Below are 42,246 nucleotides of genomic sequence, written 5' to 3' on the forward strand. Positions count from 1 at the left end.
CTGGCAGGTCTCATGACCTCCCCCTCCACGCCGTCGTCGCCCGTCACCCCGCCCCACCCGCCCACGCGCGTCGAGCACCGCGTCGTCGTCCCCGCGCACGTGCCGATGGTCTCGCTGCTCGGCAGCAACGACTCCGTGCTGCGCGCCGTCGAGGACGGTTTCACGGCGGTGGACGTGCACGCCCGCGGGAACGAGATCGCCGTCGCCGGCCCGCCCGGGGACGTGGCGCTCGTGTCGCGGCTGCTCGACGAGCTCGTCGACGTGGTCGAGGCCGGGACCCGGCTGACGCCCGACGTCGTGAGCCGCTCGATCGCGATGCTCACGGCCGCGACGGCGACGAGCCCGGCCGAGGTGCTGACGTTCAACATCCTCTCGAACCGCGGCCGCACGATCCGGCCCAAGACGGTCGGCCAGAAGCACTACGTGGACGCGATCGACGCGAACACGGTGACCTTCGGCATCGGCCCCGCCGGCACCGGCAAGACCTACCTCGCCATGGCCAAGGCCGTGCAGGCGCTGCAGGCCCACCAGGTCAACCGGATCGTGCTCACCCGCCCGGCGGTCGAGGCCGGCGAGCGGCTCGGATACCTGCCCGGTTCGCTCTCGGACAAGATCGACCCGTACCTGCGCCCGCTGTACGACGCGCTGCACGAGATGGTCGACCCGGACACGATCCCGCGCCTGCTCGACGCGGGCACCATCGAGGTCGCCCCGCTCGCGTACATGCGCGGCCGCACCCTCAACGACGCGTTCATCATCCTCGACGAGGCCCAGAACACGTCCTCGGAGCAGATGCGCATGTTCCTCACGCGGCTCGGCTTCGGGTCGCGCATGGTGATCACCGGCGACGTGACGCAGGTCGACCTGCCGGGCGGGACGACGTCGGGCCTGCGGGTCATCGAGGACGTGCTCACGGGGGTCGACGACGTGGAGTTCTGCCGGCTGACGTCGTCCGACGTCGTGCGCCACCGGCTGGTGAGCGACATCATCGACGCCTACGCGCGCTGGGACGTGGTCCGCGCGCAGCCGGGCCCGTCGCGGGGCGCCGCGCGGGGCGGGTCGTCCGGTCGTCGGTCGGGAGAGGCAGAGGCATGAGCGTCGAGGTCAACAACGAGTCGGGCCACGAGGTCGACGAGGCGGAGTTCGCGGCCCTCGCGCGCTACGTGCTCGACGCGCTGTACGTGCACCCGCAGACGGAGCTGGCGCTGATGTTCGTCGAGCCCGACGTGATGAGCGAGCTGCACGTGCGGTGGATGGACGAGGAGGGACCGACCGACGTCCTGTCGTTCCCGATGGACGAGCTGCGCCCCGGTCGGGAGGGCGACGTGACGCCGGCGGGCATGCTGGGCGACGTCGTCGTGTGCCCGCAGGTGGCCGAGGGCCAGGCGGCGGTCGCCGGGCACTCCACGGTCGAGGAGATGCTGCTCCTGACCACGCACGGGATCCTGCACCTGCTCGGCTACGACCACGCCGAGCCGGAGGAGGAGAAGGAGATGTTCGCGCTCCAGCGCACGCTGCTCCTGACCTTCCTCGCCGGCCGATGAGCGGGGGGCTCGCCCTCCTGCTGCTCGCCGTCGCGCTCGTCGCCGCGGTCCTGGCGGGGCTGCTGTCCGCCGGGGAGGCGGCGCTCGTGCGCGCCACGCGCTCGGGCCTGCAGGACGCCGCGACGGACGCCGAGGAGCGGGGGCCGGCGGGCGCCGCCATGCTCGGCCGGGTCCGCCGGGCGCAGGCGCTGACCGCCGACCCCGAGGCGGCGCGCCAGGCGGTCGCCGCCGCCCGGGTGGTCCTCACCGTGCTCGCGGTGGCCGCGGTCGTGCTGCTCCTGAGCGCCTGGCTGGACCCGTGGCTCGTGCTGCTGGTCGTGCTCGTGGGCGGGGCGGCGCTCGCCGTGCTGCTCGTGCGGGTCAGCCCGCAGGTCCTCGGCCGGCGCTCGCCGGTGCCCGTGCTCGTCGCGCTGTCCGGCGTGCTCGCCGGGGTCGCCCGGCTGACCGCCTGGGCGGTCCCGGCGCAGGAGCCGGAGCTGCCGGCGACGGAGCGCACCGACCGGGAGGCCCGCGAGGTCGCGGACCGGGTGAGCGGGTCGGAGGAGTTCGAGGACACCGAGCGCGAGCTGATCCGCTCCGTCATCGAGCTCGGCCAGACGTTGACGCGCGAGATCATGGTGCCGCGCACCGACATGGTGACCATCCGCGCCACGTCGTCGCTCTCCAGCGCGCTGCGGCTCTTCGAGCGCTCGGGCTTCTCCCGGATCCCCGTCACGGGCGCCGACACGGACGACCTGGTGGGTGTCGCGTTCTTCAAGGACGTCGTCCGCGCGGTGAACGCGGCGGTCGAGGACCGCGAGGGCGCGGGCGTGACGGCTGTGGCCTGGCGGGACGTGCCCGTCGGGCGGCTCGCGCGGCCCGCGATGTTCGTGCCGGAGTCGAAGCCGGCCGACGAGCTGCTGCGCGAGCTGCAGGCGGCGTCCACGCACATCGCGCTCGTCGTCGACGAGTACGGGGGCGTGGCGGGCCTCGTGACGATCGAGGACGCGCTCGAGGAGCTCGTGGGCGAGCTCACGGACGAGCACGACCGCTCCGGCCCGGAGGTCGAGCACCTCGGCGGCGGGCGCTACCGGGTCCCCGCCCGCCTGCCGATCTCGGAGCTCGGGGAGATCTTCGACCTGCGGATCGAGCACGACGACGTCGACTCGGCGGGCGGGCTGCTGGCCAAGGCGCTCGGCAAGGTCCCGCTGCCCGGCTCGGTCGCCGAGTCGGACGGACTGCGCCTCGAGGCCGAGCGCGTCGAGGGCCGGCGCAAGCAGCTCGCGACCCTGGTCGTGGACCGGCTCGCCGCCGACGACGCACCCCCCGAGACCGCGGACCGCGAGCCGCGCGGTCACCACGAGACCCGCGGCCACCACGAGCACGACGAGCACCCGGCCGCGCGCCGGGCGAAGGAGGACCACCGGTGAACAGCCAGGAGGGACCGGCGCACCGGTCGGGATTCGCGTGCCTGGTCGGACGGCCGAACGCCGGCAAGTCGACCCTGACCAACGCGCTCGTCGGCCAGAAGGTCGCGATCACGTCGGGGCGCCCGCAGACCACGCGGCACACGATCCGCGGGATCGTGCACCGCGACGACGCCCAGCTGATCCTCGTCGACACGCCGGGGCTGCACCGCCCACGGACCCTGCTCGGGGAGCGCCTCAACACGCTCGTGCGGGACACCCTGACGGAGGTGGACGCCGTCGGCTTCTGCCTCCCCGCCGACCAGAAGGTCGGCCCGGGCGACCGGTTCATCGCGGGCCAGCTCGCCGAGATCATGCGGGGCCGGCGCGGGACGCCGGTCGTGGCCGTGGTGACGAAGGCGGACCTCGTGGACCGCGAGACGCTCACCCAGCACCTGCTGGCCGTGGACCGGCTGGGGGACTGGGCCGACATCGTCCCCGTCTCCGCGGTCGACGGGTTCCAGGTCGAGACGCTGCGCGACGTGCTGGTCTCCTACCTCCCGGAGGGGCCGGAGCTGTACCCCGGGGGCGAGCTGACCGACGAGCCGGAGGCCGTGATGGTCGCCGAGCTGGTGCGCGAGGCCGCGCTCGAGGGCGTGCGCGACGAGCTGCCGCACTCGCTGGCCGTCGTGGTCGACGAGATCGAGCCGCGCGAGGGTCGCGAGGGCAAGGAGCCCCTCATGGACGTGCGCGTCAACCTCTACGTGGAGCGCGACAGCCAGAAGGCGATCGTCATCGGCAAGGGCGGCTCGCGGCTGCGCCACGTCGGGACCGAGGCGCGCCGGGGCATCGAGGCGCTCCTGGGCACGCGGGTCTACCTCGACCTGCGGGTCAAGGTCGCCAAGGACTGGCAGCGCGACCCGAAGCTCCTCAACCGGCTCGGGTTCTGAGCGGCCACGGGCGCGGGGCCGGGTGCTGAGGCCGACGCGTAGAATCCCCGGGTGATCTTCAGGACGGCGGCCACCGCGGCCGCGCTCGCGATCCTGCTCGCGCTCGTCGGCGCCTTCACCGGGCCGCAGTGGGACCCGGACCCGGTCGTCGACCACGTGCGGGTCGCCACCAGCGACACCGCGATCGGCGGGAAGAGCGCCGCCGCCGAGCCGATCGGCACGTACGACGTGCGCACCACGGACGTGACGGTCCAGCTCGACGGGACGAGCGTCGACGCGGTGGTGCGCGAGCCCGTCGGCGTCGACCACCCGGTCCCCGGCGTCGTCTTCGTGCACGGTGCCGGGACGGGGGACGCGCACCAGGCCTTCAGCGAGCCGGGCGAGGCGCTCGCGAGCGCGGGCGTCGCCACGCTCGTGCCGTCCAAGCGTCTCGACACCTACACGACGAGCCACCGCGACTACGTCGCCATGGCCCACGACTACCTGCGCTCCGTGGACCGCCTGCGGTCCTGGCCCGGCGTCGACCCGGACCGGGTCGGCGTGTACGGGGAGTCGGAGGGCTGCTGGATCGTCCCGGTGATGGCCGACCTCGACCCGGCGATCTCGTTCGTCGCGCTCGGTTCGGCCCCCGTGGTGCCCCCGCGCGAGCAGGCCGCGTTCGCCGTCGACTCCTACCTGCGCAACACCCACGTGCCGTCGGAGATCTTCCGGGCCATCCCGCGCGCCGTCGGCATGGTGCTGCCGGGCGGCGGCTTCGACTACGTGGACTTCGACGTCCAGCCCTACCAGCGGCAGCTCACCGTGCCCGTCTTCGTCGCCTACGGCACGGGCGACAGCTCGATGCCGATCGAGCAGGGCGCGGAGCAGATCGTCTCGGACGCGGCGAGCAACGGCGACGACGACGTGACGGTGCGCTACTACGCGGGGGCGAACCACGGCCTGCGCGTGGGCGGCCCCGTGTCCCCGGACTTCATGGGCGACCTGTCCGACTGGGTGGCGTCACTGCCCGCCAGCGCCGGCGCCGCGCCGCAGTACGCGGGCGACCAGCCCGAGCAGACGTACCTCGCCGAGCCGGTCCCCACGCCGCGCTTCCTCGCCAGCGGTGACCTCCTCCTGGCGCTCGTGATCGTCGGTGTCTCCATGCTGGTCCTGGCACTGCTGATGTGGGCCGGTGGCGTCCTCGTCGCGGTGCTGCGCCGGCGTCCGGTCCCGCATCCCGTCGCGCCGCGGCTGCGGGTCCCCATCGGGGGCCTGACGATCGGGACCGTCGTGACCTTCGCGGCGCTCGTCGTGTATCTCGTCGAGGTCGCGCACCTCGCGCTGGACTACGAGAAGGACGACTGGATCGTGCAGGGGGGCTGGGTCGTGGTCCGCGTGCTCGGTCTCGTGACGGTCGTCTTCGGGGCGATGCTGCTCAACCGGTACCTGGAGCTGCGGGCCGTGGCGCGGCTCGTCGACGCGCACCGGGTGCGGGACGTCGCGCCGGCGGTGTCCGGGGTGCTCGGGCGGGTCGCCGTGACCCTCGTCCTGACGGGCGCCTCGATCATGCTCGTCATGCTCGCGTACTGGGGCGTGTACCAGCTCGGGATCTGACCGGGAGAGCGTCGGCGGCTGCGGCGGTCGCAGCGGCGCTCGCGCGGGTGGTCGTGGCAGTATCCCCTGGGTGAGTCCGGAAGCCCTACGAGGAGGTCGCGTGAGCGAGCAGGACGAGACGCACGAGAACCGCGACGGGCGCGAGGCCCGCGACGGGCGCGAGGACGGCGGTGCGGTCGGTCGGACGACGGCGGTCGGCACGCCCGCGGGCGAGCCGCTCGCGGAGGAGGCCGCCGGGGCGCCGCGGCCCTTCGCGGACGTCCCCGCCGCCGACTACGTGCGCGACGGGGCGGCGGCGCTGCTCCTGCTGTGCTCGCTGTCGCTGCCATGGACGGCGGTGGCCCGCGCGTCGGACCGCGCCGAGGTCGTCCTCGTCACCCTGCTGTCCCTGCTCTCCCTCGCCCTGCCCTACCTGGCGCGCACCGGCCTGCTGCCCGGCGGGTGGACGGTCCGCGCGACGCGCGCGACGCGTCTGCTCGCGAACGCGCCCTACGGCGTCGCCGTCGTCTGGGCGGTCGTCGCCGACCTGGTGGCGGGCGACGACGGGCGCGGGCTGGGCAGCGCGGCGGCGCTCGGCCTCGCCGGGGCGCTCCTGGCTGCGCAGCCGCGGGCCTGCGAGCTCGCCCCGGCGGACGACGACGCCCGCGCGCTGCGGGGCTGGCGGCTCGGGCTCGGCGTGATCGGCGTGGTCGCGGCCGTCGCCACGGTCGTCGCGCTCGGGGTGCTCGTCACGGACGGGCCGGACGCCCTCGTGCTCGTGCGGGCCGCGCTCGCGGCGCTCTTCGTGCTCGTGATCGTGTGCCGGCCGATCCTCGGGGCGCTGCGTGGCGACGACACCTGGCGGATCGTCGTCGTCGGGCTCGGCGCGGTGCTCGCCGCGACGTTCGTGCTCGGCTCGGGCAACGCGACCCTCCTGCAGGTCGGGTCCGTGCGGTTCGCCGGCTTCGCGCTGCTCCTCCTGCCCGCCGCGGGAGCGGTGGCGGGGTCGGCGCTCCTGGAGCGGGCGGCGCGCGCGGCCGGCGTGCCGGCGGCGAGCGAGACCGAGGCCGCGCCGGCGGAGGGCTCGGGACCGGAGGTCGCCGTCGTGCTGCGGTGGGTCGCGGTCGCGCGGCACGCCCTGATGCTGCTCGCGGTGACCGCGGCGTTCGTCGCCGCCGACGGCCTGGTCGACCTGGTCGACGGCGGCCCGCGCACGGCCACGGCCGTGCTGTCCCTCGTCCTCGGCCTGCTCGTCCTCGTGGCCACCCTGCCGGGCGTGCGCGCGCTCGGGTCCGACGCCGTCGAGGGCCGCGCGCCCGCGCTCGCCGCGGCCGGGGCGAGCGTCGTGGTCGGGATCGTCCTGCTCGTCGCGGGCGGGCAGGACGCCGGTCCCGTGGTCGGGACCGAGCGCTGGCTGCTCGCTCTCGGTCTCCCGGCCCTCGTGGTCCTCGCGCTGACCGGCACCGGCACGGTGCGGGCGTACTTCGCCGCGCACCCCGCGGCCCGCGCCGGCCGCACGGGTGCGTACGTCTGGGCGCCCCGGCGCACCGCGGACGACGGCGCGGCGACGGACGGCGGGGAGAAGGGCGCCGCGAAGAAGGCGGCGAAGACGGAGCGGGCCGCGGCGAAGGCGGCGGAGAAGGAGCGTGCCGCGGCAGAGAAGGAGCGTGCCGCGGCACGGGACGCCGCGACGAGCGCGCCCTCGCTCGCGCCGGCGGCCGCAGCCGGGCCGGAGCCGGACGGCTCGGAGACCGACAGCAACGACGCGGCCGGCCCGGAGGCCGACGGCTCGGAGCCTGACGGCACGGAGGTCGACAGCACGGACGCGGCCGGCCCTGCGCCCGTCGCCGCACGCGCCGCCGAGGCCACCGGGGCCGAGACGACCCAGGAGCGGCCGCGCCGGCGCATCTCCAGCTCCGGGAGCCGCGTGCCGGGGCGGCGCGGCCCGGCGACCGTCCTCGGCGAGTCGACACAGGTGATCCCTGTCGAGCCGGAGAGGACCGGCTACGCCGCCCGCCCGGGCCTGCAGTCCGCCGGGCCCGAGGCGGAGCGCGAGCGCACGCAGCGGGTGCCGGTCCAGGGCGGCGGCCGCGACGGGGAGAGCGCCGCGGAGACCACGAGCGCCCTGCCGCCGGTGCGGCCGGAGACCGGGCCGGGCACCGTCGTCGGGCGCTGGACGACGGCGCAGGCCGCGGACCCGGGGACCTCGCTCGAGGACCTGGCGGCCATGGCCGCCGAGGAGCCCGCCCTGCACCCGTACATCGCTGCGAACCCGGCGACGTACCCGGCGCTCCTGGACTGGCTCGGCGGGCTCGGCGAGCCCGAGGTCGACGCCGCGCTCGCCGCCCGTCGGTAGCGCTCCGACCGCACCGCCGGCAGCGCCCCGGCCGACGTCCTCGGGCGTCGGCCGGGGCGCGCGCTACACTGGCCGGGTGCGTAGTGCTCCGCAGCTCCTCCTTCTGTGCCGCGACGAGGCTCTCTAGCCGGTCCCTCGTCGCGGTGGTTGGTGTGCCGGCTGTCAGCACCCGAAGCACCGAGTCGTGAAGGACCCCTCATGGAAAACAGCACCGCCGTCGTGACCGCGCCCGACGAGACCCGCACCGAGCAGGACGCGCAGCAGCCCAACCCGCAGCAGCCGTCGGGCATGCCGATCCACAAGTACCTGCCGTTCCACCGGCAGATCGACGTCTCCCTGCCGGACCGCACATGGCCGGACCGTCGCATCGAGGCCGCGCCGCGCTGGTGCGCCGTCGACCTGCGCGACGGGAACCAGGCGCTGATCGAGCCGATGAACGCCGAGCGCAAGCTGAAGATGTTCGAGCTGCTCGTGCAGATGGGCTACAAGGAGATCGAGGTCGGCTTCCCGTCGGCGTCGCAGACGGACTTCGACTTTGTCCGCGCGCTGATCGAGGAGGACCGGATCCCGGACGACGTCGTCATCCAGGTCCTGACGCAGGCCCGCGAGCACCTCATCGCGCGGACGTTCGAGTCGATCGCCGGGGCGAAGCAGGCCATCGTCCACCTGTACAACTCGACGTCCGTGCTGCAGCGCGAGGTCGTGTTCGGCAAGGACGAGGACGGCATCGTCGACATCGCGCTCGAGGGCGCGAAGCTGTGCAAGAAGTTCGAGGAGACGGTCCCGGGGACCACGGTCTTCTACGAGTACTCGCCCGAGTCGTACACCGGCACCGAGCTGGAGTTCGCGGCGCGGATCTGCAACGAGGTCCTGGAGGTCTTCGAGCCGCGGCCGGAGCGCAAGGTGATCATCAACCTGCCCGCCACGGTCGAGATGGCGACGCCGAACGTCTACGCCGACTCGATCGAGTGGATGAGCCGGCACCTGAACCACCGCGAGAACGTCGTGCTCTCCCTGCACCCGCACAACGACCGCGGCACCGCGGTCGCGGCGGCCGAGCTCGGCTACCAGGCCGGCGCGGACCGCATCGAGGGCTGCCTGTTCGGCAACGGGGAGCGGACCGGCAACGTGTGCCTGGTGACGCTGGGCATGAACCTGTTCAGCCAGGGGATCGACCCGCAGATCGACTTCTCGGACATCGACCACGTGCGCCGCACCGCGGAGTACTGCAACCAGCTGAGCGTCCCGGAGCGGCACCCGTACGCGGGCGACCTGGTCTTCACGGCGTTCTCCGGCTCGCACCAGGACGCCATCAAGAAGGGCTTCGACGCGATGCAGGTGCGCGCGGCCGAGGCGGGCACCGGCGTGGACGACATCACCTGGGGCGTGCCGTACCTGCCGATCGACCCGAAGGACCTGGGCCGCTCGTACGAGGCCGTCATCCGCGTGAACTCCCAGTCCGGCAAGGGCGGGATCTCCTACCTGCTGCGCAACGAGCGGCACCTGGACCTGCCCCGCCGCCTGCAGATCGAGTTCTCGCGTGCCGTGCAGGAGCACACCGACGAGCAGGGCACGGAGGTCGACGGGGGCGCGATCTGGGAGATCTTCTCGGACGAGTACCTGCCGGTGGACGCCGGGTCGGGGCTGGAGCCCTGGGGCCGGCTCAAGCTGCGCGGCACCCGCGCCGTCTCGACCGAGGAGGGCCCGGACACCCTGGCCATCGACGTCGTCGACCGCGGCGAGGCGCTGACCCTCGAGGGCACCGGCAACGGCCCGGTCGCGGCGTTCGTGGACGCCGTCGCGCAGGTGGGCGTGGACGTCAAGGTGCTCGACTACGCCGAGCACGCGCTGAGCGAGGGCGGCGACGCCTCCGCCGCGGCGTACGTCGAGTGCCAGGTGGGCGACGACGTCCTGTGGGGCGTGGGCATCGACCCGTCCATCACGACGGCGTCGCTCAAGGCGATCGTCTCCGCGGTGAACCGCGCGGAGCGCATCGACGCCTGACGCGCGGCGCCCGCGAGCGCCCGCCTCCTCCCGACCTGTCAGACCCTCGCTCAGCCATACCGGGGCGAGGGTCTGACAGGTCTGGCTGCGTCGGACGTGTCAGACCGTGGCCCCGCCATACCGGGGTGGGAGTCTGACAGGTGCGGGGGCCGGGCACGCGTGTCGCAGGCATGCCCGACAATGGACCCGTGCCCCTGTACCGAGACGACGCGATCGTGATGCGCACCCAGAAGCTGGGCGAGGCGGACCGCATCGTGACGCTGCTGACGCGCGAGCACGGCACGGTGCGGGCCGTGGCCAAGGGTGTGCGCCGCACCTCCTCGCGCTTCGGCGCGCGGCTCGAGCCGTTCATGATGGTCGACGTCCAGCTGCACGAGGGCCGCTCGCTGGACATCGTCACGCAGGTCGAGACCGTCGGCCCGTACGCGCGCGCGATCTGCGAGGACTACGGCCTGTACACCGCGGGCACCGTGATGCTCGAGACGGCCGACCGCCTCGTCGGCGGGGAGCGCGAGCCGTCGGTCCAGCAGTTCTGGCTGCTCGTGGGCGCCGTGCGCTCCCTCGCGGAGAAGACGCACGCGCCGGGCCTCGTGCTCGACTCCTACCTGCTGCGGGCGTTCGCCATCGCCGGGTGGGCGGCGTCGTTCACCGACTGCGCCCGCTGCGGCGAGCCCGGCCCGCACCACTCCTTCGCGGTCGCCCAGGGCGGCGCGGTCTGCCAGCGCTGCCGCCCGCCCGGCGCGACCTCGCCGGCGCCGCAGACCTTCGCGCTCCTCGCCGCGCTCATCGCGGGGGACTGGGACGTCGCCGACGCCTCCGACGCCCGCCACCGCCGGGAGGCCGCCGGCCTCGTCGCCGCCTACAGCCAGTACCACCTCGAGAGGACGTTGAGATCGTTGCGCATGGTCGAGCGGGACGAGCCCGCCCCCGCACCGGCGATCCGGCACGCCCAGGCGCAGCTCGAGCCCCCGGCGCCCGACGGCGTCCCCCGCCCCGCGGACGCGCCTCGCCCCGCCGAGGGCGAGGTCCGGGCATGAGCCCCCGACCGTCGTCGGGCAGGAGGCGCGCCGCCGCGGCGGCGCCGGCGCGGACCACGCCGGTGGTCGCCCCGCCGCCCCACCCCTCGGGCGCGCGTCCGCCGGCGGTCCCGGCGGAGCTCGTGCCGCAGCACGTCGCGGTCGTGATGGACGGCAACGGCCGGTGGGCCAACGCCCGCGGCCTGCCGCGCACGGCCGGGCACGAGGCCGGCGAGGCCTCCCTGCTCGACGTCGTCGCGGGCGCCGTGGAGATCGGCGTCAAGCACGTCAGCGCATACGCGTTCTCCACGGAGAACTGGAAGCGCTCGCCCGACGAGGTGCGCTTCCTCATGGGCTTCAACCGCGACGTGATCCGCCGCCGGCGCGACGAGATGCATGCCTGGGGCGTGCGCGTGCGCTGGGCGGGGCGCCGCCCGCGCCTGTGGCCGTCGGTGGTCCGGGAGCTCGAGGCCGCCGAGGAGCTGACGCGCGGCAACGACGTCTGCACCCTGACGATGTGCGTCAACTACGGCGGGCGCGCCGAGATCGCGGACGCTGCGCGCGCGATCGCCGAGGAGGTCGCGGCCGGGCGGCTCGACCCGCGCAAGGTGACCGAGAAGACCGTGCAGCGTCACCTCGACGAGCCCGACCTGCCGGACGTGGACCTGTTCTGGCGCAGCTCCGGCGAGCAGCGCACGTCGAACTTCATGCTGTGGCAGGCCGCGTACGCGGAGATGGTCTTCATGGACACGCCGTGGCCCGACGTCGACCGCCGCACGCTCTGGGCGGCGATCGAGGAGTACGCGCGCCGCGACCGGCGCTACGGGGGAGCGGTCGACGCGCCGTCGGCCGAGGACGGTTAGGCGCGCCCCGCCGGGGCGGCGCCGCTCGCGGCCCGCCGCGGCGCGCGGCGGCGCTGGACGAGGCGCACCGCGACGGCGGTGAGCGCCGCGAGCAGCAGCAGGACCAGGACGACCGTGCCCCACTGCGCGCCGGCGGCGGCGGCCAGCGCGGCCTGCCACGCGGCCCACCCGGCGGTCGCGTACAGGAGGGCGTGCAGCACGCAGCCCACGATCATCGTCGGCAGGTAGCGGCGCAGCGGCATGCGGGCGACCCCGGCCGCGGCGTTGACGACCGTGCAGGCGCCGGGCACGACGAACGAGCCGAGGACGCCGAGCACGCCCCAGCGCTCGATGGTGCGCGTGCCGCGGTTGCCGTCGGGGCTGGTCAGCCACGCGTGCACCCAGCCGATGACCTTCCCGTCCGGGGCCGAGCGGTCGCGCGCCCACGTGGCGGCGCGCCGGCCGGCCCAGTAGGTCGCCAGGGTCCGGACGAGCCCGAACGCGAGGAAGAAGACGAAGAACGGCCAGTAGCGGGGCTCGTCGAGGGTCTGCGGCACGGGTCAGGCAGCTCCGTCGCGGTGGTTGGCGGGACCGGGGGCGGGGCGGGAGGGCACGGCGGCGCACGCGGCGCAGGTGCCGAAGAGCTCGACGGTGTGCTCGATGCCGGTGAAGCCGTGCGACGCGCCGACGCTGCGCGCCCAGGCCTCGACGGTCGGGCCGTCGATCTCCACGGCGCGCCCGCACGAGCGGCACACGAGGTGGTGGTGGTGCTCGCTGCGCTCGCAGCGGCGGTAGAGGCTCTCCCCGTCCTCGGTGCGCAGCACGTCGACGTCGCCGTTGTCCGCGAGCGACTGCAGCGTGCGGTACACGGTGGCGAGACCGATGGTGTCGCCCTCGTGGCGCATCAGGTCGTGGAGCTGCTGCGCGCTGCGGAACTCGTCGAGCCGGTCGAGCGTCTCGGAGACCGCGGCGCGCTGGCGCGTCATGCGCTGCACGGACCACCTCCGGTGCCCCGCCCGTCCTGCGCCGGGACGGTCCCGGGCGCGGCGAGCTCGACGTCGTCGGGGATGTCGGGGTGCGGGTCGGACTGGCGGCCCCGCCGTCGGGCGACGACGAGCGGTCGCAGGACCGCCACCACCGCGTAGACGCAGATCGCGAGGACCACGATCGTGGCCCCGGGCGACCACGGCCGCCAGTAGGTGATCGACAGCCCGGCGACGCACACGACGACGCCCACCATCGTGGCGACGAGCATCGTGCGCGCGAACGAGCGGGTCACGAGCTGGGCGACGGCCACGGGGACGATCATCAGCGCGCTGACCAGCAGCAGCCCGACGACGCGCATCGCGACCGTCACGGTCAGGGCCGCGACGACCGCGACCGCGATGTTCAGCGCGCGCACCGGCAGGCCGGACGCGATCGCGAACTCCTCGTCCTGGCTCACGGAGAACAGCGCCGAGCGCAGCCCGAGGCCGACGAGCAGGATGATCGCCCCGAGGATCACGGTCAGCACGAGGTCGGCGCCGGTGACGGTGGAGATCGACCCGAAGAGGTAGCTCATGAGGTTCGACTGCGTCCCGCCGGCGATCCCGATGAGCAGCACGCCGCCTGCGATCCCGCCGTAGAACAGCAGCGCCAGGGCCACGTCCCCGCTGGTCTTGCCGCGCTCGCGGACGATCTCGATGGCGACCGAGCCGACGACGGCCGCGACGACCGCCCCGGGGATCGCGAGCTCGTCCTGGGGGACCAGGCCCATGCCGGCGCCGACGAGCCAGCCGAGCGCGACCCCGGTCAGGGCGACGTGCCCGATCCCGTCGCCGAGCAGGGCGAGGCGCCGCTGCACCAGGTACGTGCCGACGATCGGCGCGGTGACGCCGACGAGGAGCGCGGCGACCAGCCCCCGCTGCATGAGGGGGTCGGTGAGCATGTAGGCGAGCTCGTCGATCATGAGGTCAGTCCCGTGTCGGCCTGGGGCACGGCGCCCGTCGGGGCGTCGTCGTGCGGGTGGACGTGCTCGTGACCCGCCAGGGCGTGGCCGGGCGAGGGGGCGGGCGGGGCGCCGTCGTGCACCACCCGCCCGTGGCGCAGGACGACGGCGCGGGTCACCAGGGGCGCGAGCTCTCCGAGCTCGTGGAGCACGACGAGCACGGTCAGTCCCTCGTCGACGAGGCGGCGCATGGTGGCGGCGAACGCCTCCTGGCTCGGCTGGTCGACGCCCGCGACGGGCTCGTCGAGGATCATCAGCTCGGGCCGGCGCACCAGCGCGCGGGCGATCAGGACGCGCTGCTGCTGGCCGCCCGAGAGCTCGCCGGTGCTGTCCTGGGCGCGGTCGCGCAGCCCGACCATGTCGAGGGCCTCGTCCGTGCGCTCGCGCCAGCCGCCGGGCAGGCGCAGTCGGCGGCCGTACAGCAGGCCGGAGGAGACGACCTCGCGCGCCGTGGAGGGGACGCCGGACTGGGCGCTGACGCGCTGCGGGACGTAGCCGACGCGGCGCCAGTCGACACCCTTGCCGAGCGGGGCACCGAGCAGCTCGACGCTCCCGGCGGTGCGGGGGAGCACCCCGACGAGCGAGCGCACGAGCGTCGACTTTCCCGAGCCGTTGGCGCCGAGCAGCGCGACGACCTCGCCGCGGTGCACGCGCAGGTCGACGCCGTGCAGGATGTCGCTCGCACCGAGCCGCACCCGCACGCCGCGGGCCTCGATGACGGGCTGCCCGACGACGGTCGGCTCGGTGGCGGGGGCCCTGGTCGGTTCCGGCGCGGCGCTCACGAGCACGTCAGCCCGTCGGTGAGCTCGGTCAGGTTGCTGCGCATGATGCCAAGGTAGTCGGAGTCCGGGTCCGCCAGGCCCTCGATGGGGTCGAGGGGCGCGGTGGCGACCCCGACGTCGTCGGCGAACGTCTCGGTGACCTTGGGGCTGGAGAGCGTCTCGGTGTAGATGGTGGTGACGTGCTCCCGCTCGACGACGTCGCGGATGTCGCGCAGGCGGGCGGGCGACGGCTCGTTCTCGGGGTCGATCCCCGCGATGCCGATCTGGTCGAGGTCGTAGTGCTCGGCGAGGTAGCCGAACGCCTCGTGCGAGGTGACGAGCGCGGCGCCGCGGCAGGGCTCGAGGCCCTTCGTGTAGTCGGCGTCCAGGCCCTCGAGGTCCTTCTCGAGCGCCGTGGCGTTGGCGGCGTAGTCGGTGGCGTGCTCGGGGTCGATCTCGGCGAGCCGTTCCTCGACGGCGGGGACGACGGCCGCCAGGCGCGTCGGGTCGAGCCAGAAGTGCGGGTCGTCCAGGCCGTGGGCGTGCTCGTCCTCGCCCTCCGCACCGGCGGGCTCGTGCCCCTCCTCGTGCTCGGCGGAGGTCGAGCGGTCGTCCGTCTCGAGCTCGTCCGCGTCGGCGCCGTTCGGGTGGCGCTCGAGGTCCGCGACCTCGCCGGCGTCGACGGCCGTGGCGTCGCGGGCGTCGACGGCGTCGTCCACCGCGGCCTGGAAGCCGCGCAGGTAGACCACGAGGTCGGCGTCCCCGACCGCGCGGACCTGGGCGGGGGAGAGCTCGAGGTCGTGCGGCTCGGCGGCCGGGGGCGTGAGGTTGGCGACCTCGGCGTGGTCCCCGCCGACGCGCTGGGCGACGAACTGCAGCGGGTAGAAGGACGCGAGCACCTGGAGGCGGACGGTGCCGTCGGACGCCGTCGAGGTGGCTGTGGGCACGCCGTCGGCCGCGGGCGAGCAGGCGGCGAGCGTCGCCGCGGTCGCGACGACGGTGACGGCGGCGCCGGCGGAGGTCAGGGCGCGGCGCGCAGGGGAGCGGAGGGGCATGACCCGATCCTGCTATTACTGATAATCAATGTCAACAAGGCTGCGCCGGGGGCGGCCCGCCCCGGCGTGCGCGCCCCGTAGGCTTGACCCGCGGTCCGGCCCGCCGCGGACGACGAGCGCACCCCCGGTGCGCCGCGCGCCCGGGCGTCGGCCGGGACCCGACGCCCCCACGAGCCACGTGCGGGGTACGCCCGAGCACCCAGGAGTGATCACCGTGGCCGCTGCGCCCTCCCGTCTCGAATCCGTCGTCTCCCTCGCCAAGCGGCGCGGGTTCGTCTTCCCGTCGGGCGAGATCTACGGCGGTACCCGCTCCGCCTGGGACTACGGCCCCCTCGGCACGGAGCTCAAGGAGAACATCAAGCGCCAGTGGTGGAAGGCGATGACCCGGCGCGACGACATCGTCGGCATCGACTCCGCCGTCATCCTGCCCCGCCAGGTCTGGGTCGCCTCCGGGCACGTCGGAGTCTTCACCGACCCGCTGACCGAGTGCCTCTCCTGCCACAAGCGGTTCCGCGAGGACCAGATGCTCGAGGAGTTCGAGGAGAAGAAGGGCCGCGTCCCCGAGGGCGGCCTCGCCGAGATCGCCTGCCCCAACTGCGGCACGCGCGGGCAGTGGACCGAGCCCCGCGACTTCAACATGATGCTCAAGACGCACCTGGGCCCCGTCGAGGACGAGTCCGGCCTGCACTACCTGCGCCCCGAGACCGCGCAGGGGATCTTCGTGAACTTCGCCAACGTCGCCGGCGCCGCGCGCAAGAAGCCGCCGTTCGGCATCGCGCAGATCGGCAAGTCGTTCCGCAACGAGATCACGCCGGGCAACTTCATCTTCCGCACCCGCGAGTTCGAGCAGATGGAGATGGAGTTCTTCGTCGAGCCGGGGACCGACGCCGAGTGGCACCAGTACTGGATCGACACCCGCATGGCCTGGTACACGGGCCTCGGGATCGCCCCGGAGAACCTTCGCCTGTACGAGCACCCGAAGGAGAAGCTGTCGCACTACTCGACCCGCACGGTCGACGTCGAGTACCGCTTCGGCTTCACCGGCAGCGAGTGGGGCGAGCTCGAGGGCATCGCCAACCGCACCGACTTCGACCTCAAGACGCACACCGAGCACTCGGGCAAGGACCTGTCGTACTTCGACCAGGCCACGAACGAGCGCTGGGTGCCGTACGTCATCGAGCCGGCCGCCGGGCTGACCCGCTCGCTCATGGCGTTCCTCGTCGAGGCCTACACCGAGGACGAGGCGCCCAACACCAAGGGCGGCGTCGACAAGCGGACCGTGCTGCGGCTCGACCCGCGCCTGTCCCCGGTGAAGGTGGCGGTCCTGCCGCTGAGCCGCAACGAGAACCTCTCGCCCAAGGCGAAGGCGCTCGCGGCCGAGCTGCGCGAGCACTGGAACGTCGACTTCGACGACGCCGGCGCCATCGGCCGCCGGTACCGCCGCCAGGACGAGATCGGCACGCCGTTCTGCATCACGGTCGACTTCGACACGCTCGACGACCAGGCCGTGACGATCCGTCACCGCGACTCGATGGAGCAGGAGCGCGTGGCGCTCGACCAGGTCGTCGGCTACCTGGCGAAGTACCTCGTGGGCTGCTGACCGCCCCGTCTCCACGGGGCACCCCTCCGCCGAGACGTCGAATTCCGCCCCGAGATCTGCGATCTCTGGGGCGGAATTCGACGTCTCGGCGGTCGTCCGGCTAGCGGCCGACCTTCTGGTTGCCCTTGCCGACGAACACGAGGACCACGCCGACGACGGCGAGGATCAGCCCGACGTAGATGAAGAACTGGCCGAGGCCGGCGAGGCCGAGGACGAGCACGACGAGTCCGGCCACGATGAGCGCGAGCCACAGAGCCATGGGATTTCCTTCCGGGCGGGGGGTTGTCGTCGCGCAGTATGTCACCCGCGCTTCCGGTGCCGCCCGCGTCGCCCGGCCCGTCCGCCTCGGCCCGCCCCCTCGCCGAGAAGTCGAACTCCGCCCCAGAAATCGAAGATTTCGGGGCCGAATTCGACTTCTCCGCGGGTCCGCGGGTCGGCGGGTCGGCGGGTCGGCGGGTCGGCGGGTCGGCGGGTCGTGACATCTGTCATGCCGGAGCGGTGACGCGCGGCCCGGGAGCGCGCCCCCGCCCGCGGACACGATGGCTCCATGGACACCACCGCACCCGCACCCGCGACGCTCGCGCTCGAGCTGCGTGGCCTGCACAAGAGCTTCGGCGACGTGCACGCCGTCGACGGCCTCGACCTGGACGTGCGTCCCGGCGAGGTCGTCGCCTTCCTCGGTCCCAACGGGGCCGGCAAGACCACGACGATCGACATGGTGCTCGGCCTGAGCGACCCGACCGCCGGTGACGTGCGCGTCTTCGGCTCGACGCCCGCCGAGGCCATCGCCGCGGGCCGGGTGGCCGCCGTCATGCAGACCGGCGGCCTGCTCAAGGACATCACGGTCGCCGAGACCGTCGCCCTGACGGCGAGCCTGTTCGGCAACCGCGGCCCGGTGCTGCCGTTCCTCGAGCGCGCCGGCATCGCGGAGCTCGCCGGGCGCCGGGTCGGCCGGTGCTCCGGCGGCCAGCAGCAGCGGCTCCGGTTCGCCATGGCGCTCGTGTCCGAGCCGGACCTCCTGCTGCTCGACGAGCCGACGACGGGCATGGACGTCGAGGGCCGCCGCGACTTCTGGGCCGCGATCCGCGCCGACGCCGCGGCCGGGCGCACCGTCGTCTTCGCCACGCACTACCTCGACGAGGCCGACGCCTACGCCGACCGCATCGTCCTGGTCGCCGGCGGCCGCGTGGTCGCCGACGGCAGCGCCGCGGAGATCAAGAACGTCGCCTCCGGGCGCGTGCTCAGCGCGTCCTTCGCGACCCCGGAGCTCGCGCACGACGCCGCCCGCGACCTCACGTCGTCGGGCTCGCCCGCGGAGGTCCGCGGGACCCGGCTGATCGTGCGCACCTCGGCGTCCGACGACGTGGCGCGCCACCTGCTGACGGCGACGTCCGCGCACGACCTCGAGGTCGGGGCGTCGAGCCTCGAGGACGCGTTCGTGCGGCTGACCTCCTCGGGCCGCACCGACGACCGCACCGACGACCCCACGAGCCCGACCGCCCCGACAGGAGCCCACCGATGAGCACGATCTCCGCACCCGGCGCACGGGGCGGCTCCGCCCGCCCGGCGGCCTCCGTCCCCCGGGGCATCAGCCGCACCTACCTGGTCCTAGAACTGCGCCGGCTCGTGCGCAACCGCCGCACGCTGGTCTTCTCCCTCGTCATGCCGCCCGTCTTCTTCCTCATCTTCGGCACCAGCCCCGCCTACGCCCACCAGTCGGCGGGCCGGGGCAACGTCACGGCGTACGTGCTCGTCTCCATGGCGCTCTACGGCGCGATCCTCACCGCGACGGCCGGGGGCGCGAGCGTCTCCGTCGAGCGTGCGCAGGGCTGGACGCGCCAGCTGCGCCTGACCCCGCTGCGCCCGTCGGCGTACATCGCGACGAAGCTCGCCGCCACCATGGCGCTCTCGGCGGTCTCCATCGCCGTCACCCTCGCCGTGGGCAGCCTGCGCGACCCGCAGATGCCGCTCTCGGCGTGGGTGGGCTGCGCGCTGGTCGCCTGGGTGGGCTCGGTCGTGTTCGCCGCGTTCGGTCTGTTCATGGGCTACCTGCTGCCGGCGGAGAACGTCATGCAGATCCTCGGCCCGGGGCTGGCGCTCCTGTCCTTCGCCGGTGGGCTGTTCATCCCGCTTGGCGACGGCCTGTTCGCCGACATCGCCCGGTTCACGCCGACGTACGGGCTCGCGGAGCTCACCCGGGCGCCGCTGACGGGCGACGGGTTCACGCTCGCGGCCGTGGCGAACGTGCTCGTGTGGACCGCCGTGTTCGCCGGTGGTGCGGCCTGGCGGTTCCGCAAGGACACGGCGCGGGTGTGAGCGCGTCGCGGCCGGTGGCGCGCGGCGGCGATAGCGTGGCGTCCGTGGACCCGACCGCCCGCCGGCCGCTGCTCGCGCCGCACCCGGACAGGACCGCGGACGTCCCCGGTGCGCGGGCCGCCGCGCGCGACCGGCGCACGCGGTGGATGCGGTTCCTCGGGCCGCTCTTCGGCCTCGTGTGGTTGATCTTCCTGCTCACGCCCGGGGGCACCGCGTGGGACGCCGCCCCCGGGCTCGACCGCGCCGCATCGCTCTTCGGCATCCTCGGCGTCGCGGCGATCTTCGCCGCCGTCATCGTCATCACACGCCACTATGCGGTCGCGCCGCGGCTGGCGTGGGCGCTGATCGCCGTCCAGCTCGGCTGCGTCGCGCTGTCCTGCCTCGTGCCGCACACCGAGGGACTCAACGGCCTCGTGTTCGTGTGCGTGGGGGCGGTGTTCCTGCTGCGGAGCGATCGCGCGCTGATCGTCGTCGCCGTGTGCGCCGTCGCCGCGCTGGCCGTGCCGCCGCTGATGGGCTGGCCCGGTGACGACTCGCTCGTCGTCTCGGTCGTGCTCGCCTCGACCGCGGTCCTCGGGTTCGTCCAGCTCATCGAGCGCAACCGGCAGCTGCGCGACGCGCAGGACGAGAACGCGGCGCTCGCCGTCGCCCGCGAGCGCGAGCGCATCGCCCGCGACATGCACGACGTCCTCGGGCACTCCCTGACCGTCATCTCGGTCAAGGCCGAGCTCGCGGGCCGCCTGCTCGGGCCGCGGCCCGAGCAGGCGGCGAGCGAGGTCGCCGAGATCCAGTCGCTCGCCCGGGCGGCGCTCGCCGACGTGCGGGGCATGGTGGCGAGCACGCGGGAGGTCAGCCTCGCCGGCGAGCTCGCCGGCGCCCGCGCGGTCCTCGACGCAGCCGGCGTCGCGGCGGAGGTCCCCGGCGCGGTCGACGACGTCCCGGAGTCCCTGCGCGAGGTCTTCGCCTGGGGCGTGCGCGAGGGGACGACGAACGTGCTGCGCCACGCGGACGCGTCGCGGGTGCGGATCACGCTGGGACCGGACCGCCTGACGGTGGAGGACGACGGCGTCGGCCCCTCCCGCGGCGTCGGCAACGGGCTGCCCGGCCTGCGGGCGCGCGCCCGCGAGGCGGGCGCGGTGCTAGAGACCGGGGCGAGCGACCTCGGAGGCTTCCGCCTGACGATCCGCGCGACCCCGCCCGGCGGCGCCGGATGGGTAGCGTGAGCCCGGTGACCGCGCCGATCCGCCTCCTCCTGGCCGACGACCAGGCGCTCGTGCGGGGCGCCCTGGCGACGCTGCTCGGGCTCGAGGCCGACCTCGAGGTGGTCGCCCAGGTCGGGTCCGGCGACGAGGTCGTCGCGAGCGCCCGCGAGCACGCGGTGGACGTGGCCCTGCTCGACGTCGAGATGCCCGGCACGGACGGCATCCAGGCGGCCGCCGCCCTGCGCGCCGCGGTGCCGGCGTGCCGGGTGCTGATCGTCACGACCTTCGGCCGGCCCGGGTACCTGCGGAGGGCGCTCGACGCGGGCGCGAGCGGGTTCGTCGTCAAGGACACCCCCGCGGACCGGCTGGCCGACGCGGTCCGCCGGGTGCACGCCGGGCTGCGGGTCGTGGACCCGGAGCTGGCGGTCGAGTCGCTCGCCGTGGGTACGAGCCCGCTGACCGATCGTGAGCGGTCGGTCCTGCTCGAGGCGTCGCGCGGGGGCACCGTCGCGGACGTCGCTCGCGCGACGCACCTGTCGGAGGGCACCGTGCGCAACTACCTCTCGGCGGCGATCGGCAAGACGAGCGCGCGCACCCGCGCGGAGGCGGTGCGCATCGCCCAGGACAACGGCTGGCTGTGACCCGGCGGCGGGCCGGTGGGACAATGGCCGGGTGAGCACCACGACCGAGAAGCAGCCCGCGCCGTCGGGCACGCGAGTCCTGCCGCCCCTGCAGATCGGGCCCCACACGATCGAGACCCCGGTCGAGCTGGCGCCGATGGCGGGCGTCACCAACCGGGCCTTCCGTACGCTGTGCCGCGAGAACGGCGGCGGGCTGTTCGTCGCGGAGATGGTCACGAGCCGCGCGCTGGTCGAGGGGCACCCCGAGACGCTGCGGATCGTGACGTTCGACGAGGACGAGTCGCCGCGCTCGGCGCAGGTGTACGGCGTCGACCCGGCGACCGTCGGCGCGGCCGTGCGGATCCTCGCCGAGCGCGAGCTGGCAGACCACGTGGACCTGAACTTCGGGTGCCCGGTGCCGAAGGTGACGCGCAAGGGCGGCGGGGCGGTCCTGCCCTGGAAGCGCGACCTGTTCGCCTCGATCGTCACGGCGGCCGTCGAGGCGGCGAGGCCGTTCGGGGTGCCCGTGACGGTCAAGATGCGCAAGGGGATCGACGACGACCACCTGACCTATCTCGAGGCGGGGCTCGTCGCCCAGGACGCGGGCGTCGCGGCGGTCGCGCTGCACGCCCGCACCGCCGCGGACTACTACAGCGGCACTGCGGACTGGTCGGCGATCGCGCGGCTCAAGGAGACGGTCCGGCACGTCCCGGTGCTCGGCAACGGCGACATCTGGTCGGCCGAGGACGCCGTGCGGATGGTCGACGAGACCGGGTGCGACGGCGTCGTCGTCGGCCGCGGGTGCCAGGGGAGGCCGTGGCTCTTCGCCGACCTGCAGGCGGCGTTCGAGGGCCGGGCGGACCGGGTCACCCCGGGGCTGCGGCACGTCGCGGAGACGATCTACCGGCACGGCGAGCTCATGGCCGGGTACTTCGAGGACGAGGGCAAGGGGATGCGCGACCTGCGCAAGCACATGGCGTGGTACCTCAAGGGCTACGCCGTGGGCGGCGACGCCCGGCGGGCGCTCGCGATGGTCTCCACGCTCGAGGAGCTGCGCGGCCACCTGGACGCGCTCGACCTCGACCAGCCCTACCCGGGCGCCGACGCCGAGGGGCCGCGCGGGCGGGCTGGCTCGCCCAAGAAGCCGCACCTGCCCTACGGGTGGCTGGACTCGCGCGACCTCGACGCCGACTTCGAGGCGAGCCTGCGCGAGGCCGAGCTGAGCGTCTCGGGGGGCTGACCCTCCCGCCGGCCTCTCCCGCGCCGGCCTCTCCCGCCGACCACGGGGTCGCCGCCGGATCAGCAGGGCTGACCGGGCGGCGACCCCGTGGTCGCGGGGCGGCGACCCCGTGGTCGCGAGGAGGGAGCGCTCAGGCGCGCAGCCAGACGGTGGTGTCGACCGGAACACCGGCGCCGTCGAGCGGCCCGGAGGCCAGCAGCACCCGGGCGCCCACGGGCAGCGGCAGCGGCTCCTGGCCGATGTTCGCCAGCACGACGACGTCCCCGTTGCGGTAGGCGAGCACGTCCCCTGACGCCTGGTACGTGTCGACCCACGCCAGCGTGCCCGCGCCGAGGCGCAGCTCCTTGCGCAGCGCGAGCGCCGCCCGGTAGGTCTCGTACGTGGACCCGGGAACGCCGCGCTGGGCGTCCGCGGCGTAGCGGCGGTACGACGCCGGCTGGGGCAGCCAGGTGCGGCCCGTGGGCCCGAACCCGAGGCCCGGCGCGTCGGCCTCCCACGGCACCGGGATGCGGCAGCCGTCCCGGCCGGCCTCGGCGCCCTGGGTGCGGAAGAACGCCGGGTCCTGGCGCACGGCGTCGTCGAGCGTGGTGTGCTCCGGCAGGCCCAGCTCCTCGCCCTGGTACAGGTAGGCGCTGCCCGGCAGGCCGAGCATGAGCAGCGAGAACGCCCGGGCGCGACGCAGCCCGAGCTCCTCGTCGGGCTGGGGGTCGCTCGCCTTGAGCCCGTTGGGCCGCTCGCCCGTCTGCGGCAGCCCGAGGCGGGTCGCGTGGCGCACGACGTCGTGGTTCGACAGCACCCAGGTGGTCGGGGCGCCCACGGCGTCGGACGCGGTCAGCGAGGCGGTGATCACGGTGCGCAGCGGGCCGGCGGACCAGCCGGTGGTCAGGAACGAGAAGTTGAACGCCTGGTGCATCTCGTCGGGGCGCACGTAGCGGGCCAGGCGCGAGAGCGGCTCGACCCAGGCCTCGGCGACGAGGCAGCGGTCGCCGTCGTACTCCTCGAGGACGGCGCGCCACTCGCGGTAGATGTCGTGCACGCCGTCCTGGTCGAACATCGGGCCGGAGTTGCCGGCGCCCGTCGAGCCGTCCTCCGGCGCGCCGGAGTCCACGGCCTCGTCGCCCGCGGTCGTGCCCTCCACCATCGCCACCGACCCGTCCCAGTCGGGCAGGCCGGGGGCCTTGACGAGGCCGTGGGCCACGTCGACGCGGAACCCGTCCACGCCCTTGTCGAGCCAGAAGCGCAGCACGTCGCGGAACTCGGCGTGCACCTCGTCGTTCGTCCAGTCGAGGTCGGGCTGGCTCGAGTCGAACAGGTGCAGGTACCAGGGCGCCCCGGCGGGTCCGTCGCTCGCGCTCGCGGGCAGGCGCGTCCAGGCGGGGCCGCCGAAGATCGAGCTCCAGTTGTTCGGCGGCTGCGCCCCGGCCTCGCCGCGCCCGTCGCGGAAGACGTAGCGTGCGCGCTCGCGGCTGCCGGGCGCGGCGTCGAGCGCGGCGCGGAACCAGGCGTGCTGGTCGGAGGTGTGGTTGGGCACGAGGTCGACGATCACGCGGATGCCGAGCGCGTGCGCCTGGGCGACCAGCGCGTCGACGTCGGCCAGCGTGCCGAAGAGGGGGTCGACGGCGCGGTAGTCGGCGACGTCGTAGCCGGCGTCCTTCTGCGGCGAGCGGTAGAACGGCGAGAGCCACAGCGCGTCGACGCCGAGGTCGGCGAGGTGCGGCAGCCGGGCAGTGATCCCGGGCAGGTCGCCGATGCCGTCGCCGTCGCCGTCGGCGAACGAGCGCGGGTAGACCTGGTAGATCACGGCGTCGCGCCACCACTCGGGGGTGCCGCCGTCCGGGCGGTGGGCGCCCTCGTGGACGAGCGGGCCCGCGGCGAGCGTGGTGCCGGCCGGGAGCGTCTGGGTCGAATCGATACGAGTCATCCTGCGCGCGGTCCTTGGTCTGTTCGGGTCCGGGGGTCGGACGGCGCGGCCGGGCCGCGCGGCGTCCGTCTCCAGTGTAAGCGCTTGCTGCGGTCGGACGGTGGTCGGCGGGCGCGCGATCGCTAGGGTGGGCCCGTGCAGCCGACGAGCACGTCCCCCGACCCGTCCTACAGCGCGGCCGACGTCGAGCGCTGGTCGCCCGAGCCGCCCAAGAGCAAGTCCCGGACCCCGTTCGAGCGCGACCGGGCGCGCGTGGTGCACTCCTCGGCCCTGCGCCGGCTCGGCGCCAAGACGCAGGTGCTCGGCCCCGGGACCGACGACTTCGTGCGTACCCGCCTGACGCACAGCCTCGAGGTCGCGCAGATCGGGCGCGAGCTGGGCAAGGCGCTCGGCTGCGACCCCGACGTCGTGGACACCGCCTGCCTCGCGCACGACCTCGGGCACCCGCCGTTCGGGCACAACGGCGAGCGGGCTCTGGCGGCCGTCGCCGAGCCGGTCGGCGGGTTCGAGGGCAACGCCCAGACGCTGCGCCTGCTGACGCGGCTCGAGCCCAAGGTGCTCACCGCCGCGGGCGGGCCCGCCGGCCTCAACCTGACCCGAGCGTCCCTCGACGCGAGCGTCAAGTACCCCTGGGGCGCGGGGGAGGGGCCGGTGCGCGAGGACGGGCGCCCGACCCCCAAGTTCGGCGTCTACCCCGACGACCTGCCGGTCTTCGGCTGGCTGCGCGAGGGCGCGCCGGCGGGGATCAAGTGCATGGAGTCGCAGGTCATGGACCTGGCCGACGACGTCTCGTACTCGGTCCACGACGTGGAGGACGCGATCGTCGGCGGCAAGCTCGACCTCGGCCGCCTCGACGACGCCGGCGAGCGGGCTCGCGTGGTGGCCGCCGTGCACGCCTGGTACGGGACGCGGCACACCGCCGAGGAGCTCGACTCGGCGCTGCAGCGCCTCGCGGCGACGGGCCACCTGCTCACCGGGTTCGACGGCTCGCGCCGGGCGCTCGCGGCACTGAAGGACGCCACGAGCCAGCTCATCGGCCGGTTCAGCGACTCCGCGCACGCCGCGACCCGTGCCACCTACGGCGACGGACCGCTCACGCGCTACGCCGCGACGCTCGAGGTGCCGCGGGAGACGCTCGCCGAGATCCTCGCGCTCAAGGGCATCGCGGTCGCCTACGTGATGGCCCCGCGGGAGAAGGAGCCGCTCTACCAGCGCCAGCGCACCATCATCACCGAGCTCGTCGAGGTGCTGCTCGAGCGTGCGCCCACGGCCCTCGAGACCCCGTTCGTGGAGGACTGGGACCAGGCGGCCGACGACGGGGCGCGCCTGCGCGTCGTCGTCGACCAGGTCGCGTCCCTGACGGACCTGAGCGCGGTCCAGCTCCACACCCGGCTGGTCCGTCCGGCCTGAGCCGGGCCGCCGGGCCCTAGACTCGGGGCGTGGCCGGACTGATCAAGCGCGAGGACGTCGACGCCGTCCGCGAGCGGGCGCGGATCGACGAGATCGTCTCGGCCCACGTCACCCTCAAGCCGGCGGGCGTCGGCTCGCTCAAGGGCCTGTGCCCCTTCCACGACGAGCGCTCCCCGTCGTTCCACGTGCGCCCCCAGGTCGGCCGATGGCACTGCTTCGGGTGCGGCGAGGGCGGCGACGTCATCTCGTTCGTGCAGAAGGTCGACGGCCTGTCCTTCACGGAGGCGGTCGAGCACCTCGCGGGCACCGTCGGCATCCAGCTGCGCTACGAGGAGTCCTCGGGCGGCGGCGGGCCACGCCGCGCGGAGGAGCCGGGCAAGCGCCAGCGCCTCCTCGAGGCGCACCGCGTGGCCGCCGAGTACTTCGCCGAGCAGCTCGTCGCGCCCGGCGCGGGAGCGGCGCGCAAGTTCCTCGCCGAGCGCAGCTTCGGCCGGGCCGACTGCGAGGCGTTCGGCGTCGGCTACGCCCCCACCGGCTGGGACAACCTGCAGCGCCACCTGCAGGGCCGCGGCTTCACGCAGGCCGAGCTCGTGGCCTCCGGGCTGGTCAGCCAGGGCCAGCGGGGCATCTACGACCGCTTCCGCGGCCGGCTCGTCTGGCCGATCCGCGACGTCACGGGCGCCGTCGTCGGCTTCGGCGCGCGCCGGCTGTACGACGACGACCAGGGCCCCAAGTACCTCAACACCCCCGAGACCGCGCTCTACAAGAAGTCCCAGGTGCTCTACGGCATCGACCTCGCCAAGCGGGAGATCGCCAAGCAGCGCCGCGTCGTCGTCGTCGAGGGGTACACCGACGTGATGGCGGCGCACCTGTCGGGCGTGACGACGGCCGTGGCGACCTGCGGCACGGCCTTCGGCAGCGACCACGCGAAGATCGTGCGCCGCCTGCTGGGCGACACCGCGGCCGGGGGAGGGCTGCAGCTCGCCTCCGGCCAGTCGATGGGCGGGGAGGTCATCTTCACGTTCGACGGCGACGCGGCGGGCCAGAAGGCGGCCGTGCGCGCCTTCGGCGAGGACCAGCGCTTCTACGCCCAGACGTTCGTCGCCGTCGAGCCCGGCGGCATGGACCCCTGCGAGCTGCGCATGGCCCGCGGCCCGGAGGGCGTGCGCGCGCTCGTGGACGGGCGCCAGCCGCTGTTCGAGTTCGTCGTGCGGACCCGGCTCGCCGAGTTCGACCTCGACACCGCCGAGGGGCGCGTGGCCGCGCTGCGGGCCGCGGCGCCCGTCGTCGCCGGGATCCGCGACCGCGCGCTGCTCCCCGAGTACGCGCGCATGCTCGCCGGCTGGATCGGCATGGACGTCGACGCCGTGCGGCGCGCCGTGAAGAACGCGCCCCGGCTGCGCGGCCCGGACGAGCAGGTCGTGGTGCGATCGCGCGCCGGCGGTGCCGAGGCCGACGACGCCTCGCGCCCCGCGCCCCTGCCGGCTCCGGACCCGCGCGACCCCGTCGCCCGGCTCGAGCGCCAGGCGCTCGTCGCCGTCCTGCAGCACCCCGACGCCGTCGACCCCGCGACGTTCGACGCGCTCGACGACGACGCGTTCGTCGTCCCCGCGTGGCGCGCGGTGCACGAGGCGATCCGAGCGGCGGGCGGCATCGCGGAGTCGCAGGGCATGGCGCCCGGGCGCTGGGTCGAGGCGGTGAGCGACGCGGCGGCCGAGGCGGTGCTCCCGGTGGTCAACGAGCTGGCCGTCGCCCCGATGCCCGAGGACCGGCCGGCGGCCGTCGAGGGGTACGTGCGCGACGTCGTCCGCCGCCTGGTGGACCTGGGCCTGACCCGCCGCGTCGCGGACGCACGCAGCAGGCTGCAGCGCACGGACCCGACGGCCGACGCCGAGGCGTACGGCGCCGCGTTCGCCGCGCTGCTCGCCATCGAGAAGGAGCGGCGCGAGCTGCGCGAGACCGTCTGACCTCCTGTCGGTGCCCCGTGGCACGCTCGACGGATGAACGAGACCCCGGACGAGCTGGCCGCGCTGCAAGCGCTCCTGGACCGCAGCGCGGGGGGACGCGAGCGCCACCTGACCGACATCGTGACGCCCGAGCACCGGCTTTCCGCGCGCCGGCTCAGCGAGGACCTGCGGGGCGTCCTGGTGCTCGACGTCGCGACGGTCACCGCCACGGGGGAGCCGCGCCTGTCCGCGGTGGACGGTCACTTCCTGCACGGCCGGTGGTGCTTCTCGACGTCGGCGGCGGCCGTCAAGGCGCGTCACCTCGAGGCCCGCCCGGCCGTGAGCGTGGCGCACACGCCGCGCGACGGCTACGGGGTCTGGGCGCACGGCACGGCCCGCGCGCTCTCCGGCGCGGAGCGGGACCGGACCGAGGCCTACCTCTCCGAGCTCTACGGGCAGCCGCTCGCGAGCATGGCGCAGGAGATCTCGATCTTCCGCGTCGACGCGCACTGGATGCTGGGGTTCGCGCTGACCGCCGACGAGCAGCAGGGGTTCGAGGCGACGCTGCCGGCGCGGGACGCGCGCCTCGCCGGTGCTCTCGGGCGGCTCGGCTGAGGTCGCTGCGGCGAACGGAAAGAGGCCCGGAACCGTGGAGATTCCGGGCCTCTGTGGCTCCCGCGGTTGGACTCGAACCAACGACCGTCCGATTAACAGTCGGATGCTCTGCCAACTGAGCTACGCGGGACCGCTCGGTCCTCCCGCACGCTCGTGCGGGGTCGAACCGAGAGGAAACTCTACCAGGCTCACAGCGGTAGTCCCGACGCCGAACGGACGTTCGCCTCGGCCTCGTCGATGCGCCGCGAGACCCGCGGATCGTGCAGGTCGACGCCCGGGTCCACCGAGACCTGGGAGAACAGCGTGCCGTCGTGGTCGCGTCGCACGGAGACCCGCGCCTGGCGCTCGGCGGTGAACGCCAGCGTCTCGGCGATCACCACGGAGGCCTGGACGCGCTCGCGCAGCATCTGCGGGAACGCGGTGCGGTCCGCGTCCGCGAGGGCCAGGACGAGCGGCGGGTCGTCGTCCACCCACTCCACGGTGATCTCGGAGGTGATCGGGTCGAACGCGGCGCGGTCCACCGCGGTCCACGGCCGCGACAGCGGCGGCTCGGTGGTCACGTGGACCGCCCGGAACGTCGCGACCGCCCAGGCGTCGTCGAGCAGCTCCGCGGCGGCGAGCACGCGGTCGCCGGCCGGGAGGTCGAGGCCGCGCCGGACGTCGTCGGGCAGCCGCGTGGTGCGGCGGAAGATCGACATGGCCCCACGCTAGCCGCACGCGAGCGGCGCGCCGCGGCGGCTCCGGCACGGCGGGTCCGCCACGGTGGCGTCGGCGGGCACGGCTACGCTGCGGGGCGTGACCCTCACGACCGTGCTCGCGCCGCCCGACGTGCGTGGCGCGGACGTCCGGTACTGCGACGTCCGGTACTGCACGGGCGAGGACGGCCTGCCGGTGGGCTCGCACGACCGGGCCGGCTGGCTCGCCGCCCGCCGGACGGGGGTGACGGCGACGGACTGCACCAAGATCGTGCGTGGCGACGGGACGCCGAGCGTGCAGCGGGCGGGGCTGCTCGAGAAGAAGGTCTTCGGGGCGCCCGACCGCGAGTTCTGGGGCTACGCCCACGGCCGCGAGCGCGAGCCCGTCATCGCTGCCTGGGTCCGCGAGGAGTACGGCATCGAGCCGAACGCCCTGCTGTGCGCGGGCGCCGACGCGCGCCACCTCGCGACGCCCGACGGCATCGGTGCCGGGGTCGTCGCCGAGATCAAGACCTCCGTGCTCCCGCTGCGCCGCGCGATGGGGCGCTACCGCGACCAGGTCCAGTGGCAGCTGCACGTGACCGGTGCGGAGCGCTCGTTGTTCGTCGTGGAGAACAGGTACACGCTCGAGCGGGAGGTGACCTGGGTCGAGCGGGACGAGGTGCGCCTCGCGGTGCTGGTCGACCACGCGGACGCGTTCCTCGACGAGCTGGCCGCCCTGCGCACGGAGGTGGCCGAGCGGCGACGGCGCATGGCGGAGCGGCGGCGCCGCGACCGGTAGCCTGGTCCGCCGAGGGCCAGTAGCTCAGCCGGTCAGAGCAGCGGACTCATAATCCGTCGGTCGTGGGTTCAAGCCCCACCTGGCCCACCCAGCCCGGCCCCGTCGCACCTCGTCGGAGCGCCGCGCTCGCGCCCGCCCCCGCCGGCGCGAGAATGCGGGGATGAGCGACGACGACGGTTCCGGCCCGGCGGGCACGCAGCAGTGGTTCGTGGGCGACCGCGGCGGCGCGGTCGAGAGGGCCGACGGCACGCACTCCACCCGGTGGCTCCAGGCCGAGGACCGTGACGCGTTCCTCGACGCCGCCCGTGAGCTCGCGCCGGCGCTGCGCGACCGCCCGTCCGCGGGCACGGCGGTGCACGGGCTGCCCCACCGTCCGGCCGCCGCCGTGCGCCGGATCGACGACGACTGGGTCCTCGTGCTCACGCCGACGGTGTGGTTCACGGACGACGACCGCCAGGTGCGCACCGGCGAGCTCGGCTGCCTCGTCGGCCCGGACGCGGTGCTGACGTTCGAGGACGGGAGCGCGGGGGTGTGCGAGCACGCCCGGGAGCGGCTCGATGCCCCGGGTCCGCACCGCGCCGAGGGGCCGCGCCGGATCCTGCTCGCCGTCGTCATGGCGCTCGTGGCGGCTGCGACGCGGGTCGAGGTCGCGCTGGGGGACGCGGTCGCGGACACCGAGCGCCTCGTCTTCGACCGGGGCGTGACGGACCCCGTCCCGCAGGTCTACGACCTCAAGCGCGAGATCACCGAGGCCCGGCGCGCGCTCCTCCCGCTCTCCGCGGAGCTGCCCGAGCTGGCCGACCCGGACGACGAGAAGCGGGCGCTGGTCGGCCACCGGGCGCTCGAGCGCGTCGTGGCGACCGTCGAGCGCGTCGACCGGCACCTCGACGCCCACGACGGCCTGCTCTCCGACATGCTGCAGGTGCACCTCGCCCAGGTGTCCGTGCGGCAGAACGAGGACATGCGCAAGATCTCCGCCTGGGCGGCGATCCTCGTCTACCCGACGGTCGTGGCCGGGGTGTACGGCATGAACTTCTCGCACATGCCGGAGCTGCACTGGCTCCTCGGCTATCCCTTCGCGATGGCCCTGATGGTGGTGGGCTGCGTCGTGCTCTTCCGCGTCTTCCGCCGGGTCGGCTGGCTCTGACCGCCGCCGCCGGCGGACCGGTGCCTCGCGAGCCGCCCCGGACACGCCGACGGCGGCGTGCAAACCGGGGGGCGGTCTGCGACGATTCGGCGCCGGCGCGGACCGCCCGCGGCCGAGCGGAGGAGTGATGCACGTGTCCCGGAACGCCAGCTCGACCACCCGCAGCGCCGTCGACACTGCCGGCGACAGCACGGCCCTGCACGCCCTCGCCCGGGCGGGGTACGTCGTGGCGGGGGTGCTGCACATCCTCATCGGCTGGATCGCGGTGAAGATCGCGACCGGATCCTCGGGGCAGAGCGCGGACCAGTCCGGGGCGTTCCAGGACGTCGCGAGCACACCCGGCGGTGCGGCGCTCCTGTGGGTCGGGGTCGTGGGCTTCTGGGGGCTGGCGCTGTGGCAGGTCACCGAGGCGATCGCCCCGGGCGCGGGGGACGAGAAGGACCGCGCGAAGCGCCGTGGGAAGGCCGCGGCCAAGGCGGTCGTCTACGTCGTGCTGGGGTACGTGGCGTTCACGTTCGCCACCGGCGGCGGCAGCAGCGGCGGCGGCCAGAAGCAGGAGAGCCTCACGGCCGACATGATGGGCAACCCCGCGGGTCGTCTGCTGATCGGCGCCGTGGGCGTCGCGATCGTGGCGGTCGGCGCGTTCCACGTGGTCAAGGGCTGGAAGAAGAAGTTCCTCGAGGACCTGCAGGGCAACGCCGGTGGCTCGGTCGGCACCGCCGTCGTCGTCCTCGGGCGCGTGGGCTACATCGCCAAGGGGATCGCGCTCGGTGTCCTCGGCGTCCTGTTCGTGGCGGCCGCCGCGACCGCGGACCCGGACAAGGCCGGCGGCCTCGACGACGCGCTGCGCACGATCGGCTCCCAGCCGTTCGGCGCGTTCCTCCTCGTGGCGACGGGCGTCGGCTTCGCCGCCTACGGCGTCTACTCCTTCGCCCGCGCCCGGTACGCCCGGCTCTGAGGCGCCACCGCTGCATGGAAGAATGAGCCCATGGCCATGCGAGAGATCCGTACGCTCCCGGACCCCGTGCTCCGCACCCCCTGCGAGGAGATCACGACGATCGACGACCGGGTGCGCTCGCTCGTCGAGGACCTCGTCGACACCGTCGACCACGAGGGGCGCGCCGGGCTCGCGGCGAACCAGATCGGCGTGAGCCTGCGGGCGTTCTCCTGGAACATCGACGACGAGGTGGGCTACGTGCTCAACCCGCGCATCGTCGCCCTCTCCGAGGACGAGTACCAGGACGGCGACGAGGGATGCCTGTCGGTGCCGGACCTCTGGTACCCGACGACCCGCGCCTGGTACGCCCGCGTCGTCGGCACGGACCTCAGCGGCAACGAGGTCATGGTCGAGGGCACCGAGCTCATGGCCCGCTGCCTGCAGCACGAGTGCGACCACCTGGACGGGCGGCTGTACCTCGACCGCCTGGAGAAGTCGGTCCGCAAGAAGGCCATGCGGGAGCTGCGCAAGCAGCTCTGAGCCGGCTTTCGGCGGGCCCGTACGACGGCGTCCCGCGGTACGTCGCGCGCGAGGCGCGCCTCTCGTGCAAGACTGTCGCCAGATCGCCGCGTGTCGGCGCATCGGCCGCTCACCTTCTGGGTATGAGGACGTTGGGGAAGACGAACCTCGACCCAGGGAGGACGACATGGCAGGTGCCATCACCCGCGGTGTGCTTTTCGTGCACTCAGCACCCCGTGCGTTGTGCCCCCACATGGAGTGGGCGGCAGGCAACGTGCTGGGCACGCGCGTGACGCTGGACTGGACGCCGCAGCCCGCCGCGCGCGGCCTCTACCGCGCCGAGTACTCGTGGCAGGGCCCCCAGGGCACCGGCGCGCGCCTCGCCTCGGCGCTGCGTGGCTGGACCCACCTGCGCTACGAGGTGACCGAGGAGGCGAGCCCCGGCTCCGACGGCAGCCGCTGGTCGCACACCCCGGACCTCGGGATCTTCCACGCGGCGACGGACGTGCACGGCAACGTCGTCGTCCCCGAGGACCGCGTCCGCGACGCGCTCGAGCACGCCCACGAGCCCCGCGCGATGCAGGAGATGCTCCACCTCGCGCTCGGCAAGGCGTGGGACGACGAGCTCGAGCCGTTCCGCTGGGCGGGCGCCGGGGCCCCGGTGCGCTGGCTCCACCGCGTGGGGTAGCGCCCGGTCCTGGGTGTGCGAGAGCCCGCCGGTCCCTCGGGACCGGCGGGCTCTCGCCGTGTCAGACGGACGTCGCGATCAGCGCCACGTTGTGCCCGCCGAAGCCGAACGAGTTGTTCAGGGCGGCGATGTCGCCGGCGGGGAGGTCGCGCGGGGTGTCGCGGACGAGGTCGAGGTCGAGCGCCGGGTCGGGCTGGCTCACGTTGATCGTCGGCGGCGCCTTGCGGTCCGCCAGCGCCTTGATGGTGAAGATCGTCTCCAGCGCGCCCGCGCCGCCCAGCAGGTGTCCCGTCATCGACTTGGTGGCCGACAGCGTCACGTGGTCCGCGTCGGTGCCGAACAGGGACCGGACCGAGGCGGCCTCCGTGAGGTCCCCGACCTTCGTCGACGTCGCGTGCGCGTTGAGGTGCACGATGTCGCGGGCCGTGACGCCGGCGTCCTCGACGGCCCGGCGCATGGCCGAGACCTGACCGTGGCCCTCGGGGTCGGGGGAGGTGATGTGGTACGCGTCCGAGCTCAGCCCGACGCCGGCGAGGCGGGCGTAGACCCGCGCGCCGCGGGCCGCGGCGTGCTCCGCGCTCTCCAGCACGACGATGCCTGAGCCCTCGCCGAGCACGAACCCGTCGCGCTCGACGTCGTAGGGGCGCGACGCGCCGGCCGGGTCGTCGTTGCGCAGCGACAGGGTGCGCGAGGCGGCGAACGAGGCGAGCGGCATGGGGTGCATTGCTGCCTCCGTGCCGCCGGCGACGACGACGTCGGCCCGGCCGCTGCGGATCATCTCGATGCCGTAGCCGATCGCCTCGGCGCCCGAGGCGCAGGCGGAGACGAGCGCGTGGGCCCCGGCCTTCGCGCCGATCTCCAGCTCGACGTACGCGACGGGGGAGTTGGGCATCAGCATCGGGACCGTCATGGGCAGGACGCGGCGGGCGCCGCGCTCGCGCAGCGTGTCCCAGGCGTCGAGCGTGGTCCAGATGCCGCCGATGCCGGAGGAGACGACGGCGCCCAGGCGCTCCGGGTCGACCTCGGGCGAGCCCGCGTCGGCCCACGCCTCGCGCGTGGCGATGATCGCGTACTGCGCGGAGGGGTCCATGCGCTTGGTCTCGGGCCGGGTCAGCACCTGTGCCGGGTCGACCTTGATCTGCGCGGCGAAGGTCACGGGGATGCCGTAGGTCTCGGCCCAGTCGTTCTCGAAGGTCCGGGCGCCGGACTCACCGGCGAGCGCGGCGGCCCAGGTGGAGTCCACGTCCCCGCCGAGCGGGGTGGTGGCTCCGAGGCCGGTGACGACGACGTCGGTGGCGGTGCTCATGTCGGCTCCTGTCAGGTCTGGTGGTGAAGGGGTCGGGCCGGGCGGACGGCGGCCGCGCGCGGGTGGCGACGCGGTCCTGCCGACCGGCCCGGCCCGGGGTGCGGTGACCGGGTGGGGTCACCGGCGGGGCAGGACGCTCAGCCCTGCGCCTTGGTGATGTAGCTGACGGCGTCGCCGACCGTCTGGAGGTTCTTGACGTCGTCGTCCGGGATGCGGACGTCGAACTTGTCCTCGGCGTGCGTGACGATGGTCATCATCGACAGCGAGTCGATGTCGAGGTCGTCGGTGAACGACTTCTCGGGCAGCACGGCGTCGGTCGGGAGGCCGGTCTCCTCGCTGACGATCTCGGCGAGGCCTGCGAGGACTTCCTGCTCGGTGGCAGCCATGGTGCATCTCCTTGGTGTGGGCGCCGGGGAGGTCCCGGTCGCCGGTCTGGCGGTGGGTGAAGCGATCGTGCGTCGGTACAGGGTAGGTCCGCCCGTGCCCGTGACGCGCCGGTGGCGCGTGCGCCGGGCAGAGGTCAGGCGGCGGTCCCGGCCCTCGAGGAGTGGCGCGCGACGAGGTCGCGGGCCGCGTCGAGGTCCTCGGGCGTCTTGACCGCGACGGTCTCGACACCCTTGAGCGTGCGGCGCGCCAGCCCGGTCAGCACGCCGGCGGGCGCCAGCTCGACGAGCCCGGTGACGCCGAGCTCGAGCAGCGTCGCCTGGCACAGGTCCCACCGCACGGGCGCGACGACCTGGGCGGCGAGGCGAGAGAGCACGTCGGCCGCGGAGCCGTGACCCGTGGCGCCGGTCCCCGAGCCGGTCGCGCCGATGGTCGCGTACGAGGCGCCGTCGGCGTTCGACAGGAGCGTCAGGGACGGGTCCTGGGCCGTCCAGCCCGTCGCCACCGGGGTGAAGGCGTCGCGCGCGGAGTCCATGAAGCGGGTGTGGAACGCACCGGCGACCTGCAGGGGGATCACTCGCGCGCGGGCCGGCGGGTTCGCGGCGAGCCGCTCGAGGTTCTCGGGCGCGCCGGCGGCGACGACCTGGCCTCCGCCGTTGACGTTCGCGGGCCACAGGCCGGCGGCCTCGATCGCGGCCGCGACCTCGTCCGGGTCGCCCCCGACGACGGCGGCCATGCCCGACGGCGTGGCGGCGGCGGCCTCGGCCATGAACCGGGCGCGGTGCGAGACGAGCCCGACCGCGTCGTCGTCGGTGAGCACGCCCGCGACGGCGGCCGCGGAGAGCTCGCCGACCGAGTGGCCGGCCGTGACGTCGACGACGTCGGCTGCGGTGGCGGCGTCGACCCCGGCGAGCAGGGCGCGGAAGGAGACGAGCGACGCGGCGACCAGCAGCGGCTGGGCGACCGCGGTGTCGCGGATCGTCTCGGCGTCCGACGTGGTCCCGTGCGCGGTCAGGTCCGTGCCCGCGGCGTGCGAGAGGCGGTCGAGCTGCTCCGCGACACCGGCGACCTCGAGCCAGGGGGCGAACATTCCGGGGGTCTGGGAGCCCTGTCCAGGGCATACGACGGCGAGCACGGTCCCCACTCTGCCCCCGCGGCGCGTCGGCGTGACGTCGTGACGCGCACGAACCTTGCGGAGGGGGTTTGTGGCGAACCTACAAGGAGGTCGGGTGCTGGGACGACGCGAGCTGGCCGAGCGCCAGCGCGACCTGCAGCACGAACGACTCGCGCGCGTCCAGCGGGTCCCAGCCGGTGATGTCGGAGACCTTGCGCAGGCGGTAGCGCACGGTGTTGGGGTGCACGTACAGGTGACGGGCCGCCGCCTCGAGGGAGCGGCCCGTGCCCAGGTACGTCGAGAGCGTCTCGAGGACCGAGCCCGTGGCCTGCTCCAGGGGACGGAACGCCTGCGCCACCAGGGTGCGGCGCGCCGTCGTGTCGCCGGTGAGCACCCGCTCGGGCAGGAGGTCGTCGGCGAGGACGGGACGCGGCGCCTGGGGCCAGGCGGGTGCCGCGGCGAGGCCGGCGAGCGCCGCGCGGGCGGAGCGGGCGGCGTCGTCGAGCCCCGCGACGGTCGGGCCGATGACCACGGGCCCAGGCCCGAAGCGGGGGAGCAGGGCGGTGGCCGCGCCCAGGAGGTCGCCCTCGCCGCCGAGGACGAGGACCACGCGCTCGCCGTGGATCCCCACGAGGGCGTCCTCCGCAGCGCGGCGCGTGGCGCGGCGCAGCTCGGCGGTGCGGACCTCGTCGAGCGCGGTCTCGGTCGTGCCGACGATCACCAGCGCCGATCCGCGCCCGCCCCAGCCGAGGGCCGAGACCCGCGACCGCAGAGAGTCGTCGCCGTCGCCGCGGATGAGGGCGTCGACGACCAGGGCCTCCAGGCGCGCGTCCCAGGCGCCCCGGACCTCGGCGGCCCGGGCGTAGACCTCGGCGGCGGAGAACGCGACCTCGCGCGAGTAGCGCAGCACCGCCTCGCGCAGGTCGCGCTCGTTGCCCGGGACCGCCAGCCGGTCGCTGTTGTCCTCGACGACCTCGACGACGATGCGCACGAGCTGCAGCGTGTGCTGCAGCGAGATCGAGCGGGTCAGCTCGGGCGGGGCCGCCGAGAAGATCTCGTTGACGCCGTGCGGCGGGCGGGTGGGGTCGGCGAACCACGAGGTGAACGCGGCGATGCCGGACTGCGCGACCAGCCCGACCCACGAGCGGTCCTCCGCCGGCAGCTCCCGGTACCACGCCAGGTCCTCGTCGAGCCGGCGCAGCGCGGCTGCGGTGAGCATGCCGTTCCCGTCGCGCAGGCGCTGGAGGTTCTCGGACACGCCGCTGATCGTCACAGCGCGAGCATACAAGCGCGGTTGTGGGGTTTCGACAAAGCGCGGTGTCCAGAGGGGAGCGACGCCCGGACCCGCTAGGGTGGCGCCATGGCCCTGATGCCCCGACTGAGACGGCTGCTCCGGCGGCAGACGAGCGCCTCGACGGTGGGCGTTCGTCGCCCGACGTCGAACGACCGGCGCGGAGACACGGTCCACGAGGACGCGCTGCGCGCGATGCTCGTGGACAACCCCAACGACATCCGCGCCTTCCGCGCGCTCGCGGAGGTGGTGCGCCGACGTGCTGCGGAGTCGACGGCGACGGACGACGACCCGCTGGCGGCGCCCGTCGACGAGCACGAGCGCGAGCACGCCGCGGACCTCGCCGTGTGGTCGCTCGCCGAGGAGCTCGCCGGGAACCCGCGCGGCTGGTACCCCTTGATCGAGCTCGGCAGGCTGTCCCTGCACGACGACACGGAGGGTGCTCTGCGCCGGTTCGCGACGGCGGCCGAGCGGGACCGGACGGGAGAGGCGCTCGCCGAGTCGCTCGCGGTGCTGCGCGAGGCGCACATGCCCGTCGAGGCGCTCGGGCTGGGCGTCGGCCACTGGCGGGCGCGCGAGCACGTCGTCGAGGTCGGCCGCCAGCTCGTGCTGGCCGCGACCGAGGCCGACCGCACCTTCGAGGCGCGCCAGCACCTGGAGGCGCTCGGGTCGAGCCCGGACACCTCCGGCGTGGCACGAATGCGCCCCGAGCTGGAGCGCGTGATCGCGCAGTCCGAGCAGCACCACGCCGGGACCTGATCCCGCGGTCACCCCGCGGGTGACCGCACCCCGACGGACGACGACGGCCCGCTCACCGAGGTGAGCGGGCCGTCGTCGTGAGCCGTGTGCGTCGGGTCAGCTGTCGCCGCCCGCGTTGCCGGAGGTCCCGGCCTTCACGTCGTGGATCTGGTACTTCTCGATCGCCTGGGCGAGGACGCCACGGTCGAGCTTGCCCTGCTTGACGAGCTGCTCGAGGACGCGCAGCGCCGTCGACGGCCCGTCGATCTTGAAGTGGCGGCGGGCCGCCGCGCGCGTGTCGGAGAACCCGAAGCCGTCGGCGCCGAGCACCGCGTAGTCGCCCGGGACCCACTGGCGCACCTGGTCGGGCACGAGGTGGTCGTAGTCGCTCGTCGCGACGAACGGCCCCTCGGCGCCCTGCAGCTTCTGCGTCAGGTACGCGACCCGCGGCTCCTCGTCGGGGTGCAGGAACGCGTGCTTGTCGGCGGCGAGGCCGTCGCGGCGCAGCTCGTTCCAGGAGGTGACGGACCAGACGTCGGCCTGCACGCCCCAGTCGTCGCGCAGGAGCTGCTGGGCCTCCAGCCCCCACGGCACGCCGACGCCGGACGCCAGGATCTGCGCCCGCGGGCCGTCGCCCTCGGAGGCCGAGACGCGGTGGATGCCGCGCAGGATGCCCTCGACGTCGACGCCCTCCGGCTCGGCCGGCTGGTGCATCGGCTCGTTGTAGACCGTCAGGTAGTACATGACGTCCTGGTCGCGGCCGTCCGAGCCGTCCCCGTACATGCGCGTCATGCCGTCGCGCACGATGTGCGCGATCTCGTACCCGTACACGGGGTCGTACTGCACCATCGCGCTGTTCGTGCCCGCGAGCAGCGGCGAGTGACCGTCCGCGTGCTGCAGGCCCTCGCCGGTCAGCGTCGTGCGGCCCGCGGTCGCGCCGATGATGAACCCGCGGGTCATCTGGTCGCCGGCGGCCCAGAACTGGTCGCCGGTGCGCTGGAACCCGAACATCGAGTAGAAGATGTAGACGGGGACCATGACCTCGCCGTGCGTCGCGTACGACGTCCCGACGGCCTGGAACGCGGACGCCGAGCCGGCCTCGTTGATGCCGGTGTGCAGGATCTGCCCGGCGTCGGACTCCTTGTAGCTGAGCATCAGGTCGCGGTCCACCGCGAGGTAGTTCTGCCCCTGCGTGTTGAAGATCTTCGCGGTCGGGAAGATCGCGTCGAGGCCGAAGGTGCGGGCCTCGTCCGGGATGATCGGGACGATCCTGCGGCCGAACTCCTTGTCGCGGATCAGGTCCTTGAGCAGCTTGACGAACGCCATCGTCGAGGCGATCTCCTGCTTGCCCGAGCCCTTCTTCAGCGCGTCGTAGGTCTTCGCCTCCGGCAGGGTCACGTCGCTGTGCGTCGTGCGCCGCTCCGGGACGAACCCGCCGAGCGCCTTGCGCCGGTCGAGCATGTACTTGATCTCCGGCGCGTCCATCCCCGGGTGGTAGTACGGGGGCTCGTAGGGGTTCGCCTCGAGCTCCTCGTCCGTGATGGGAATGCGCAGCGAGTCGCGCAGCTTCTTGAGGTCCTCGAGGTTGACCTTCTTCATCTGGTGCGTGGAGTTGCGCCCCGCGAAGGTCGAGCCGAGGCCGTAGCCCTTGACCGTGTGCGCGAGGATCACCGTCGGCTGGCCCGTGTGGGCGACCGCCTGCGCATACGCCGCGTAGAGCTTGCGGTAGTCGTGCCCGCCGCGCTTGAGGTTCCAGATGTCCGCGTCGGTCATGTTCTCGACGAGCGCCTTGGTGCGCGGGTCGCGCCCGAAGAAGTGCTCGCGGATGAACGCGCCGTCCTCGGCGCGGTAGGTCTGGTAGTCGCCGTCGGGCGTGGAGTTCATCAGGTTGACCAGGGCGCGGTCCTTGTCCGCGTTGAGCAGGGTGTCCCACTCGCGGCCCCAGATGACCTTGATGACGTTCCAGCCGGCGCCGCGGAACTGCGCCTCGAGCTCCTGGATGATCTTGCCGTTGCCGCGGACCGGGCCGTCGAGGCGCTGCAGGTTGCAGTTGACGACGAAGTTGAGGTTGTCCAGGCCCTGCTGCGCGGCGAGCTGGAGCATGCCTCGCGACTCGGGCTCGTCCATCTCGCCGTCGCCGAGGAACGCCCAGACGTTCTGCTGGCTGGTGTCCTTGATGCCGCGGTTGTGCAGGTACCGGTTCGTCCACGCCTGATAGATGGCGGACGACGGGCCGAGACCCATGGAGACGGTCGGGAACTCCCAGAAGTCCTGCATGAGGCGCGGGTGGGGGTACGACGGCAGGCCGCCGCCCTCGTGGGAGACCTCCTGGCGGAACCCGTCGAGCTGGTCCGCACTGAGGCGGCCCTCGAGGAACGCGCGGGAGTAGACGCCGGGGGAGGCGTGGCCCTGGAAGTAGATCTGGTCGCCGCCGCCCGGGTGGTCCTTGCCGCGGAAGAAGTGGTTCAGGCCCACCTCGTAGAGGGTCGCGACGGACGCGTAGGAGGAGATGTGGCCGCCGACGCCGATGCCGGGACGCTGGGCGCGCGTGACCATGACGGCCGCGTTCCAGCGGTTCCAGCTCCGGTAGCGGCGCTCGAGGACCTCGTCGCCGGGGAAGTACGGCTCCTCGTGCACGCCGATGGTGTTCACGTACGGGGAGTTGAGCGACGTCGGCACGGCGACGTTGCGCTCGCGCGCCCGCTTGAGCAGGTTGAGCAGCACGTACCGGGCGCGGGGGCCCCCGCGGTCGTCGATCAGTCCGTCGAGGGACTCGACCCACTCGCTCGTCTCGGACGGGTCGATGTCCGGGACCTGGCTGAGCAGCCCGTTGATCAGCGGTCCGGTCTCGTCGATTGAAGCCACCAGTAACCTCTTGTCTCGTTCGGAGCGGTGCAGGACGTCGTGTGTCCCGCGGTGCTCTCCTCGGCCCACACCGACACGGCGGGCGCAGGCGCCAGGGGCGACTGCGTGGGACCGCGACATCGGGGTGGTCCAGTCATTCTCTGCCGATCGGACCCAGAAGTCACCCTGACACGGGCCCTGGGGGGCGTGATCTCCGCGACATCGCGCGGCTGGGCCCGGTGCCCCGGCGGCCTCCGGCGGGCGCCGCCGGGGGACTGCCCTGCTGGTGACGCGCGCCACGATGGTCTGGGCTACCTTTACAGATCACAGGCCGCACGTCGTGGGGCCGCCGAGGAGAGGACGAGGACGACTGTGGGAGCGGACGCTGACCCGCGCGACGCGAGCCGGCTCGGGTTCACGAAGGACCAGATCATCCAGGAGTTCGGCTGGGGCGAGGACGTCGACGACGGCCTGCGCGCGGCGATCGAGGAGATCACGGGAGCGGAGCTCGTCGACGAGTACTACGGCGACGTCAGCGACGGCGTGGTCGTCTGGTGGCGGGAGGACGACGGCGATCTCGCGGACCTCACCGACATCCTCGTGGACGCCCAGACCGTCCTCGACGAGGGCGGCCTGATCTGGATCCTCACCCTCAAGCCCGGGCGCTCCGGCCATCTCGGCCACGGCGTCGTGCAGGAGGCCGCCACCACCGCGGGCCTGCACGCGACCAGCACGTTCTCCATCACGGACGACTGGAACGCCACCAAGCTCGGCGGCCGTGGGCGCTGAGCCACCCCCGATCGACCCGCCGCTCCTCGCCGGCGCGCGTGCGCCGGAGCTCGGCGCGCACGGCCTGACGGGGGCGCACGGGGGCCTCGTGCGGCTGGCGGACCTGAGCCGTGACGCGCTGCTGGTGTTTCTCCCCTTCGCGTTCTCGCCCGTGTGCACGGACGAGCTGGCGGCCCTGGGCGCCGGGCTGAGGTGGTTCGACGACGCGGGCGTGCGGGTCGTCGGTATCTCCTGCGACGCGCCGGCCACGCTGCGTGCCTGGACCCGGGAGCATGCCGGCGGGATCGAGCTCCTCTCCGACTTCTGGCCGCACGGCCAGGCCGCGCGTGCCTACGGCGTGTTCGACGCCGCGCACGGCCACGCGCGGCGCGGCACGTTCCTGGTGCGTGACGGGCGGGTGCGGTGGTCCGTGCTCACGGACGCCGGGTCCGCACGCGACGTCGCGGCCTACCGGGCGGCCGTCGCAAGCCTGTGAGCAGGTAGGATTCGCTGCTGCCGGGGCCTGTAGCTCAGCTGGTCAGAGCGCCACGCTTACACCGTGGATGTCGGGGGTTCGAGTCCCTCCGGGCCCACCACTGTGATGAGTCGGGACATCGTTCATAGATGTGTCGCGTCATCGTTCATATCGAGAGCCCGGCCATCGGCCGGGCTCTCGATCGTTGTTGCGCCAG

39 protein-coding genes and 3 tRNA genes are annotated in these 42,246 nt (G+C 74.1%); 28 read left to right on the forward strand and 14 right to left on the reverse strand.

The window, feature by feature from the left end:
- Positions 1-12: 12 nt before the first annotated feature.
- The 9 genes from EDF32_RS12550 to EDF32_RS12590 all read left to right on the forward strand — a co-directional run bounded on the left by EDF32_RS12550 (position 13) and on the right by EDF32_RS12590 (position 11,690).
- On the forward strand, positions 13-1,095 hold the full coding sequence (locus EDF32_RS12550; protein ID WP_123308894.1) for a PhoH family protein: 1,083 nt from the start codon (positions 13-15) through the stop codon (positions 1,093-1,095).
- Positions 1,092-1,544 carry an rRNA maturation RNase YbeY gene (ybeY, locus tag EDF32_RS12555; RefSeq protein WP_123308895.1) on the forward strand — a complete coding sequence of 151 codons (453 nt, stop codon included), beginning with the start codon at positions 1,092-1,094 and terminating at the stop codon, positions 1,542-1,544. Before EDF32_RS12550 ends, ybeY begins: the two co-directional genes overlap by 4 nt.
- Entirely contained in the window at positions 1,541-2,953 is a 1,413-nt protein-coding gene (locus EDF32_RS12560) for a hemolysin family protein (RefSeq protein WP_123308896.1), read from the forward strand. Before ybeY ends, EDF32_RS12560 begins: the two co-directional genes overlap by 4 nt.
- The gene (gene era / locus EDF32_RS12565; protein ID WP_123308897.1) at positions 2,950-3,879 is read left to right on the forward strand and encodes a GTPase Era; all 930 of its coding nucleotides are present in this window, start codon (positions 2,950-2,952) and stop codon (positions 3,877-3,879) included. The genes EDF32_RS12560 and era overlap by 4 nt, the downstream gene beginning before the upstream one ends.
- Before the next feature lie 51 nt (positions 3,880-3,930).
- The gene (locus EDF32_RS12570; RefSeq protein ID WP_123308898.1) at positions 3,931-5,472 is read left to right on the forward strand and encodes a S9 family peptidase; all 1,542 of its coding nucleotides are present in this window, start codon (positions 3,931-3,933) and stop codon (positions 5,470-5,472) included.
- Between the two features lie 100 nt (positions 5,473-5,572).
- Complete coding sequence (locus EDF32_RS14605) at positions 5,573-7,807, forward strand: hypothetical protein (RefSeq protein ID WP_158614097.1); 2,235 nt, start codon at positions 5,573-5,575, stop codon at positions 7,805-7,807.
- A gap of 288 nt (positions 7,808-8,095) precedes the next feature.
- Positions 8,096-9,811, forward strand: a complete 1,716-nt coding sequence (leuA, locus tag EDF32_RS12580; protein WP_233565904.1) for a 2-isopropylmalate synthase — start codon at positions 8,096-8,098, stop codon at positions 9,809-9,811.
- A gap of 188 nt (positions 9,812-9,999) precedes the next feature.
- Positions 10,000-10,848: a DNA repair protein RecO gene (recO, locus tag EDF32_RS12585; RefSeq protein WP_123308900.1), complete on the forward strand. Its 849-nt coding sequence runs from the start codon at positions 10,000-10,002 to the stop codon at positions 10,846-10,848.
- Positions 10,845-11,690, forward strand: coding sequence for an isoprenyl transferase (locus EDF32_RS12590; protein WP_123308901.1), 846 nt, complete (start codon positions 10,845-10,847; stop codon positions 11,688-11,690). The genes recO and EDF32_RS12590 overlap by 4 nt, the downstream gene beginning before the upstream one ends.
- Here the strand turns inward: EDF32_RS12590 and EDF32_RS12595 are convergent.
- From EDF32_RS12595 to EDF32_RS12615, 5 genes are read right to left on the reverse strand one after another with little or no spacing between them, the layout of a single operon-like run.
- A complete protein-coding gene (locus tag EDF32_RS12595) occupies positions 11,687-12,226 on the reverse strand; it encodes a DedA family protein (protein ID WP_123308902.1) in 540 nt (179 codons plus the stop codon). The genes EDF32_RS12590 and EDF32_RS12595 overlap by 4 nt on opposite strands.
- A 3-nt stretch (positions 12,227-12,229) precedes the next feature.
- Positions 12,230-12,655, reverse strand: a complete 426-nt coding sequence (locus EDF32_RS12600) for a Fur family transcriptional regulator (RefSeq protein ID WP_123308937.1) — start codon at positions 12,653-12,655, stop codon at positions 12,230-12,232.
- Entirely contained in the window at positions 12,652-13,617 is a 966-nt protein-coding gene (locus EDF32_RS12605) for a metal ABC transporter permease (protein ID WP_123308903.1), read from the reverse strand. The genes EDF32_RS12600 and EDF32_RS12605 overlap by 4 nt, the downstream gene beginning before the upstream one ends.
- Positions 13,614-14,438 (reverse strand): metal ABC transporter ATP-binding protein, encoded by an 825-nt coding sequence (locus EDF32_RS12610; protein WP_123308938.1) that lies wholly within the window; start codon positions 14,436-14,438, stop codon positions 13,614-13,616. Before EDF32_RS12610 ends, EDF32_RS12605 begins: the two co-directional genes overlap by 4 nt.
- Complete coding sequence (locus tag EDF32_RS12615) at positions 14,435-15,472, reverse strand: metal ABC transporter substrate-binding protein (protein WP_123308904.1); 1,038 nt, start codon at positions 15,470-15,472, stop codon at positions 14,435-14,437. The genes EDF32_RS12610 and EDF32_RS12615 overlap by 4 nt, the downstream gene beginning before the upstream one ends.
- Positions 15,473-15,686: 214 nt before the next feature.
- Here EDF32_RS12615 and EDF32_RS12620 point away from each other — a divergent pair, with 214 nt between their 5' ends.
- A complete protein-coding gene (locus EDF32_RS12620) occupies positions 15,687-17,072 on the forward strand; it encodes a glycine--tRNA ligase (RefSeq protein WP_123308939.1) in 1,386 nt (461 codons plus the stop codon).
- Between the two features lie 100 nt (positions 17,073-17,172).
- Here EDF32_RS12620 and EDF32_RS14610 read toward each other — a convergent pair whose 3' ends face one another.
- A complete protein-coding gene (locus EDF32_RS14610; protein WP_158614098.1) occupies positions 17,173-17,331 on the reverse strand; it encodes a hypothetical protein in 159 nt (52 codons plus the stop codon).
- A gap of 288 nt (positions 17,332-17,619) precedes the next feature.
- Between EDF32_RS14610 and EDF32_RS12630 the strand changes: the two genes are divergently transcribed.
- The 5 genes from EDF32_RS12630 to dusB are packed head-to-tail and all read left to right on the forward strand — an operon-like array spanning position 17,620 to position 22,450.
- On the forward strand, positions 17,620-18,594 hold the full coding sequence (locus EDF32_RS12630) for an ABC transporter ATP-binding protein (protein ID WP_123308906.1): 975 nt from the start codon (positions 17,620-17,622) through the stop codon (positions 18,592-18,594).
- Complete coding sequence (locus tag EDF32_RS12635; RefSeq protein ID WP_123308907.1) at positions 18,591-19,388, forward strand: ABC transporter permease; 798 nt, start codon at positions 18,591-18,593, stop codon at positions 19,386-19,388. Before EDF32_RS12630 ends, EDF32_RS12635 begins: the two co-directional genes overlap by 4 nt.
- Positions 19,389-19,432: 44 nt before the next feature.
- On the forward strand, positions 19,433-20,611 hold the full coding sequence (locus EDF32_RS15020) for a sensor histidine kinase (protein ID WP_148061605.1): 1,179 nt from the start codon (positions 19,433-19,435) through the stop codon (positions 20,609-20,611).
- The gene (locus EDF32_RS12645) at positions 20,599-21,231 is read left to right on the forward strand and encodes a response regulator (protein WP_123308909.1); all 633 of its coding nucleotides are present in this window, start codon (positions 20,599-20,601) and stop codon (positions 21,229-21,231) included. Before EDF32_RS15020 ends, EDF32_RS12645 begins: the two co-directional genes overlap by 13 nt.
- A 31-nt stretch (positions 21,232-21,262) precedes the next feature.
- Positions 21,263-22,450, forward strand: a complete 1,188-nt coding sequence (gene dusB / locus EDF32_RS12650) for a tRNA dihydrouridine synthase DusB (protein WP_123308910.1) — start codon at positions 21,263-21,265, stop codon at positions 22,448-22,450.
- A 130-nt stretch (positions 22,451-22,580) separates the two neighbouring features.
- On the opposite strand, the gene EDF32_RS12655 is transcribed toward dusB, so the two are convergent.
- Positions 22,581-24,371 carry a glycoside hydrolase family 13 protein gene (locus tag EDF32_RS12655; protein ID WP_123308911.1) on the reverse strand — a complete coding sequence of 597 codons (1,791 nt, stop codon included), beginning with the start codon at positions 24,369-24,371 and terminating at the stop codon, positions 22,581-22,583.
- Between the two features lie 135 nt (positions 24,372-24,506).
- On the opposite strand from EDF32_RS12655, the gene EDF32_RS12660 reads away from it, so the two are divergent.
- From EDF32_RS12660 to EDF32_RS12670, 3 genes are read left to right on the forward strand one after another with little or no spacing between them, the layout of a single operon-like run.
- Complete coding sequence (locus EDF32_RS12660) at positions 24,507-25,781, forward strand: deoxyguanosinetriphosphate triphosphohydrolase (protein WP_123308912.1); 1,275 nt, start codon at positions 24,507-24,509, stop codon at positions 25,779-25,781.
- Between the two features lie 29 nt (positions 25,782-25,810).
- Positions 25,811-27,748, forward strand: coding sequence for a DNA primase (dnaG, locus tag EDF32_RS12665; protein ID WP_123308913.1), 1,938 nt, complete (start codon positions 25,811-25,813; stop codon positions 27,746-27,748).
- A gap of 33 nt (positions 27,749-27,781) precedes the next feature.
- Complete coding sequence (locus EDF32_RS12670; RefSeq protein WP_123308914.1) at positions 27,782-28,342, forward strand: pyridoxamine 5'-phosphate oxidase family protein; 561 nt, start codon at positions 27,782-27,784, stop codon at positions 28,340-28,342.
- A gap of 54 nt (positions 28,343-28,396) precedes the next feature.
- On the opposite strand, the gene EDF32_RS12675 is transcribed toward EDF32_RS12670, so the two are convergent.
- Positions 28,397-28,472, reverse strand: a tRNA-Asn gene (locus EDF32_RS12675).
- 58 nt (positions 28,473-28,530) lie between these two features.
- The gene (locus tag EDF32_RS12680; protein ID WP_233565898.1) at positions 28,531-29,040 is read right to left on the reverse strand and encodes a hypothetical protein; all 510 of its coding nucleotides are present in this window, start codon (positions 29,038-29,040) and stop codon (positions 28,531-28,533) included.
- Between the two features lie 97 nt (positions 29,041-29,137).
- Between EDF32_RS12680 and EDF32_RS12685 the strand changes: the two genes are divergently transcribed.
- The 6 genes from EDF32_RS12685 (at position 29,138) to EDF32_RS12710 (ending at position 33,109) form a co-directional block, all read left to right on the forward strand.
- A complete protein-coding gene (locus EDF32_RS12685; protein WP_158614099.1) occupies positions 29,138-29,818 on the forward strand; it encodes a YqaJ viral recombinase family protein in 681 nt (226 codons plus the stop codon).
- A gap of 13 nt (positions 29,819-29,831) precedes the next feature.
- Positions 29,832-29,905, forward strand: a tRNA-Ile gene (locus tag EDF32_RS12690).
- Positions 29,906-29,978: 73 nt separating this feature from the next.
- A complete protein-coding gene (locus EDF32_RS12695; RefSeq protein WP_123308916.1) occupies positions 29,979-30,965 on the forward strand; it encodes a CorA family divalent cation transporter in 987 nt (328 codons plus the stop codon).
- A gap of 133 nt (positions 30,966-31,098) precedes the next feature.
- The gene (locus tag EDF32_RS12700; RefSeq protein ID WP_370449988.1) at positions 31,099-31,923 is read left to right on the forward strand and encodes a DUF1206 domain-containing protein; all 825 of its coding nucleotides are present in this window, start codon (positions 31,099-31,101) and stop codon (positions 31,921-31,923) included.
- 30 nt (positions 31,924-31,953) lie between these two features.
- Entirely contained in the window at positions 31,954-32,442 is a 489-nt protein-coding gene (gene def / locus EDF32_RS12705; protein ID WP_123308918.1) for a peptide deformylase, read from the forward strand.
- A gap of 166 nt (positions 32,443-32,608) precedes the next feature.
- The gene (locus EDF32_RS12710) at positions 32,609-33,109 is read left to right on the forward strand and encodes a DUF3145 domain-containing protein (protein WP_123308919.1); all 501 of its coding nucleotides are present in this window, start codon (positions 32,609-32,611) and stop codon (positions 33,107-33,109) included.
- A 61-nt stretch (positions 33,110-33,170) separates the two neighbouring features.
- Here the strand turns inward: EDF32_RS12710 and EDF32_RS12715 are convergent, their stop codons facing one another.
- The 4 genes from EDF32_RS12715 to EDF32_RS12730 form a co-directional block, all read right to left on the reverse strand.
- Entirely contained in the window at positions 33,171-34,415 is a 1,245-nt protein-coding gene (locus EDF32_RS12715) for a beta-ketoacyl synthase (protein ID WP_123308920.1), read from the reverse strand.
- A gap of 137 nt (positions 34,416-34,552) precedes the next feature.
- Positions 34,553-34,801, reverse strand: coding sequence for an acyl carrier protein (locus EDF32_RS12720; RefSeq protein ID WP_123308921.1), 249 nt, complete (start codon positions 34,799-34,801; stop codon positions 34,553-34,555).
- A gap of 134 nt (positions 34,802-34,935) precedes the next feature.
- Positions 34,936-35,934 (reverse strand): ACP S-malonyltransferase, encoded by a 999-nt coding sequence (locus EDF32_RS12725; RefSeq protein ID WP_123308941.1) that lies wholly within the window; start codon positions 35,932-35,934, stop codon positions 34,936-34,938.
- Positions 35,935-36,013: 79 nt separating this feature from the next.
- Entirely contained in the window at positions 36,014-37,132 is a 1,119-nt protein-coding gene (locus tag EDF32_RS12730; protein ID WP_123308942.1) for a CdaR family transcriptional regulator, read from the reverse strand.
- 141 nt (positions 37,133-37,273) lie between these two features.
- On the opposite strand from EDF32_RS12730, the gene EDF32_RS12735 reads away from it, so the two are divergent.
- Positions 37,274-37,963 carry a hypothetical protein gene (locus tag EDF32_RS12735; RefSeq protein ID WP_123308922.1) on the forward strand — a complete coding sequence of 230 codons (690 nt, stop codon included), beginning with the start codon at positions 37,274-37,276 and terminating at the stop codon, positions 37,961-37,963.
- Positions 37,964-38,059: 96 nt separating this feature from the next.
- Here EDF32_RS12735 and aceE read toward each other — a convergent pair whose 3' ends face one another.
- A complete protein-coding gene (aceE, locus tag EDF32_RS12740; protein WP_123308923.1) occupies positions 38,060-40,807 on the reverse strand; it encodes a pyruvate dehydrogenase (acetyl-transferring), homodimeric type in 2,748 nt (915 codons plus the stop codon).
- A 351-nt stretch (positions 40,808-41,158) separates the two neighbouring features.
- Between aceE and EDF32_RS12745 the strand changes: the two genes are divergently transcribed.
- The 3 genes from EDF32_RS12745 to EDF32_RS12755 all read left to right on the forward strand — a co-directional run bounded on the left by EDF32_RS12745 (position 41,159) and on the right by EDF32_RS12755 (position 42,150).
- Positions 41,159-41,575: a DUF3052 domain-containing protein gene (locus tag EDF32_RS12745; protein ID WP_123308924.1), complete on the forward strand. Its 417-nt coding sequence runs from the start codon at positions 41,159-41,161 to the stop codon at positions 41,573-41,575.
- Positions 41,565-42,050 (forward strand): redoxin domain-containing protein, encoded by a 486-nt coding sequence (locus EDF32_RS12750; RefSeq protein WP_233565899.1) that lies wholly within the window; start codon positions 41,565-41,567, stop codon positions 42,048-42,050. Before EDF32_RS12745 ends, EDF32_RS12750 begins: the two co-directional genes overlap by 11 nt.
- Before the next feature lie 23 nt (positions 42,051-42,073).
- Positions 42,074-42,150, forward strand: a tRNA-Val gene (locus EDF32_RS12755).
- Positions 42,151-42,246: the final 96 nt, after the last annotated feature.

This window comes from Cellulomonas sp. PhB143 (genome assembly GCF_003752595.1).
Taxonomy (GTDB): domain Bacteria; phylum Actinomycetota; class Actinomycetes; order Actinomycetales; family Cellulomonadaceae; genus Paraoerskovia.

Coding starts and splice junctions, on each gene's coding strand:
- EDF32_RS12550 (WP_123308894.1), top strand. CDS start 13: ATGACCTCCCCCTCCACGCCGTCGTCGCCCGTCACCCCGCCCCACCCG.
- ybeY (WP_123308895.1), top strand. CDS start 1,092: ATGAGCGTCGAGGTCAACAACGAGTCGGGCCACGAGGTCGACGAGGCG.
- EDF32_RS12560 (WP_123308896.1), top strand. CDS start 1,541: ATGAGCGGGGGGCTCGCCCTCCTGCTGCTCGCCGTCGCGCTCGTCGCC.
- leuA (WP_233565904.1), top strand. CDS start 8,096: ATGCCGATCCACAAGTACCTGCCGTTCCACCGGCAGATCGACGTCTCC.
- EDF32_RS12590 (WP_123308901.1), top strand. CDS start 10,845: ATGAGCCCCCGACCGTCGTCGGGCAGGAGGCGCGCCGCCGCGGCGGCG.
- EDF32_RS12600 (WP_123308937.1), bottom strand. CDS start 12,655: ATGACGCGCCAGCGCGCCGCGGTCTCCGAGACGCTCGACCGGCTCGAC.
- EDF32_RS12605 (WP_123308903.1), bottom strand. CDS start 13,617: ATGATCGACGAGCTCGCCTACATGCTCACCGACCCCCTCATGCAGCGG.
- EDF32_RS12615 (WP_123308904.1), bottom strand. CDS start 15,472: ATGCCCCTCCGCTCCCCTGCGCGCCGCGCCCTGACCTCCGCCGGCGCC.
- EDF32_RS14610 (WP_158614098.1), bottom strand. CDS start 17,331: ATGGCTCTGTGGCTCGCGCTCATCGTGGCCGGACTCGTCGTGCTCGTC.
- EDF32_RS12630 (WP_123308906.1), top strand. CDS start 17,620: ATGGACACCACCGCACCCGCACCCGCGACGCTCGCGCTCGAGCTGCGT.
- EDF32_RS12635 (WP_123308907.1), top strand. CDS start 18,591: ATGAGCACGATCTCCGCACCCGGCGCACGGGGCGGCTCCGCCCGCCCG.
- EDF32_RS12645 (WP_123308909.1), top strand. CDS start 20,599: ATGGGTAGCGTGAGCCCGGTGACCGCGCCGATCCGCCTCCTCCTGGCC.
- EDF32_RS12655 (WP_123308911.1), bottom strand. CDS start 24,371: ATGACTCGTATCGATTCGACCCAGACGCTCCCGGCCGGCACCACGCTC.
- EDF32_RS12670 (WP_123308914.1), top strand. CDS start 27,782: ATGAACGAGACCCCGGACGAGCTGGCCGCGCTGCAAGCGCTCCTGGAC.
- EDF32_RS12680 (WP_233565898.1), bottom strand. CDS start 29,040: ATGTCGATCTTCCGCCGCACCACGCGGCTGCCCGACGACGTCCGGCGC.
- EDF32_RS12695 (WP_123308916.1), top strand. CDS start 29,979: ATGAGCGACGACGACGGTTCCGGCCCGGCGGGCACGCAGCAGTGGTTC.
- def (WP_123308918.1), top strand. CDS start 31,954: ATGGCCATGCGAGAGATCCGTACGCTCCCGGACCCCGTGCTCCGCACC.
- EDF32_RS12710 (WP_123308919.1), top strand. CDS start 32,609: ATGGCAGGTGCCATCACCCGCGGTGTGCTTTTCGTGCACTCAGCACCC.
- EDF32_RS12715 (WP_123308920.1), bottom strand. CDS start 34,415: ATGAGCACCGCCACCGACGTCGTCGTCACCGGCCTCGGAGCCACCACC.
- EDF32_RS12720 (WP_123308921.1), bottom strand. CDS start 34,801: ATGGCTGCCACCGAGCAGGAAGTCCTCGCAGGCCTCGCCGAGATCGTC.
- EDF32_RS12730 (WP_123308942.1), bottom strand. CDS start 37,132: ATGCTCACCGCAGCCGCGCTGCGCCGGCTCGACGAGGACCTGGCGTGG.
- EDF32_RS12735 (WP_123308922.1), top strand. CDS start 37,274: ATGGCCCTGATGCCCCGACTGAGACGGCTGCTCCGGCGGCAGACGAGC.